This is a genomic window from Dehalococcoidia bacterium, from assembly GCA_030648205.1.
Lineage (GTDB): Bacteria > Chloroflexota > Dehalococcoidia > JAUSIH01 > JAUSIH01 > JAUSIH01.
The window spans coordinates 1-52055 of the sequence record JAUSIH010000093.1; the positions used below are offsets into that span (position 1 = coordinate 1).

General features: G+C 63.9%; 43 protein-coding genes. 25 read left to right on the plus strand and 18 right to left on the minus strand.

Annotated features, from left to right (window positions below; all coding sequences use genetic code 11):
• Both Q7T26_10410 and Q7T26_10415 read left to right on the plus strand, forming a co-directional pair.
• Window positions 1-1658 (plus strand): ABC transporter substrate-binding protein (locus tag Q7T26_10410; GenBank protein ID MDO8532553.1); only part of this gene is annotated, 1658 nt, incomplete at its 5' end.
• Window positions 1659-2388: 730 nt separating this feature from the next.
• Window positions 2389-3612 (plus strand): hypothetical protein, encoded by a 1224-nt coding sequence (locus Q7T26_10415; protein MDO8532554.1) that lies wholly within the window; start codon window positions 2389-2391, stop codon window positions 3610-3612.
• 113 nt (window positions 3613-3725) lie between these two features.
• On the opposite strand, the gene Q7T26_10420 is transcribed toward Q7T26_10415, so the two are convergent.
• The 5 genes from Q7T26_10420 to Q7T26_10440 form a co-directional block, all read right to left on the minus strand.
• Window positions 3726-5186, minus strand: coding sequence for an RtcB family protein (locus Q7T26_10420; GenBank protein MDO8532555.1), 1461 nt, complete (start codon window positions 5184-5186; stop codon window positions 3726-3728).
• A gap of 29 nt (window positions 5187-5215) precedes the next feature.
• Window positions 5216-5986: an enoyl-CoA hydratase-related protein gene (locus Q7T26_10425; GenBank protein ID MDO8532556.1), complete on the minus strand. Its 771-nt coding sequence runs from the start codon at window positions 5984-5986 to the stop codon at window positions 5216-5218.
• Window positions 5987-5995: 9 nt separating this feature from the next.
• Entirely contained in the window at window positions 5996-7048 is a 1053-nt protein-coding gene (locus tag Q7T26_10430; protein MDO8532557.1) for a hypothetical protein, read from the minus strand.
• Complete coding sequence (locus Q7T26_10435; GenBank protein ID MDO8532558.1) at window positions 7045-7254, minus strand: hypothetical protein; 210 nt, start codon at window positions 7252-7254, stop codon at window positions 7045-7047. The genes Q7T26_10430 and Q7T26_10435 overlap by 4 nt, the downstream gene beginning before the upstream one ends.
• A 63-nt stretch (window positions 7255-7317) precedes the next feature.
• Window positions 7318-7671 (minus strand): hypothetical protein, encoded by a 354-nt coding sequence (locus Q7T26_10440; GenBank protein MDO8532559.1) that lies wholly within the window; start codon window positions 7669-7671, stop codon window positions 7318-7320.
• 272 nt (window positions 7672-7943) lie between these two features.
• Here Q7T26_10440 and Q7T26_10445 point away from each other — a divergent pair, with 272 nt between their 5' ends.
• Complete coding sequence (locus Q7T26_10445; protein ID MDO8532560.1) at window positions 7944-10814, plus strand: PKD domain-containing protein; 2871 nt, start codon at window positions 7944-7946, stop codon at window positions 10812-10814.
• 94 nt (window positions 10815-10908) lie between these two features.
• Here the strand turns inward: Q7T26_10445 and Q7T26_10450 are convergent, their stop codons facing one another.
• A complete protein-coding gene (locus Q7T26_10450) occupies window positions 10909-11298 on the minus strand; it encodes an archease (protein ID MDO8532561.1) in 390 nt (129 codons plus the stop codon).
• Between the two features lie 257 nt (window positions 11299-11555).
• On the opposite strand from Q7T26_10450, the gene Q7T26_10455 reads away from it, so the two are divergent.
• From Q7T26_10455 to Q7T26_10470, 4 genes are all read left to right on the plus strand, one after another.
• Window positions 11556-14198: a M1 family aminopeptidase gene (locus tag Q7T26_10455; GenBank protein MDO8532562.1), complete on the plus strand. Its 2643-nt coding sequence runs from the start codon at window positions 11556-11558 to the stop codon at window positions 14196-14198.
• Between the two features lie 307 nt (window positions 14199-14505).
• The gene (locus tag Q7T26_10460) at window positions 14506-16815 is read left to right on the plus strand and encodes a xanthine dehydrogenase family protein molybdopterin-binding subunit (GenBank protein ID MDO8532563.1); all 2310 of its coding nucleotides are present in this window, start codon (window positions 14506-14508) and stop codon (window positions 16813-16815) included.
• A 7-nt stretch (window positions 16816-16822) separates the two neighbouring features.
• On the plus strand, window positions 16823-17089 hold the full coding sequence (locus Q7T26_10465; protein MDO8532564.1) for a MoaD/ThiS family protein: 267 nt from the start codon (window positions 16823-16825) through the stop codon (window positions 17087-17089).
• A gap of 17 nt (window positions 17090-17106) precedes the next feature.
• Window positions 17107-17211 carry a type II toxin-antitoxin system RelE/ParE family toxin gene (locus tag Q7T26_10470; GenBank protein MDO8532565.1) on the plus strand — a complete coding sequence of 35 codons (105 nt, stop codon included), beginning with the start codon at window positions 17107-17109 and terminating at the stop codon, window positions 17209-17211.
• A gap of 122 nt (window positions 17212-17333) precedes the next feature.
• On the opposite strand, the gene Q7T26_10475 is transcribed toward Q7T26_10470, so the two are convergent.
• The 3 genes from Q7T26_10475 to Q7T26_10485 all read right to left on the minus strand — a co-directional run bounded on the left by Q7T26_10475 (window position 17334) and on the right by Q7T26_10485 (window position 20582).
• Window positions 17334-19019: a DUF262 domain-containing HNH endonuclease family protein gene (locus tag Q7T26_10475; GenBank protein MDO8532566.1), complete on the minus strand. Its 1686-nt coding sequence runs from the start codon at window positions 19017-19019 to the stop codon at window positions 17334-17336.
• A gap of 202 nt (window positions 19020-19221) precedes the next feature.
• On the minus strand, window positions 19222-19350 hold the full coding sequence (locus Q7T26_10480; protein ID MDO8532567.1) for a hypothetical protein: 129 nt from the start codon (window positions 19348-19350) through the stop codon (window positions 19222-19224).
• Window positions 19347-20582 carry an MFS transporter gene (locus Q7T26_10485; GenBank protein MDO8532568.1) on the minus strand — a complete coding sequence of 412 codons (1236 nt, stop codon included), beginning with the start codon at window positions 20580-20582 and terminating at the stop codon, window positions 19347-19349. The genes Q7T26_10480 and Q7T26_10485 overlap by 4 nt, the downstream gene beginning before the upstream one ends.
• 237 nt (window positions 20583-20819) lie before the next feature.
• Here Q7T26_10485 and Q7T26_10490 point away from each other — a divergent pair, with 237 nt between their 5' ends.
• The 8 genes from Q7T26_10490 to Q7T26_10525 all read left to right on the plus strand — a co-directional run bounded on the left by Q7T26_10490 (window position 20820) and on the right by Q7T26_10525 (window position 28104).
• Complete coding sequence (locus Q7T26_10490; protein ID MDO8532569.1) at window positions 20820-21113, plus strand: hypothetical protein; 294 nt, start codon at window positions 20820-20822, stop codon at window positions 21111-21113.
• A gap of 63 nt (window positions 21114-21176) precedes the next feature.
• Window positions 21177-21374, plus strand: a complete 198-nt coding sequence (locus tag Q7T26_10495) for a hypothetical protein (GenBank protein MDO8532570.1) — start codon at window positions 21177-21179, stop codon at window positions 21372-21374.
• A 32-nt stretch (window positions 21375-21406) separates the two neighbouring features.
• The gene (locus Q7T26_10500) at window positions 21407-22498 is read left to right on the plus strand and encodes a hypothetical protein (protein MDO8532571.1); all 1092 of its coding nucleotides are present in this window, start codon (window positions 21407-21409) and stop codon (window positions 22496-22498) included.
• Between the two features lie 64 nt (window positions 22499-22562).
• The gene (locus tag Q7T26_10505) at window positions 22563-22886 is read left to right on the plus strand and encodes a hypothetical protein (GenBank protein MDO8532572.1); all 324 of its coding nucleotides are present in this window, start codon (window positions 22563-22565) and stop codon (window positions 22884-22886) included.
• Window positions 22887-22958: 72 nt separating this feature from the next.
• Window positions 22959-24311: a hypothetical protein gene (locus Q7T26_10510; protein ID MDO8532573.1), complete on the plus strand. Its 1353-nt coding sequence runs from the start codon at window positions 22959-22961 to the stop codon at window positions 24309-24311.
• Window positions 24312-24665: 354 nt separating this feature from the next.
• Window positions 24666-26114: an ABC transporter substrate-binding protein gene (locus tag Q7T26_10515; GenBank protein MDO8532574.1), complete on the plus strand. Its 1449-nt coding sequence runs from the start codon at window positions 24666-24668 to the stop codon at window positions 26112-26114.
• Window positions 26115-26206: 92 nt separating this feature from the next.
• Entirely contained in the window at window positions 26207-27172 is a 966-nt protein-coding gene (locus Q7T26_10520) for an ABC transporter permease (GenBank protein MDO8532575.1), read from the plus strand.
• Window positions 27173-27303: 131 nt separating this feature from the next.
• Complete coding sequence (locus Q7T26_10525; GenBank protein ID MDO8532576.1) at window positions 27304-28104, plus strand: ABC transporter permease; 801 nt, start codon at window positions 27304-27306, stop codon at window positions 28102-28104.
• A 232-nt stretch (window positions 28105-28336) separates the two neighbouring features.
• Here Q7T26_10525 and Q7T26_10530 read toward each other — a convergent pair whose 3' ends face one another.
• The 4 genes from Q7T26_10530 to proB form a co-directional block, all read right to left on the minus strand.
• On the minus strand, window positions 28337-29617 hold the full coding sequence (locus Q7T26_10530; protein MDO8532577.1) for a glutamate-5-semialdehyde dehydrogenase: 1281 nt from the start codon (window positions 29615-29617) through the stop codon (window positions 28337-28339).
• A gap of 247 nt (window positions 29618-29864) precedes the next feature.
• The gene (locus Q7T26_10535; GenBank protein ID MDO8532578.1) at window positions 29865-31502 is read right to left on the minus strand and encodes a DNA methyltransferase; all 1638 of its coding nucleotides are present in this window, start codon (window positions 31500-31502) and stop codon (window positions 29865-29867) included.
• A 207-nt stretch (window positions 31503-31709) separates the two neighbouring features.
• A complete protein-coding gene (locus Q7T26_10540) occupies window positions 31710-32045 on the minus strand; it encodes a hypothetical protein (GenBank protein MDO8532579.1) in 336 nt (111 codons plus the stop codon).
• 10 nt (window positions 32046-32055) lie between these two features.
• Window positions 32056-33234, minus strand: coding sequence for a glutamate 5-kinase (gene proB, locus Q7T26_10545; protein MDO8532580.1), 1179 nt, complete (start codon window positions 33232-33234; stop codon window positions 32056-32058).
• Window positions 33235-33415: 181 nt separating this feature from the next.
• On the opposite strand from proB, the gene Q7T26_10550 reads away from it, so the two are divergent.
• The 8 genes from Q7T26_10550 (at window position 33416) to Q7T26_10585 (ending at window position 39837) form a co-directional block, all read left to right on the plus strand.
• Window positions 33416-33556: a DUF5679 domain-containing protein gene (locus tag Q7T26_10550; GenBank protein ID MDO8532581.1), complete on the plus strand. Its 141-nt coding sequence runs from the start codon at window positions 33416-33418 to the stop codon at window positions 33554-33556.
• Window positions 33557-33874: 318 nt separating this feature from the next.
• Window positions 33875-34594 (plus strand): FAD-dependent thymidylate synthase, encoded by a 720-nt coding sequence (thyX, locus tag Q7T26_10555; GenBank protein ID MDO8532582.1) that lies wholly within the window; start codon window positions 33875-33877, stop codon window positions 34592-34594.
• A gap of 196 nt (window positions 34595-34790) precedes the next feature.
• Window positions 34791-35675 carry a bifunctional methylenetetrahydrofolate dehydrogenase/methenyltetrahydrofolate cyclohydrolase FolD gene (gene folD, locus Q7T26_10560; GenBank protein ID MDO8532583.1) on the plus strand — a complete coding sequence of 295 codons (885 nt, stop codon included), beginning with the start codon at window positions 34791-34793 and terminating at the stop codon, window positions 35673-35675.
• A 250-nt stretch (window positions 35676-35925) separates the two neighbouring features.
• Window positions 35926-37014: a mandelate racemase/muconate lactonizing enzyme family protein gene (locus Q7T26_10565; protein MDO8532584.1), complete on the plus strand. Its 1089-nt coding sequence runs from the start codon at window positions 35926-35928 to the stop codon at window positions 37012-37014.
• 5 nt (window positions 37015-37019) lie between these two features.
• Window positions 37020-37253: a DUF2905 domain-containing protein gene (locus tag Q7T26_10570; protein ID MDO8532585.1), complete on the plus strand. Its 234-nt coding sequence runs from the start codon at window positions 37020-37022 to the stop codon at window positions 37251-37253.
• Window positions 37254-37259: 6 nt separating this feature from the next.
• Window positions 37260-38294, plus strand: a complete 1035-nt coding sequence (gene queA, locus Q7T26_10575; protein ID MDO8532586.1) for a tRNA preQ1(34) S-adenosylmethionine ribosyltransferase-isomerase QueA — start codon at window positions 37260-37262, stop codon at window positions 38292-38294.
• 109 nt (window positions 38295-38403) lie between these two features.
• Entirely contained in the window at window positions 38404-39228 is an 825-nt protein-coding gene (locus tag Q7T26_10580; protein MDO8532587.1) for a hypothetical protein, read from the plus strand.
• A gap of 399 nt (window positions 39229-39627) precedes the next feature.
• Window positions 39628-39837, plus strand: coding sequence for a DUF2283 domain-containing protein (locus Q7T26_10585; protein ID MDO8532588.1), 210 nt, complete (start codon window positions 39628-39630; stop codon window positions 39835-39837).
• Between the two features lie 197 nt (window positions 39838-40034).
• Here Q7T26_10585 and Q7T26_10590 read toward each other — a convergent pair whose 3' ends face one another.
• Window positions 40035-40298 (minus strand): type II toxin-antitoxin system RelE/ParE family toxin, encoded by a 264-nt coding sequence (locus tag Q7T26_10590; protein MDO8532589.1) that lies wholly within the window; start codon window positions 40296-40298, stop codon window positions 40035-40037.
• Entirely contained in the window at window positions 40273-40524 is a 252-nt protein-coding gene (locus tag Q7T26_10595; GenBank protein ID MDO8532590.1) for a hypothetical protein, read from the minus strand. The genes Q7T26_10590 and Q7T26_10595 overlap by 26 nt, the downstream gene beginning before the upstream one ends.
• 365 nt (window positions 40525-40889) lie before the next feature.
• On the opposite strand from Q7T26_10595, the gene Q7T26_10600 reads away from it, so the two are divergent.
• Window positions 40890-44618 carry a DNA-directed RNA polymerase subunit beta gene (locus Q7T26_10600; GenBank protein ID MDO8532591.1) on the plus strand — a complete coding sequence of 1243 codons (3729 nt, stop codon included), beginning with the start codon at window positions 40890-40892 and terminating at the stop codon, window positions 44616-44618.
• A gap of 68 nt (window positions 44619-44686) precedes the next feature.
• Entirely contained in the window at window positions 44687-49258 is a 4572-nt protein-coding gene (rpoC, locus tag Q7T26_10605) for a DNA-directed RNA polymerase subunit beta' (protein ID MDO8532592.1), read from the plus strand.
• 86 nt (window positions 49259-49344) lie between these two features.
• Here the strand turns inward: rpoC and Q7T26_10610 are convergent, their stop codons facing one another.
• From Q7T26_10610 to Q7T26_10620, 3 genes are all read right to left on the minus strand, one after another.
• Window positions 49345-50358 (minus strand): LLM class flavin-dependent oxidoreductase, encoded by a 1014-nt coding sequence (locus Q7T26_10610; GenBank protein ID MDO8532593.1) that lies wholly within the window; start codon window positions 50356-50358, stop codon window positions 49345-49347.
• A 23-nt stretch (window positions 50359-50381) separates the two neighbouring features.
• Complete coding sequence (locus tag Q7T26_10615; GenBank protein MDO8532594.1) at window positions 50382-51413, minus strand: carbon-nitrogen hydrolase family protein; 1032 nt, start codon at window positions 51411-51413, stop codon at window positions 50382-50384.
• A 144-nt stretch (window positions 51414-51557) separates the two neighbouring features.
• The coding region (locus Q7T26_10620; GenBank protein ID MDO8532595.1) for a restriction endonuclease at window positions 51558-52055 on the minus strand (498 nt) is incomplete at its 5' end.

Below are 52055 nucleotides of genomic sequence, written 5' to 3' on the forward strand. Positions count from 1 at the left end.
CTACCGTCGCGGCGCCCCGTCCCGCGCCTGCGGCCCCGACGGCGGCGCCCGCGCCTGCCCAGCCGCCGACTCCCACGCCCGCGGCCCGCGCGCCCGCGCTCACGCCCGCCCCCGCGGGGGCTGCGCCCAGGCGCGGCGGCACGCTCAGCGTCCTCAAGTTCCAGGACGCGACGCACTGGGACGCCCATCGCTCGCCGCCCATCGTCGGCCTGTGGGACTTCCTCAGCGAGACGCTCGTCAACTTCGATGGCAAGGACGGGCGCCCCGTCCCGCAGCTCGTCGAGTCGTGGGAGTACCCCAACGACAGGACCCTGGTGCTGCACGTGCGCAAGGGCGTGCGGTTCGTGAACCAGCCGCCCGTCAACGGCCGCGAGTTCACCGCCGACGACGTGGTGTGGAACCTCGACCGCATACGGCGTCCGGGGGCCACGTACCTGTGGAGGGACAACCTGCTGGCCGTGAGTTCCATCACCGCGACGGACAAGTACATGGTCAAGCTGGACCTCAAATACCCGTTCGCCCCCATGCTTGCCTACCTGCGCGGCAACACGTCCACGACGCAGCCCATGTACGCGAAGGAGGTGGAGGAGAAGCTGGGCGAGGAGGCCTACAAGGATATGAACAACGCCCGCGGCGTGGGCGCGTTCATGGTCAAGGACTACAATCCGTCCGCGCAGGCCACGCTCGTGCGGAACCCCGACTACTATCGGCAGGGAATGCCGTACATAGACGCCATCCGCGTCTCGTTCCTGTCCGACCAGGTGACGATGGCGGCCGCCCTCCGCACCGGGCGCGGCGACATGCTCGTCGGCGGCCTCGCCGACTTCCTGACCGCCGACCTGAAGAACGACATCGAGAGGACAAACAAGGTCATTACGTGGTCGTCCACGCCGGACGCCTTCATCGTCGGCCTCGTCCCCAATCTGCAGCGCAAGCCCTTCGACGACATCCGCCTGCGCAAGGCGATCTTCCTGGCGATGGACCGCCAGGAGACGCTCAAGGTCATCCTGGGCGCGGGAGGCCACATCAGCGGCCCGCTGTCGTGGAAGCTATTCCCCGGCTGGACCTGGTCCGAGCAGGACCTGTTGAAGCGGGAGGGCTACCGCCAGCCCAAGGACCCGGACATCGCGGAGGCGCAGCGGCTCATGAAGGAGCTGGGCTATGGGCCGGACAAGCTGCTGGAGATTCAGGCCGAGGGGACGACCTTCGTGCCGTGGCTCAACATCACCCCCATGGAGGTGGCCAAGTCCCAGCTCAGAAAGATTTGGATTAACATCACCATCAAGGTGGAGGACGGCGCTCAGTACCTGGCGAACGACCCCAAGGGCGATTTCCTGTTCCGCTCCCGCGGCTACACCACGCCGCCGGAAGTGGACGCGCAGCTCTACACGCGCCACCACACGGGCGCGGGCCGCAACTTCCAGAAGCTGAGCGACGACGCGCTGGACAAACTCCTGGACACGCAGCGGCAGGAACTGGACGTGACGAAGCGGAGGCAGCTCATCCTCCAAGCCCAGGAAAAGCTCTGGAGCCTGTACCCCGCCACGTGGCTCTTCACGCGGGAGGCCTTCATCCCCCGACAGCCGTGGGTGAAAGGCCCGGACTTCACCGCGTGGCGCTTCTGGGGCGAGCCCGCCGAGCTCTGGCTGGACAGGTAGCCGCCAGTCGTCCGTCCCCGTTCACGGCGCGCGTGCGCCCCGCCGAAAGCGGACGGTTCGGGACAAGCCTGCCGAGCGCGGGCCCTCGCTTTCGACGGGCAAGGGTGCAGGGAACGACAGGCGCTCCCCTGTCACCCCGAGTGAAGCGAGGGGTCTCCCTCGGGAGGCCCCATGTGGGAGATTCCTCGCCCTTCCTCGGAAGGACTCGGAATGACAGAGGGTGCATGGGCGCAGCCCCGCCGGGCTTGCGGAGCCTGCCTTATGCGCGGCCCTCGCTTTCGACGGGCAAGGGTGCAGTCCTTCCGCGGAAGGACTGCCGGAGGGCGCGGGAGGTGTCCTCCCGCATCCGTCCTATCTCTTCCCCCTCTCCTGCCAGGAGAGGGGGTCAGGGGGTGAGGCCGCCCGCCCTCTACCCGTGCGGGTCCTGGAGATTGCCGAAGAAGTCCGTGACCGTGACCCGATTGCCCGCCGTGCTTCTTCCGTGGAAGGACGGGGCGTGACCTCCGCGCTGGAAACAGCTCGCGCCATGCTGCACCTCCCCGTGTAGCTGGTGTGTCCATGCGCCGCTCCGCCTTGCGGAGGACCGCCTGCGCGTCCCTCCCCCGAAGGACGGGCGTGGTGAGAGTGTTATGGCACAGAAGGCGGGGGCGAGTCAAGGGGGAGGGGTCTATACAAAGGAGATTCTTTCAATGGTATACTCCATACGAAATCCCTTTGAGGATTGGCGTGTATGGCTATTTGCAAATACCACATGTGGTCTCCGACCATATGCGAAGAGCAGGCAATTGACAGCTATTCAGGGTTCTGCATTTTGCACTATCCTGACGCAAACAAGGATGTGGAGTTATTCACAGAAACACTCAGGTCTTCTATAAGCAAGGCTGAGAAGAACAAGAAAGAGAAGGACATCTGGATCAGAGGCGTCGTATTTCCCCCTAGGTTCAATTGTCTCGGATTTGAAGCTTTTGGCAAGCATGTCATTTTTGTTGACGCCTGCTTTCTCGGCGAAGCTTGGTTCAATGGGGTCAAATTTGCGAACGGAGTGGGTTTCTCTAGTACGAGATTTGAAGGCCCCGCCTACTTTTTCCTCGAATTCTCCAATGCCGCAAGTAGCTGGTTTATAACTACAGTATTCCGAGAAAGCGTGAGGTTTAAACGCGCCGTATTTCCGGGTGCTGAAAGCAAGGGAACAGTCCGTTTCGAAAGCACCGTCTTCGAGAAACCGCATGAAGTGTTTTTCGAAAGTGTCGATCTAAGTAAGACGTCTTTCTATGGCACAAATCTGTTAGGCGTGCATTTTGTGGACGTAACTTGGCCGAAGGTGATAGAGCATCCGTGGAATTGGTTAGGCGTGCATAGGTCAGCGAAACTGATTTACGATGACCCGAGAATTCATTCAAAGTATGAAGACGATACATACAATACAGAGTCTTTGCAAAACCGTTATCAAGTCGCTGGAGAACTCTACCGCCAGCTACGTATCAACATGGAGCAAAGCAAACAGGAGATCGAGGCCGGAGATTTCTATATAGCACAGATGGACATGCGTCAACATGACCCCAGTCTTTATCGGTTATTATCCCGTGTGTTTTTGCCCGTCTATAGATTTGTTGCTTTGTATGGGGAAAGTATTTCGCGCCCCTTTACGTTGTATATCTTGTTGGCCAGCCTGCTATTTGCACCGCTTTATCTATGGGGTGGTTTTGGTATGGGAGACATCGCGGATCCTCCGTATCATAGAACGATTCTGCAACCGTCAGCAATCTTGCAGGACGGGTTTTGGCGAGATTATGTACATGCGTGGTTTCTGGCCATCACTGCTGGATTACCGTATAGTCCGCCGAACGATCTCCTTTCTTGGTTTCTCTACCCGCTGCGTTATATCAATATTCTCGTCAACATTTTGCTTGTGTCTCTCATCGCTGTCGCCCTGCGCCGCCAGTTCAAGCGCTAGGCCGTCTCTCTGCTGCGTCTCCCTAACCTCACCCCCAACATGCGCCGTCGCGTCCAGAGCCGGCCCTCCCCCTCTCCGCATGCGGAGAGGGGCTAGGGGTGAGGTTAAACCCCCTATCCCTTCACCACGCCCATCGGGCGCAGACGGCACACGCGCTTGCTCAGCCCCGCCGCGTGTGCCACCTCCACCACGTCCGCCACGTCCTTGTACGCCTCGGACACCTCCTCCGCCAGGCCCGACCAGCTCGCCGCCTTCACCACGATCCCCTGCTTCGCCAGCTCCTTCGTGATGTCCACCCCGCGCATCGCCTTCTTGGCCGCATGGCGGCTCTGCCGTCGTCCCGCGCCGTGGCACGTCGAGCCGAAGCTCCGCTCCATCGCCTCCGGCACCCCCGCGCACAGGAACGAGTAGCGCCCCATGTCGCCGGGAATCATCACGGGCTGGCCGACCTCGCGGTACTGCTCCGGCACGTCCGGGTGCCCTGGCGGGAACGCCCGCGTCGCGCCCTTGCGGTGCACGCACACCTCCGTCTCTTTGCCCTCGACGACGTGCCGCTCCATCTTCGCGATGTTGTGGCACACGTCGTACACCTGCCGGATGCCCATCGAGCGCCAGCTCCGCTTGAACACGTTCTGGAACGACTCCCGCACGAAGTGGGCGATGCACTGCCGGTTCGCCCACGCGTAGTTGCCCGCGCACGCCATCGCCGCCAGGTAGTCGCGGCCCTCCGGCGACGACAGCGGCGCGCACGCGAGCTGCCTGTCCGGCACGCTGATGCCGTACCGACGCATCGCCTGGTCCATCACCTTCAGGTAGTCCTCGCACACCTGGTGGCCGAACCCGCGCGACCCGCAGTGAATCATCACCGTCACCTGGCCGACGTCGTGGATGCCGAAGGCCGCCGCCGTCACGGGGTCGAATATCTCGTCCACCACCTGCACTTCGAGGAAGTGGTTGCCGGAGCCGAGCGTGCCGAGCTGGCCGCCGCCGCGCTCCCTCGGCTTCGGGCCGACCGTCGAGGGGTCCGCGCCCGGCAGGCAGCCGCCGCCCTCCGTCGCCAGCAGGTCGTCGGCGTCGCCGTAGCCGTGGTCAACCGCCCAGCGTGCGCCCTGGCGCATCACCTGGTCGCTCTCGTTGCCGCGCAGGTGTATCTTGCCCGACGACCCCACGCCGGAGGGCACGTTGCGGAATAGCTCCAGCGTCAGCTCCTCCAGCGCGGGCCGCACTTCTTGCTCCGACAGGTCGGTGCGCAGCAGCCGCACGCCGCAATTGATGTCGAAGCCGACGCCGCCCGGCGAGATGACGCCGTCGCTGGCGCGCATCGCCGCCACGCCGCCGATGGGGAAGCCGTAGCCCCAGTGGATGTCCGGCATCGCCAGCGACGCCATGACGATTCCCGGCAGCGTGGCTACGTTCGCCACCTGCTCAAGCGACTGGTCCCGCCGGATGTCGCGCATCATGCGCTCGTCCGAGAACACGACGCCGGGGACGCGCATGCCGGGCTTGTAGTCGCGCGGTATCTCCCAGCGGTGCTCGTCTATCTGGCGGAGCCTGCCCTGCCACTCGGAAGTCATTGTCGCGCCCCCTTCAGCCGCCGAAAGCTCTACCGCCCCTTCCACTGGGGCGGGCGCTTCTCCAGGAAGGCCCGCACGCCCTCCTCCGCGTCCTCCGTCAGGCGGGCGAGGACGCGCTGGTCCCGCGCCACCAGCAGCGCCTTGTTGAACTCCACGTCCTGCACCATCAGAATGGTCTCCTTGCACAGGCGCAGCGCCTCCGGGCTGAGGCTCGCGATGTGCAGCGCCATCTCGCGGGTGGCCCGCGGCAGCTCGTCGTGCGGCACGACGCGGTTCACCAGCCCCAGGCGCCACGCCTCCTGCGCGTCAATCAGCTTGCCCGTCAGCGCCATCTCGAAGGCGTGCTTGCGCGGCACCGTGCGGAGAAGGCTGACCATGGTCACGCCTACGGTCAGGCCGCGCAGAATCTCCGGATAGCCGAACCGCGCTTTGTCGGAGGAAATCGCCATGTCGGAGAACGACACGACTCCCGCGCCCACGGCGTCCCCGTTCACGGAGGCGATGACGGGCCGCGGGTGGTGCATGATCGTCTTGTACACCGCGATGACGTGGTTGTACGCCGCCCTGTCGTCCAGCGCCTTCACCTGCTGCAAGCCCTTCAGGTCGGCGCCCGCGCAGAACGCCTTGCCCACTCCCGTGACGACGACAACCCGGCACGCCGCGTCCGCCGCGAGCGCGTTCAGCGCGTGGACCACCTCGGATGTGACCGGTTCGCCCAGCGGATTGCGCCGCTCCGGCACGTTCAGCGTGACCGTGCCGATGCCGTCGCTGACGTCCATCAGGATGCTGGTGTAGGACATCGCTCTCCTCTACTTCTTCCCGCGTATGGGCCGCGACACGAAGTACGAGTCGCCGAACGTGGGCACGAACACGGAGTGCAGGCCCGAGTCGCCGCCCGCGACGATGATCTGGAACTGCTCCGGCCTGTTCGCCAGCGGCGTGAAGCCGTCTTTCGCCCTGCCGGTGCGGATGTAGTCGGCGTGGAAGTCCTTGGGCCAGTGCTCCAGCGGCACCCGGCTCGTCCGCTCCAGCAGCGCATTCTGCACGTCCCGCCTGGACATGCCCTCGCGGGCCAGCAGGGCGGCGTGGTCCGGGTTCAGCACGACCAGCATTTCGCCCAGGCCGAAGAACGGCCACATGTTGATGCTGCCGACCGCCTCCATGGAGTGCGAGAAGGTGCGCAGCAGGCCGTCCGCGTCCTTGCTCTGCGAGTTCGTCATATTCGTCGTGCCCGTCGCCGCCACCAGCGTCACCGTGCTCTCCTCCGCGCGGAAGCCGCGCTCCACGTGCCACGGCTGCCACGGGGAGCGCTCCTCCCACTCGCCGAAGCAGAACGTATAGCGCCCGGGCTGCCCCTGCGTGGACTTGCTCACGTCGCCCGGGACAGCTCCGCCCACGTTGAGCTGGATGAGGCGCACCGCCCGGCCGATGGTGGCGTTGGCGCGCCATCCCGGCCCCATGCACCCGTACGCGCAGTTGATGTCCAGCGCCTTCCGGATGGGGCCGTTCACGACGGTGAGCAGGCAGACCGGGTTGGTGGTGGTCTGGATGCCCGCCAGCTCGAACTTCAGGTCGGTCATCGCCTCGACGACGGCGATGAGCACGGGCAGGTACTCCGGCTTGCACCCGGCCATCACCGCGTTGACGGCAATGCGCTCCACCGTCGCGTCGCCGTTCCGCGGCGCCACGCGCGCCACCACGTGGTCCGGCTTCATGTCCACCGCGGCGAGCATCGCGGCCAGCCGCGTCTCCGTCGGCGGGACGATGGGCAGACCGTCTGTCCAGCCCTGCTCGCAGGCGTGCTCGTAGGCCGCGTAGGCCCCCTCCAGGGAGTCGTCTATCTGCGTTCTGTCTTTTATCATCGTGACCCCGCCGCGGGCTTCGGTTTCGCGCTCTTCGTGACCTGCGCCAGAATCTGGGGAAAGGCCTTGTCCGCTATGGCGCGGATCTCCTCGCGGGTGCGCGTCTCGAACGGGTGCGGCACCACGACCATCGGCAGGTCGGGGTAGCCGTGCGACGCCGCGTAGGACTTCGCCAGCGAGACGAACACCTCGTCAACAATGGACACCGTGGGGACGCCGCGCTTCTGAAGCTCAACCGAGTCGTAGATACACCACGACGTGCAGGAGCCTCAGCCCGCCAGTCCCACGATGGCCCAGTCCACCTGCCCGGCGAAGTCGTCGATCGCCTTCTGGACCTGCGCCTCGCGTCCGGCGCGGCCAATGCGCCCCGCGTGGTCGCGCGTCTTGAAGATGTCGCCGACGCCGTACGTGGCCGCGACCCTGTTCAGCGTCCGCGACCCGGCGGGCTTCGCGTGCTGCTCCAGCAGCTCCTGGATGCGCTCCACGAAGTCCTCGAAGTTCCACCAGTCAATGCGGTACCCGACGGTCTTGCCGTCCACGGACGTCAGCCGCGGCGCCAGCGGGCGGTCCGCCTTCGGCGGCGGCGCCACCGGGCTGAGCATGTCAACTCTGGCTGTGGGCATAGGCCGTGCCTCCTTGTTAGAACGGTGCGGATACCTCTTCGACCTATTCTACCAGCGCGTGCGCCGCCATGTGCCGCTTGTGAACGCAGTATTTAACTTGACAACGCCAGCACGGTTGATTAATATTCCCCAGTCCTGTATAGTGCATAAGTACTACTAGGTAATGCAACAGCACTATTCCCACGCTTCAGCCCGCCACAATGGCGGGCTGGTCATAGCCGGAAACTCGAGGCGCCAACCCCAGTTCGTTAGTTATGGAAAAGGAGTCACCCGTGAAAAGAGCGACCATAAAGGCATTCTCTGTCTCTCTGGCCCTCATCTTTGTCATCGGTCTGCTTATGGCGGGCGTTGTCCCCGCCAGCGCGCAGGACCTGGTCATCGACGACTTCGCGTCCGGGACTGTGACGCTGTCGGCCTGCGGCAATTCAACGTTCAACTATTACCAGAGTCCTACCATAGTCGGCGGCGCTCGCGAGTTGCAGCTGCGCGATGGACACAGCTGCGCCCTCGGGGGGAGCGCGCGCATGAGAGTCGATGCGACAGCGGGGATCGCGGAGTGGTACGGGGCCACCGCTCCCGAGGGGAGCTTTCAGTACGGCACCGAGATTGGAACCATCGATTATCCTTGGAGCCTAAGCCCCAACAAAAATAAGGGCACTCCGCTGAATCTCTCCCTGACCCTGGGCGATAAGATTCGCATCGAGATGGTGCAAGTCCAAAACCCCTTCATTCAGATCCGGCTGCGTGACGGGGCGGGCGCGACCTATGTACAGAATTTCTCGCTGGCCGTGGGGACCAACCTTTTGCCGCTGTCCAGCTTCCCGGGTCTCACCCCGGCGGCGGCCGCCGACATCGACGGCATCAGCTTCCGAGGCTCGGCGAGCTCCGGCAACACCCCTGGCAGCGGCGATATCGTTGGCCTGTTTGCCATCGCAGCACCAGCCAATACCCCACCCACCGTCGCGGCCACTAACGCGAGCGTCACCACTCCTGCAGGAATGCCAGCCACCAACTCGGGCACCTACAGTGATACGGACGCCGGTCAGACCGTCGCCATCACAGCGTCGGTCGGCACCGTGACCAAGACGGGCACCAACAGCGGCACTTGGTCGTGGAGCAATCCGTCAACGATCCCGACCTCTTACAACGTGACTGTTACGGCCAACGACGGCAACGGCGGGATCGCCACTACCAGCTTTGCCGTGACCGTTACCTCCGTCGTGTACACCAGTGGAGCTCAGGTCCAAACCTGGAATCCGATCTTCCCGAGCTCTGCATACTCGGATTGGCCTAACCAGGCTTGTGTGCCAATGCCAGCGGTCGGCCTTGGCGCCAACTGGGTGAATCCGCATAACGCCTTTTCCTTTGGAACGAACGCACACCCGTGGCAACCCACCGCTGGGTTCATAGCCGACTGGATCAACGCGTGGAGCAATTTGGGTTCCCAGGGCCCCAGCGGGCAGAGCTGGACGAAATATCAGACACAAGTCAGCGGCAACGGCAGTTTCGTGCTCAACCTGCTTGCGGATAACTGCTCCTGGGTCTACCTCGACGGGACGCTGGTGGGCTTCCAGAATGCTAACCTGCAGCCGAGGACGTACCCTGTGACCCTGTCCGGGGCCTCCACCCTTACGTTCATCATCTTCGATGGCGGCGGTTTGGCCGGCGGCATGTATCGCCTGGAGACAAACTCCGGAAACGTTACCTTCCCGGTCATCGCAGCCGATAACGCCTCGGTCACGACGAACCAGGGGACGCCGGCGACCAACACCGGCACCTACAGCTACGCCAACGGCGGCGGCAACGTGCCCGTCACGGCTTCCGTCGGCACGGTCACCAAGACCGGCACCAACAGCGGTACGTGGTCATGGAGCAACCCGTCCAACGCCGCTCCGTTCGACTACGACGTGACTATCACGGCGGGCAGCGGTCCCGCTGCCTTCACGCAGTTCCATGTGCATGTGGTCACGAACGCGCCGCCCACGGTGTCCGCCGCCAGCGCTTCCGTCAGCGTCAACGAAGGCTTAACGGCAGCCAACACCGGCTCCTACAACGACTCTGATGCTATTCAGACCGTCGCCATCACAGCGTCGGTCGGCACCGTCACCAAGACGGGCACCAACAGCGGCACATGGAGCTGGAGCAATCCCGCGCCAGACGGCCCTTCTAACTACAACGTGACCATCACGGCCAACGACGGCAACGGCGGCGTGACTACGACGACCTTTGCCATCGCCGTCACCAACGTGAACCCGACGGCGAACGCCGGACCGGACGTCACCCAGTTCTGGGGCCTGTTGGTGACGCTCACCGGCGCCGGCGCGGACGTCAGCCCGATTGACGTGGCTGCGGGCCTCATCGCCACGTGGATCTTCGGCGACGGCCCGGGCACGGCCTCCGGATTCAGCGTCACGCACACCTACGCCGCTCCAGGCGGCTACACCGCCACGCTGACCGTCAAGGACAAGGACGGCGGCACGGGCTCGGACACGGCGCTGGCCACCATCAAGAAGCGCGGGACCAGCGTGGCCTACACCGGCGCCACGACGTCCACCTTTGGCTTCGGCGCGACCCTCTCCGCGAAGCTGACGGACGTGGTGGACGCGGGCACGGCCCTGCTGGGCGGCCGCGCGATCACCTTCACGGTGAACGGCAACACCATCACGGCGACCACGAACGCGAGCGGCGTGGCCACGGCGACGGCGCCGGCGCTGCTGATGCCGGGGACGTACCCGGTGGCGGTGGCCTTCGCCGAGGACGGCTACTATCTCGCCTCGACGGCGCAGGGGACCCTGACCGTCCAGAACACGGTGGGCGGCAAGGTCACGGCGGGCACGCTGCGGTCGGCCAACAATGGCCGGGGCGGGTTCAACGTCCAGGCGGACGGCACGGGCGTGAAGGGTGAACTGGAGTTCCAGAACAACACAGTGAACTTCCACGCGCCGACGATGACCGCGCTGGGCGTCTCGCCGGACAAGAAGAAGGCGTGGTTCGCAGGCGTGGGCAAGGACGGCGCGCCGTTCGTAGCCTACGTGGAGGACAACGGCGAGCCGGGCCGCAACGACAAGTACCAGATCTGGATAGGGGGCACGTCGCAGAACGGCGACGGATCGCTGACGGGAGGCAACGTCCAGATACACTAGGCGAGTAGGCAAAAACAGCGCCTGACGTAGAGACGGGCCTGGTCATCATGACCAGGCCCGTCTCATTGCGTCGCTGAAGCGTTGGCGCGGCGGCCTACACGTCGAAGATGACGCGGACGCGCGCGGGCGGGCCGTCCTCCACCAGCAGCATGTGGTACGTCGCCGCCTTCACTGCGGCGCGGATATCGTGGCGGGCGCGGAGGTGCGCGCCGTCCATCTCCAGCACCTCCGCGCGGCGCACGAGAAACCCCTGCGTGTCGAACAGGAACACCAGTTCGTTCAGGAATTCGACGAGCAGCGCCTCGCGGTCCGGCGCCTCCGCGGCACCTCGCGCGTCTCGCGCTCGCGCACCGCGTCCAGGTCGGTCATCGTGGCCGTCAGGCCCTGCGCCGCGTTGGCGAACGCCTCCGCGAGCGTGGCCCCGTGCGCGTGGCCCCGTGCGCGACGATGCCCCCTCGCGGCCATTATAGCAAGAGCGGACCACGTCCCCCATCCGGAAGGCAGGCGTGTTCTGTCACAACGCATGGTGCAGGCGCGCGGCCCCTCGAAAGGTGCTGGGAACCCTCGGTTCCCAGCCGGGGGCACGGGGGTGTCCCCCGTCGTTCTCTTCCTCCCCCTCTCCAAAATTTGGTGTGGGGGACCGTGGGGGTGAGGTCGGAAAGCGGTTGCGGGCCGTATCTCGGCAGGGTAAGATGGACAGCTAGACCCTCGAAATACATCAATTTCGCCCTGGAGGCCCGCATGTTGCTGCGACCCTTTCCCTGGGACGACCTGCCCAATCTCTACGACAGCTTCCGCTGCGGACGCTCGACGGAGTGGGCCGCCCGCGGCAAGCCCTTCGCCATGCCCGGCGTGGACAAGCCGCACTATGCGCCCGACCGCCTGTGCGACGTCCGGCACATCAAGCTGGAGGTCGCCTTGGACTTCAAGCGCAAGCGCATCTCCGGCGTCGCGTCGCACACGCTGGCCGCCGTCAACGACGGCCTCACCGCGCTAGACTTGGACAGCATTGACCTGGACATCAAGGCGGTGCGCCTGGGCGGCAAGCCGCTGGCGTTCGATGTGCGGCAGGACAAGCTCCACGTGGAGCTAGGCCGGCCCTGCAAGGCGGGCGAGGAGTTCGTCCTTGCCGTCCAGTACGAGGGCAGCCCCCGGCGCGGCCTCTACTTCAACGCGCCGGACAAGCACTACCCCAAGAGGCCGCTCCAGGCCTGGACCCAGGGCGAGGACATGGACTCCCGCTTCTGGTATCCCTGCTTCGACTTCCCGAACCAGAAGGCCACCAGCGAGGTCATCGCCACGGTGCCGGAGCCATTCGTCGCGCTCTCCAACGGACGCCTGGTCAAGACCACCAGGAACGCCAAAGGCAAAACCCGGACATACCGCTGGCTCCAGGACAAGCCCCACGCCAACTACCTGATAACGCTCGTGGCGGGCGACTACGCCCAGGTGAAGGGCAAGGCGGGCAGGGTGCCGCTTGATTACTACGTGCCACGAGGCAGGGAGAAGGACGTGGAGCGCGCCTTTGGCCGGACGCCGGAGATGGTCCGGTTTTTCGCCTCCAAGATCGGCGTGCCGTACCCGTGGGACAAGTACGCCCAGATCGTCGTGGCGGACTTCATCTTCGGCGGCATGGAGAACACCAGCGCCACGACCCTGACGGACAACGCGCTGTTCGACAAGCGCGCGGCCATTGACTACGACGTGGACGGTCTCATCGCCCACGAGCTGGCCCACCAGTGGTGGGGCGATCTGCTCACCTGCCACGACTGGTCCCACGCCTGGCTCAACGAGGGCTTCGCCACCTACTTCGACGCCCTGTTCAAGGAGCACCACCGGGGCCAGGACGAGTTCCGCTACCAGATGCTCATGAACGCGCGGGGCTACATGATGGAGGACGCGAGCCGCTATCGCAGGCCCATCGTCACCAACGTGTACGCCGAGCCTATAGACATCTTCGACCGGCACCTGTACGAGAAGGGCTCCCTCGTGCTGCACATGCTGCGCTACGTCCTGGGAGACGACCTGTTCTGGAAGGCGCTGGGCCACTACTGCCGCACGTTCCGGGGCAAGACGGTCGTGACCAAAGACCTGGAACGCAGCATCGAGGAGACGACCGGGCGCAATCTGAGCTGGTTCTTCGACGAGTGGGTCTACAAGGGCGGCCATCCCAACTTCAAGGTGGCCTATGCCTGGGACGACGCCACGAAGAGCGCCTCCCTGTCCGTCTCCCAGACCCAGGAGGTGGACAGCCTCACGTCGCTCTTCCGCATGCCCGTGGACATCTCCTTCGCCACGTCGCAGGGCGAGCGCGTCACGCGCGTGCAGATTGAGCAGAAGGAGCACACCTTCTACTTTCCCCTGCCGGAGAAGCCCCTCATGGTGCGCTTCGACCCCGGCAACTGGGTGCTGAAGACGGTGGACTTCTCGCCGCCGAAGGAGATGCTGCTGCACCAGCTCAAGAACGACGACGACGTCACGGGCCGTATCGCCGCGGCGCAGGCGCTCGCCAAGCTGGGTGGACAGGACGTCATCGCGGCGCTCAAGGAGGCGGTGGTCAAGGACGGCTTCTGGGGCGTGCAGGCGGAGGCCGCCCGCGCGCTGGGCCAGATGAAGAGCGAGGCGGCCATGCAGGCGCTCATCGAGGCGCTGCCGCGGGTGTCGCGCCCCCGGGCGCGGCGCGGCGTCGTGGGCGCGCTGGGCGAATACAAGGACGAGGCGGCGGCGTCCGCGCTGCTCCCATTCGCGGCGCGCGACAAGAGCTACTTCGTGGAGGCGGAGGCGGCGCGCGCCCTGGGCAGGACGCGGGACAAGCGCGCCTATGAGGCGCTGGAGAAGGCGCTGTCCAGGGAGTCGTACGCGGAGGTCATCCGCGCGGGCGCCCTCGACGGCCTCGCCGAGCTGCGCGAGGAGAAGGCCATTCCGCTGCTGACCGAGTGGACGCGGCAGGGCAAGCCGCAGCAGGCCCGCTCGCCCGCCGTCCTCGCACTGGGCAAGCTCGGCGAGGGCAAGAAAGAGGTGCTGGAGCGCCTGGTGGACATGGTGAACGACCCCTGGCTGCGCGTGCGCCTCTCGACGATTGAGGCGCTGGCCATCTTGAAGGACGTGAAGGCCATCCCCGCGCTGGACGCGCAGGTGACGCGCGACCTGGATGGCAGGGTCAAGCGCGCCGGGCGGGAGGCCATCGCGCGGATCCGCGAGGGCAAGGACCGCACGGACGACGTGAAGAAGCTGCGCGACGACTTCGATAAGATGGCGGAGGAGAACAAGAAGCTGCGCGACCGCCTGGACAAGCTGGAGGCGAAACCATCCGAGCAGCCGAAGCCCAGGGCAGAGGAGAAGCCGGCGCGCAGGCCGAAGCCCGCCGCCAAGAAAAAGGGCTAGCGTGGTGTCCCCGAAGTTCGCGACCAGTGTCATTGCGAGAAGGCGCAGCCGACGAAGCAATGACACTTTGTACACAGATTTCAGGGACGGAACACTAGCGGGGAAGGGGCGGGAACCCGCGGTTTCCCCGCCCTGCTTCTGCCGCGACCGCGAGTGCGCTACAATAGTGCCCGCGGGACGCCCCTGAAGGAGAGATCCCTCGTCCTTTCGGCGAAGGGCTCGAAATGACAGCGATAAGCGCTCATCCTGAGCCTGTCGAAAGGTGCGCGGACAACTACAGAGCCTATCACTCAAGGGAGGAAGCGCCATGACCACCACAGTCGAGAAGAAGACCGAGGGGAAGGCTCCCCTGAAGGTCGTTGGCACGCGGCCCATCCGCCACGACAGCCTGGACAAGGTCACCGGCCGCGCCAGGTTCGGCGCCGACATTGACATGGCCGGGATGCTGCACGGCAAAGTCCTCCGCAGCCCCCACGCGCATGCCCGCATCCGCTCCATTGACGTCCGCAAGGCGCTGGCCCTGCCCGGCGTCAAGGCCGTCGTCACCGCCAGGGACCTGCCCATCATAAAGGACGCGGTCGTTGACTTCGGCGAGACGCAGGGCAACGCCCGGATGCTGGCGGAGAACGTGCTGGCGCACGCCAAGGCGCTGTACGTCGGGCACGCCGTCGCGGCGGTGGCCGCCACCAGCCCGCACATCGCGGAGGAGGCCCTGAAGCTCATCGAGGTGGACTACGAGGTGCTGCCTCCCGTCATGAACGTCCGCGACGCGATGAAGGACGGAGCGCCCCTTCTGCACGACGACATGACTCTCAGGAACGTCGCTGAGCGGTTCGCGCGCGGGACGGACACGGGCATCAAGAGCAACATAGCGAGCCACATTCAGTTCAAGCGCGGCGACCTGGAGAAGGGGTTCCAGGAGGCCGCCGTCGTCGTGGAGCGCGAGTTCAACACGCGCACCGTCCACCAGGGCTACATTGAGCCGCACGTCTCCACGGCCTACTGGGCGCCGGACGGCCACATCACCGTCTGGACCAGCACACAGGGAGCCTTCGGCATCCGCGACCAGACCGCCGCGATGCTTGACGTTCCGCCGTCCACGGTCAAGGTCGTGCCAATGGAGATAGGCGGCGGCTTCGGCGGCAAGATCAACACCTACCTTGACCCGGTGGCCGCCCTCCTGTCGCGCAAGAGCGGCCAGCCCGTCAAAATGGTGATGACGCGGAAGGAGGTCTTCGAGGCCACGGGCCCGACCTCCGCCTCGTACATGCGCGCTAAAATAGGCGCGGCGAAGGACGGCCGCATCACGGCGGCCCAGCTTTACCTGGCCTTCGAGGCGGGCGCGTTCCCCGGCTCGCCGGTGGGCGCGGGCGCGGGCACCGGCCTGGCCCCCTACAAGATTGACAACCTGCTGGTGGACGGCTACGACGTGGTGGTCAACAAGCCCAAAGTCGCAGCCTACCGCGCACCCGGCTCGCCGCAGGCCGCCTTCGCCGTCGAGACCGTCGTGGACGAGCTGGCCGAGAAGCTGGGCATGGACCCCCTGGAGTTCCGGCTGAAGAACGCGACCAAAGAGGGCGACCGGCTCCCCAGCGGCGTGCAGATGCCGCCCGTGGGATACATCGAAATGTTGCAGGCGATGAAGCAGCACCCGCACTACAGCGCGCCGCTCTCCGGGCCGAACCGGGGCCGTGGCGTCGCGGTGGGCTACTGGCACAACGCCGGCTTCTCGTCGTCCGCCACGCTCAGTGTCAACGCCGACGGCAAGGTCAGCCTCGTCACCGGCTCCGTGGACATCGGCGGGACGCGCACCGCCGTCGCCATGCAGGCCGCCGAGGTGCTTGGCATCCGCGCCGAGGACGTGATGCCCACTGTGGGCGACACCGACTCCGTCGGCTGGACGGGCGTCACCGGCGGCAGCCGGACCGCCTTCTCGACGGGACTGGCCGCCATCGCCGCGGCGGAGGACGTCAAGCGCCAGATGATCGCCCGCGCGGCGCTCCTGTGGGAGACGCAGCCCCAGGACGTGGCGGTCAGGGACGGCGTGTTCGTCTCGACGAAGAACCCTCAGAGCAGGCTGACCTTCAAGGAGCTGGCGGGCAAGCTCATGCGCACCGGCGGGCCGGTGTCTGCCTCCGCCTCCTCCAACCCACGGAAGGTCAGCCCCGCCGTCGCGGGACTCATCGTGGACGTGGAGGTGGACACGGACACGGGCAAGACCACTCTGCTGCGCTGCACCGCCTTCCAGGAGGTGGGCAAGGCCGCGCATCCCACCTACGTCGAGGGCCAGACGCAGGGCGGCACGGCGCAGGCCCTCGGCTGGGCGCTGAACGAGGAGTACGTCTGGAGCAAGGACGGCGTCATGCTCAACTCCACGTGGCTCGACTACCGCATGCCCACCAGCCTTGACCTTCCCATGATCGAGGCGGTGCTTGTCGAGGTGGGGAACCCGGCCCATCCCTTCGGCATACGTGGCGTCGGCGAGGTCTCCATCGTCCCGCCCCTGGCCGCCGTTGCCAACGCCGTCCACAAGGCCATCGGCGTCCGCATGCGCGACCTGCCCATGTCGCCGGAGGCCGTCCGCCGCGCCATCGAGGCGAAAAGCGCCACGGGGTAGGCCGGTTATGGCTGTCGTGTGGATACCGTCCCTGCTGCGGAAGCACACGGGCGGCGCGGAGCGGGTGAGGGTGGAGGGCGCGACGCTGCGTCAGGTCGTCGCCAACCTGTGTGCGCGCTACCCGGGCGTCAGGCCGCGGCTGCTGACCGAGGACGGACAGTTGCAGTCGGGCATGGCCGTTGCCATTGACGGCGAGACGAACCACCTGGGCCTGCTGGAGCCTGTGCGCGAGGACTCAGAGGTCCACTTCATCCCCGCCGTCTCCGGCGGGTAGCGTAGCGCGAGCGGCGCATCAGGGTCGGTCCCTACCGGGTCGTGTACGACATCCACGACGACCGCGCGCTGGTGGTGGTCCTCAAGGTGGCCCGTCGCAGCGAAACTACCTACAGGCGATAGTGGCTTTCCACGGCCCGACCTGGCGCCACGGCTGAGGCAACTCGTTACATCCTCTCATCAGAACAGCCTCGAACCCTCGCGACGGATACGCCGAAGGTGTGCTCAGACTCGATTGGAATCTCTTAATCCACCCACTCCTTTAGCGCCCATTCCAGCAGAGCGTTTTCTCGGTCCTCAATTGCGCGTCGTCCCCAACGAGGGAGCCTACCCCCCACCTCTCGGGCGACCAAAAGGCCTGTTTTGGTGTATTCGTCGGCCTTCTCCCTCGGAGGCTTCGCGCCCAGCTTAGAGTTCAGCTTCGGTGGAAGTACCAGCAGGTTGCCAAGCCAATGGACCCAGTCCGCGCTCTCCGAACTTTGGGGAAGAATGTGCTCGATGGAATCGGCTGCGCTAGCCTCCCAGATACGGTTCCACTGTTCGTTGTCGAAGTTTTGCCCAGCTTTCCGAGCAAGATACTCTTCGTACCTGTAGAAGAAGTAGCGGAGTTCTTCCTGCCATCCTTCATAGCAGTTGGTTTTGCTCAGATGCTGGACGGCCTTAGCAATGGGGAACTCCGCACCAATGTCGGATAACTTCGCCAGGATCGTGGTAGCAGGCAGCTTTTCTCTAGTAATGCTCCACGCGAGCCGAACGTAGTTGCCCACAGCCCATCGAGCGTCCTTGTCAGACATTCCGTAGATGCGAAATGTGACGTTCTCCCAGCGGCGCAGGACTCGCTCCTTTTCAGCTTCGCTGAGGTCCCGGCGAAGATTCACTGCTGTGGCAGCCAATCTTGCCTGCGCGATTTGTGTAACGGCGTTTCTTCTCCGGTCGGCAGCCAGTTGGTTTACCGCCTCGGTCACTGCCTTTAGCCATGTCGTCGTTTCAATCACCTTCGCGGTGCCAGTCTTCGACTGATCGCGAAGCAGTTCTGCGGCCTCAGCCTCGCCTACCGGGCGGCTAGGAGGCCATCCTTTATCCAGCCGCAGGGTTGCAGCGAAGCGGAGCGCTTCGCTGCTCGAGCCCAACCGTAGCCCTACACACCTGTAGATATCCGCCCAAAGTTGATGAACCACCCCAATATTCTCGCTCTTGTTCCCTGTATCGGCCTCGAAGACGATAGCCATCAGCATGCTCTTGAGACGGTCGAACCACGAGACATCCAGGCCGCGGCTATTAAGGACCTCAAACACCGTATAGACCATCGCCTCGTCACCAATTTCATAGAAAACAAATGTTAGCCTGTTCTTGAGCAAGCCTACCAAATCCGTGAGGGAATCGCCCCTACCTTGCCAATCACCAACAAACTTCTCACAGTCCTCCATAGCTGTCAAAAGCTCCCGGTCTGCCAGAGTCTTAGCGGACCCTGAAGGTGGAGGGTTTCCTGTTCTTCTTCGAAGATAGTCGGCGAAGTAGTTACTGGTGTCGTGGTTCGTCTGAAGAAGCAACAGGGAGGCCTTATCCTGTTTGACCAGAGTCTCGTCGATCTCCCGACCAATTCTTTCCCCAACGGGATCTGAACGGTCAAGGGCTTTGGCGATCGCTTTGAGAATCAGGATGAGGGTTGTAATCCGCTGTTGCCCGTCTACCACCTCTACGACCTGATGTTCAGTGGTAATGATAGTCCGTTTTTCCCGGCGAAGGCCCACGATCGTGGCCATGAAGTGATGTCGGTCATTCCCTGCGGCCCAGGTGCGATCGATATCCTCAAACAGGTCTTTCCGCTCTTTCGACCGCCAGCTATAGGCTCGCTGATACTGAGGAATCCTGAAAAGTCGCCCGTGAAGCAACCTGTCCAGAGTGACATGCTGTGGCTGGATGTCGATCATGGTTGCACTCCCTCGACCTGTGGCAACTTGGGATCTGATTTGCCGGAGGCGTCCTTTGGACAAATAAGCTGCGGCGGTTCGAATTTGCCTGATGGGCCTCCCCGGCATCGCACCGGCAGGCATGGCCCTACGTCGTCACTATACCCCGCGCCCGCGGCGTGTCAAGCGCACCGAGGGGGCGGCCTGGCCGCCCCCTCTCCCCCTACGCCTTCCGGTAAATCCTCCCGCCGGACTCGCGGAACTCGCGCGCCTTCTCCTCCACCCCCACCGCCGCCATCCTTCCGTTGAAGGACTGTGCAGCCCCGCGCGCCAGCGCCTCCTCGTCGCTCACGAGCCGCCCTCGGTCTTGCGGCGCGTTGCGTCAGGCCCCCGCGCCCGGAGCACCCGCAACGTCGCCACGCCCAGCACGAAGAACAGCGCCGCGTCGGCGACGAAGACCGACCTGATCCCCAGCGCCACGGTCATCGTCCCCCCAAACAGGGCCGCCATCCCCACGGAGAGCGCGTTGGCGCTCTGGACAACGCCGAACACCGCGCCCTGGTGCTCGCGCGGGACCGACGTGCTCAGCAGGGAGTTAATCGCCGTGACCAGCGTCCCCTGGCACAGCCCGATCACGCCGAACAGAAGGGCGGACGCCATGCTTGACTGCACCCAGACCAGGGGAACGTAGAAGACCGACGCGGCGAAGGCGGCGACCACGACGGCCCGCAGCAGGGTATTCGACTGCCCCCAGCGGCCCACGACCAGCGACGCCACCGAGCTCGTCAGCCCGATGACCGACAGCGCCACGCCCGCGGCGGTCGCGGCCCCCTCCGCAACCATGCCTTGCATGAAGACCGCCATGATGGGCTGGAGCATGAACGGGCCGAAGCCTATGGCAAGCAGCACCCACAGCAGAGGCACAACGTGCGGCAGGCCCAGCACCAGCCGGACATCGCGGATGGGGTGAATCCTCTTGTCGGCTCTCGCGACGGGACTGAACCTCTCGTGCACGTACCGCACGACAATGAGGAGCGCCACGCCCTGCAGGCCGGCCATCACGAAGAACGGGACGCGATGCCCGAATGCGTCCGCCAGGACGCCGCCCACGAGCGGCCCGACCATCAACCCCAGGAAGAACGACACTTGCAAGAGTCCCAGCGCGAATGCCAGACGCCCCCGCGGGACCTCGGACGCGACCAGCGCGGACGCCGCCGAGGCGACGCCGGTAAACGCCCCGTACGCCGCGCGCGTCAGGATCAGGATGAGCACACTGGGCGCCAGACCCGAAAGCGCCACCAGCACGATGCCGGCCGCGGACGCGCGCACCACCATCGGCTTGCGTCCGTAGCGGTCGGCCAGCGCGCCCCACAGCGGGCCCGCCAGGAAGGCGCAGAAGCCGCTGGAGAACTGCGATACGCCCGCCCAGAACGCCGCTTCCTCGAGGTTTTTCACCCCGAGCTCTTGCATGAACAGGGGAAAGATGGGAGTGACCGCGCTGAAGGAGAGAAGGGACAGGAACTGCACCAGCGCCAGCGCGTAGAGGTTCTTCTGCCAGCGGGGGTCGGAGTGGTCAACAGTCACTAGGGGATTATAGCGCTGGCGACCCCCATGCGCTATCCGCAAGTTACCGAGGGGAACCCACGAAGGCGTACCCTTGACTTCCCCAGCGCCAAATGTATACTAGGCCGCAATACATGCGCCATATGTTTAAAGTAATGACGTAGTCGTGCATGATTGTTATGAAAATTGTCGGCCCCAAAGCCGTGGTATTTAGAGCACGGATGACGCGTTCTGGCGAAGACCACAGAGAGGCAGTTTATGACAGACTACGTCCTGAATCCGGTCGGTGAACCAGCTCAGTCCGTCAAGCGCGCGAACCTGGCCCCGCGTCCAGGCAGCCTCGAAGGCAAGCGCATCGGTATTCTCGACGATCGGGTTACTCGCAGCATTGGCAACGTCACGGAAGTTCTCGGGCCTCTGGTAGAACAGAGATTCGCCCCCGGAGAAGTCAGGATATGGCTTAAACCAAACACCGGCGCGCCTTCCCCTCGGGCCCTGCTGGAAGACGTCATGCGCAACTCGGACGTCGTCATCCTCGCCTGCTGCGCCTGAGGGTCCTGTACGTCGGGCCTTGTGCACGACGCGGCGTTCCTGGAGAAGCAGGGAATTCCTACCGTGACTATCGCGGAAGACGCCTTCATCACAGCCGCTCGCAAAGGCGCGACATTCCTTGGCGTACCTGATCTGCCCTTCGTGGTCATTGCACAGTCGCGGTCATGGGAAACAGCCGAAGGCACAAAGAAGAAGGTCTCCGACGCCCTTGAGGAAGCAAAGCAGAAGCTGTTGTCCACGGCTCGCCCCGTGCCAGCGTAGCTTGTGGACGGTCGCCCGGACGAAGGAGAGTCATGACCAACCTCAGCTTGAAGTCTGAGCGCATTCCCATCCGGGACTACTTCGAATGGCAGGAGATGGCGTTTGACAAGGGCTGGTCCGACGGCTTTCCCGTCGCGCCGCCCCTGGAGAGTAAGGTAGCTGAGGTTGTGGAGTACCTGGGCCGGGAACCTGGAGAGCTTATAGGCGTGATACCTCCCGCTCACCGGCTCGCCACCATCGAAAAAATCGCGATCAACAGCGTGATGGGTGGGTGCAAACCTGAATACGTGCCCGTCATCATCGCCGCGGTCCAGGCAATGCTGGAGGAGCGCTTCAATCTGAACGGCGTGCAGGTGACCGCTCATAGCGCCCGTCCGCTTGTCATTGTAAGCGGACCGCTCGTCAAGCAGCTCGGTTTCAATGCGAAAATAGGGGTCTTCGCTGGCGGCTCCCGGGCCAACACCACCGTGGGACGGGCCGTGCGCCTCATTCTGTGGAACATTGGCGGCGCGTACACGGGCGACCCGGACCGCGCCAGCTTTGGGCATCCGGGACGATTCAGCTTTTGCATAGCGGAAGACCAGGATATTAATCCCTGGGAACCGTTGCACGTGGAGCGGGGCCTTGCTCCGGAAGACAGCGCCGTGACGGTCATAGCCGCGGAATCACCTCGGTGGATAAAGTACGGGCTTCGCATTCCTGGCAAGGAGAACCTCGAGAACATCGCGGACGCCATGTCCAACCTTGGGAACAACGCTGTCTACATCGGTGGCTATTTTCTGGTCGTCATCGGCGCCGGAGTCGTCCCTACCCTTGCCAGGGAGGGCTGGACAAAGCAGACGGTCAGGCAGTTCCTGTACGAGAAAGCTCGCCAGCCGCTTGGCCGCATTCGTCGCCACGCGGACTGGGCTTATGAAGACCGCTTCAAGAGCCGCCAACACTGGCATCCCGTGTGGGTGGACATGTCCGACGACAATTGCATGATTCCCTGCGTGGGCAAGCCTGACGACATTACGGTGATGACGGCGGGCGGGACCCACGGCAACGTGCTGTGCCCTGGCTGGCATGCCGGCGGCGGATGGCCTGTGACACGCCGGATTGAACTTCCGCGGCGGACGGCATAATCGTTTGTTTCCGCCGAACGCCTTCACATCTTCGTTCGATGCCCAGGGAGGATAGGGACACTCCATGAGTCAAGCTTCTTCAGAGCCGAAGTACGCCGTCGTATGGCCCCTGGGTCGACAAGAGCACAAGCCGCTCCGGGTACGAGGGCCCATTGCCGATTTGCGCGGAAAGACGGTGGGCCAGCTATGGGACAGACTCTTCAGAGGCAACGAGATTTTTGCGATCATTCGAGAAAAACTGCAAGAGAGATATCCTGATATCAAGTTCGTCAGCTACGATGTCTTTGGCAATATTCAGGGCCCGGACGAGCCGGAAGTCATTGCCGCGTTGCCTGAGCTGCTGCGCAAACACGGGTGTGATGTCGTCATATCGGGCATTGGCGCCTGAGGTGTCTGCACGCCCGCGGTCATACGGGCCAGCCTGGTAGCCGAAACGGCAGGTGTCCGCAGCGTTTCGATCGTGTCCAGCGGCTTCGCGAAGCTGGCGCACAGGTCGGCGGACATATTCGGTGTGCCCAACTTGCCGATCGCGGAATATCCTGGCGTCATCATGGTTGACGGCGCTGCTGATTTGCACCGCAAGGCGGAGATGCTGGTCGCCCAGATCGTCGAGGGACTGGCGACTCCGCTGCGGACCGTGGTGAAGTCTTCCGAGCCGAAAACAACAGACATCGTGTGCGAAGGCACGCTCGACGAGGTCCAGGAGTTCTTCACGAAAAAGCTGTGGACGGACGGGCTTCCCATTCGGCCGCCGACTATAACAAAAGTCGAAGAGTTCCTGCAGTGCACCGATCGGCATCGAGACGAAGTCATCGGTGTGATTGGACTTGAGAACCGTGAAGCCACCATATGGAATATCGCAGTCAACGGCGTCATGGCGGGATGCCGTCCTGAGTACATGCCGATCCTCATAGCAGTGGTAGAAGCCATCGCGGACGCGGACTTTCGTGTCCACGAGTCCGGAGGCACGCCCGGATGGGAGCCGCTCATCGTGCTGAACGGACCAATTGTCAAGGAGTTGGACTTCAACTATGATTGCGGCGTGATGCGGGTGGGAAGGCAGGCGAACTCAAGCATCGGGCGGTTCCTCAAGCTCTACATGAGAAATGTCGCGGGGCTGCTCACTCCGCCGGAGTCAACGGACAAGGGGACGATAGGATACACGTTCAACGTCGTCCTGCCGGAGAACGAGGATGTCATAATGGCTCTCGATTGGGAACCCTTCAGCGCGGACAGGGGTTTTCCGCGAGGAGAGAACGTTGTGACCGTCCAGAGCGCCAGAGCGATCACCCCGCCTATTTATTGCGGCGGGAACACGGCTAAAGAGGCGATGGAAGCCCTGGTTGAGATTTTCGGCACGACGTGCTCCTACACGGCCTACCTTGGACTGCGCCACAGGAACTATCACCCGCTGCTGCTCATCAGCCCCAGCATTGCGCAGGTGCTGGCCAAGGATGGGTGGAGCAAGAACGATGTCAGGGCTTATCTGTACGAGCACTGCCGGATGTCCGTCAGGGACTTGGAGAAATGGGCTTGGAGGACGGGACACACGGACTTCAGTGTCTCCGGGCTTGTTGCGGCAGGCAAAATACCGAAGAGCTACGGTGAGTCGGAAGATCCGGAGAGACTGGTCCCCGTGTTTTTCCGCGCTGATTCAATAGGTATCGTTGTGGCGGGCGACCCGGGAAGAAACCAGGCCAAAGGCTATGTGCACAATCACCGGCCGCCAGTCAGCAGGAAGGTCAACCTGCCGGCGAATTGGTCGAGCCTCGTAAGAGCATCACAGGCTGGCACAACGACGGGCTTGCGGTAACCTAAACATTTGAGGAGGGGAACCATGGGTAATCGGATATCTCAGAGCGTAGTTGGTCGGCCGCTTGTTCGGCTGGGCAGTCTCCTGGTGGCTGGAGTCCTTGTCCTGTCCGCCTGCGCTCCCAGCGCCGCGCCGGCGCCTCAGCCCGCGTCATCAGCGCAGCAGTCCGCGACTCCAGCGCCGCCCCCCGCGACTCCGACCTTGGCTCCCCCAACGCCCAGGCCGTCCGCGCCGGCAACGCCATCTCCAGCCTCAGCACCGGCCGCCGCGCGGACTCCGTCCGGGGCGACTGAACAGCCGAAATACGGGGGAGTGCTCGCGGTCCGAAACCCTGACCCCGTATCCACATTTGACATGCATCAGGCGACCCGCATTGACGTCTCAATCCCCTTCAGTAACGTTTACATCGGTCTCCTTCGGAAGGACCCTGTTGATGGTGAAACAGTCATCCCCTCCATGGCAAAAGCATGGACGATCAGCCCCGATGGGACTGAATACATACTCACGTTGCAGCCCGGCATCAAGTGGCACGACGGACAGGCGTTGACGACAGAGGCAGTGGCGTGGAGCCTGAACCGGATGGCGCGCCCGCCGAGGGGGGTCATCAGCCCGAGGGCGAGCGGCCTCCTCGTCGGGATGGTGCAGGCCGAAGCTCTGGACGCTGCGCGCGTTCGTATCACCCTGGACGCCCCGAGCGGCTCCTTCCTCGACAGGCTGGCGAACGACTGGATCACCGTCTTGCCCAAACACATCCTGGACAAAAAACAGGGTGACGCGCTGGATGTCGTTGTAGGCACCGGAGCATTCAAATTTGTGCGGTACAACGCCAACGTCAGCGTCGAGCTGACGAAGAACAAGGAGTACTTTGTACCAGCGCGGCCTTACCTGGATGGCATCACCTTCTTCATCATCCCGGAAGACCGCACAGCGTTTGCCGCCCTGCGGACAGGGCGGGTGCAGCTCACCACCGTTGCGTCCCGCGCCATCAGCGCCACTGAAGCCGAGCTCGTCGAAAGCGATCCGGACCTGAGTAAGAAGATCCTGGTGGAGCGCTATGCGTCTCCCTCCAAGAACGGCTTCATGCCCAACAATGAAATCGCACCCTGGAAGGATGTCCGCGTCCGGCGTGCGGCGAGCCTGGCGATGGACCGTCAGGCCGCGGTGACAATAGCCAAGGACGCAGTCATCGGAGGCTATTTGAGCCCCCGCACCAAGTGGGGCATACCTGTTGAAGAGCTTGTCAAGCGGCCCGGATTCCGGCAGCCGAAGGACCAGGACATCGCGGAGGCCAAGCGGCTGATGGCTGACGCCGGCTATGCGAATGGAATCGATATCCCCCTCCTCTGCCGCCTGGGTTTCGACTGCGAGCAAATGGCTCCCCTGCTGGGGTCTGATCTTGCCAGGATCGGCATTCGAGCGAAAATCGTTCCAACGGCGACCAATGTCCTTACAGAGATATTCAACAAGGGTCAGTACAGCGCTGCCCTTTACTCCGCGACCGCGCCGCTGGCCGACCCGGACAGCCTCCTGACGTCGTATCTGACCGGCGATGGGCGCAACTGGAGCCGGTTCGGCGACGCGCAGGTTGACGCATGGTTCAAGGAGCAAAGCCGCACGCTTGACCAGAGCAAGCGTCTTGAGATCGTACGCAAGATTGAGGAACGGCTGCTGGAACTGGAGCCACTGCCGAGCCTGTACTTCCGTGACTACCTCCGCGCGCGCTGGAGGACTGTGAAGGGCTTTAGAAGCGGCCCTGACCTTTTCCAGGACGAGAATCTGGAGTATGCGTGGCTGGACAAATAGGCACTGCGTTTTGATCCGCCTGTAGCCACACGTATTCCGTGGGGTTTAGCGACGCGTCAATTATGGCGTTGCCCGTGTTTTGAGGGACGGCGATGTTTGCCTATGTGATTCGCAGACTGATCCTGTTTATCCCTGTTCTGCTGGGCGTATCCTTGATCATCTTCCTTGTGATGCGCATAGTCCCCGGAGACGCGGCCTACGCGACGCTGGCCGGACGCGGAGGTGAGGGAATTGTCACAGAGGAAGCCCTTGCCACAATGCGGCAGCGCCTCGGGCTAAACAAGCCTTATCCGCAGCAATATCTCGACTGGGTCTGGGGGATGGCCCGGCTCGACTTTGGCACGTCGCTGACCACACGCGTACCCGTGTGGAAGGAGGTGACGCAGCGGTTGCCTATCACCATTGAGTTGGCGGTCCTTACAGCGCTCATTGCCACCGCGGTCGCGGTGCCCGTGGGCACATTTTCAGCGTTGCATCAAGATACGCCGCTTGATTACATACTCCGAATCGTCACAATCATCGGCCTGGCCGCACCCACGTTCTGGATAGGGACACTTACAATCATGGCGTTGGTACGCTACTTTGACTGGATCCCGCCGCTGGGATTCTCCAGCGTGCTGGACGATCCCTGGACAAACTTCCAGCAAATCATCTGGCCCGCCGTCGGCCTGGGTTACCACCACGTCGCGGTTATCGCACGGATGACGCGCTCCTCCATGTTGGAGGTGTTGCGGCAAGAGTACGTGCGCACGGCGTGGGCCAAGGGCCTGCGCCAGCGGGTGGTGATCAACCGTCACGCGCTGAAGAATGCCATGATGCCGGTCGTCACGCTCATTGGTGTGCAGTTTGCCGTGCTTCTGGGTGGTACGGTCATCATGGAAAGCATCTTCTCCATTCCGGGCATGGGCAGGGCTCTCATAGAGGGGATTCAGCTTCGCGACTACACGGTGGTCCAGGGTTGTGTCGTCATCTTTGCGCTTCTCATTCTCATTGTGAACCTTCTGGTAGACCTGTTGTATGCGTGGCTTGATCCGAGGATCGGCTATGGAGCCTCCTGAAAACGGCAATCCGTCTGTGCGCGAGGCGAAGAGTGCAATCTGAGCAAATGTCTCTGTTGAGAAAGTCCTCACCACCCGTCCTGCTCATTCGATGGGTTCGCGTTATCCTGCGCTTCGCTCAAGCTAAACCGATGGCGGCGGTTGGCGCACTGATTATAGTTGCCGCGCTCGGGGCTGCGATTTTCGCGCCCATCATTGCCTTGAGTGACCCGCTCAAAGTGGACACCAGCCGTATCCTGGTCCCGCCGGGCCGGGCTGCTCCACTGGGGACTGACTTCCTAGGAAGAGATGTGCTGAGCCGCATTATTTATGGCGCTCGGATATCGCTGTACGTGGCGGTTTCATCAATAACGGTTTCCCTGATAGCTGGAGCACTGCTGGGAGGCGTCGGAGCATACTTTGGCTCCAGGATTGACATGCCGATCCAGCGGGTCATGGATGCGATGATGGCTTTCCCGAGCCTGGTCCTTGCCCTGGCGCTTATGGCATCCCTGGGACCAAATCTGAACAATGTCGTTGCCGCAATAGCAATCGTTTACACGCCGAGAACGGCGAGAATCATACGTTCAGCAGTGTTGGCTGTCAAAGCTAACCAGTACACCGAGGCGGCGCGCGCGGTGGGTTGCTCGCATGTCCGGATTTTATGGCGGCATATCGCCCCCAACTGCGTTGCCCCGGTCATCGTCATCGCAACCGTGAACCTGGGCGTCGCCATCTCGATAGAAGGGTCTCTCAGCTTTATCGGTGTCGGCGTTCCACCTCCAACGCCATCCTGGGGTAATATGGTCGCCGGCGCCGCCATCGAGATGGCCCAGAAAGCTCCGTACCTGCCGCTGTTCCCGGGGATCGCCCTGACTCTGACAGTCCTCGGCTTTAACCTCCTTGGCGACGCGCTGCGGGACATGCTGGACCCTCGCCTGCGGACGCGGTAAGGAGCGCACGAGCGACTACGGAGGGAGACTCATTCTGTCTGAGTGGATTACCTGCGCTCTTGCGGCGGGTAGGCCTTTGCAGCCGGTGCAAAGGGGCGCCATAATCGCGGCCCCATAATCCGCTTCCTCCGCGGACCAGCCGGGCAACTCCATCGCCCGCCCCGTTCGCGCTGTCACGCCGAGTCCTGTGGAGAAGGACGAGGAATCTCCCTCGCGACCGAGCGGCAGGGTGTTACGGGCGCACCTGCCCGTTCCCGTAAATGACCCATTTGTAGCTGGTCAGCTCGCGCAGGCCCATCGGCCCGCGGGCGTGCATCTTCTGCGTGCTGATGCCCACCTCCGCGCCGAGGCCGAACTGCCCGCCGTCCGTGAATCGCGTGCTGGCGTTCACGTACACGCAGGCGGCGTCCACGTCGTCCAGGAAGCGCATCGCCGCCGAGTAGTCCTCGGTGATGATGGCCTCCGAATGGCCGGAGCCGTACTTTTCGATGTGCTGAAGCGCCTCCTCCTCGCTGTCCACCACCTTAATGGCGGCCACCAGGCTCAGGAACTCCTTGCCCCAGTCCTGCTCGGTGGCGGGGACAGCCCGCAGGCCCTTGTCGCCCGCCAGCAGCGCCAGCGCGCGGCCGTCGCAGCGCAGCTCCACGCCCGCCTTCGCCATCTCCTTCGCGATGAGCGGCAGCCCCTTCGCGGCGGCGTCCTTGTGGATGAGGACGCAGTCGAGCGCGTTGCAGACGGTGGGTCGCTGCACCTTGGCGTTGAAGACGATGCGCACGGCCTTCTCCAGGTCCGCGCTCTTGTCCACGTACGCGTGGCAGACGCCGACGCCGCCGGTGATGACGGGGATGGCGGCGTGCTCCGCCACGTAGCGGATGAGTCCGTCGCCGCCGCGCGGGATGAGCAGGTCAATGACACCCTTCATCTGGAGCATCCTGTCCACCAGCGCGCGGTCGGTGCTCTCGATGAACTGGACGGCGTCGGCGGGCGCGCCCGCCTGGGCGATGGCGTCGCGCACGACGCGGGCCAGCGCGGCGTTCGAGTGGATGGCCTCCTTGCCGCCGCGCAAAATGCAGGCGTTGCCGGACTTGAGGCAGAGGACGGAGATGTCCACGGTCACGTTGGGGCGGCTCTCGTACACGGTGGCGATGACCCCCAGGGGCACGCGCCGCTTGCCGATGACCAGGCCGTTGGGCAACGTGCGCATGTCCGCGACCTCGCCGATGGGGTCGGGCAGCGCGGCGACGCCGCGCACGTCCGCGGCCATGCCCGCGAGCCGCTTCGGGTCGAGCAGCAGCCTGTCCAGCAGGGCGTCGGTCAGCCCGTCCTTCCGGCCCTGGGCGCAGTCCTTCTGATTGGCGGCGAGGATTTCCTCCTCGCGCGACTTCAGGGCGTCCGCTATTGTGAGCAGCGCCCTGTTCTTAACGTCGGTGGAGAGCCGGGCGAGCTGCCGGGCGGCCTGCCGGGCGCGCTTGCCTTTGGTCTCCAGCTCCTGCTGTGCGCTTGCGAGGGTCATGGTGTCCTCCCCTGGGGGTAGGCGTGATCATCTCCGAAAGGCTAGTGTCCCGTTTTTGAAATACGTTCCCTATTCCATGTCATACCGGCTTCCGCCGGTATCCAGAGAAGCACCGGGGAACGCTGGATTCCGGCCTCGTATCGGGTACGGGGCAAGCTTTTCGCCGGAAAGACGGTAAGTGTCCGGGGGCGTTTCCTCGAACAACTTCTCATGCATGAAACAGTATGCGTACTCCGGGAACACCACACTAGGACATCAGCTCCCCTTGTTCCGCCTGCTCCTGCTCCGTGGGCGCCTTCGCGAAAGGTGACTTTTGCGCGCCAGGCGATTTGGCCTGCGGCGTCTGTGGCCGCTTCCCCGCCAGTATTTCCTCGATGGTCAATATCTGAACGCGCGGGTAATTCTTCTTCCAGAAATCATTATGATAGATCCCCGCAGCGGCAGCCTCTGTAATCATTGGCTGAGTCGGGGGTTCCAACGTCAGAAGAACGCCAACAGGCTCTTTTTCCCGATCCAGCACGCCTACAAGGTCACGCACCATGCCCACGTTGACCTTCTCGCCGCCCTTGACCGAGACAATGACCCGTTTGTAGTCCTCTTTCGATCCGGCGAAGAAGGGAATGACACCGTCAATACCTTTGTCCGCCCCTTTCTTCTTGCCCGCAACGGGCTGCGCGCCCAGCCTGTCCAGCGCCCACCACTGGAACTGGTACTTGTCCCGTTTAGCTAGCTCTTGCGCGCCAGCCAGATCAACAGGTTCACCAATGACCTCAATAGCGATGCTTGGGAAAGCGTCCTGCATGCGGCGGCGCACGAGGCCGATAGCCAGATGCGTGACGTCTATGCCAATCCAACGGCGGTCCAGTTTGTGCGCGGCGTGGACGGCGGTACCGCACCCGCAGAACGGGTCGAGGACAACGTCACTTGGGTTGGATGAGGCTGCGATAATTCGCTCAAGGAGCGCTAATGGCTTCTGGGTGGCGTAGCCCAAGCGCTCTTTTGGACGGTTGTGCACCGGCAGCAAATCGAACCATAGGTCCTGTGCCGATGCACCTGAAGACTCGTCAAGATATATCTTGTACCGCGGCACACCGGTCTTGCTATAGACGATTCGTCCTTCTCGCTCTAGGCGCTCCATATTCTCCTTTGAGAACGCCCAGTAACGCCCAGCAGGGGGTTTCTTGCCTTTCCACTCATATAAAGTGTCGCCACCCGGTTTAGCTGCATGCAGAGGCTGTGTCTGATAACGACGCCCGCCTGCATCCACGTAACGATAGATATTGTCAACATATTCGGGCTCATATGGCGTGTAGATGGTTTTCCAGGTTCGCTCGTCGCCCTTACTGTAGAATAGAATTGTGTCGTGAATGCGCCCAAAATGCTTCGCACCTTGCACAACATCACTATGTGCAGAGGAGCGTTTCCATACGATCTCATTAACAAAGTTCCTCGGCTCGAACACTGAGTCCATTAGAACACGCAAGTAGGGCCCTGCCGTGGGGTCACAGTGAAGGTAGATGGAGCCGTTATCCTTTAGCACGCGGTGCAACTCCACCAGCCGCACGGCCATCATGGTAAGGTAGGCAGTCACATCGTTGTGTCCTAGCCCCTCTACCATCGCCTTCAACATCCGCGCCACTTGCTGATGCGGGCCGGTCACAATTTCCTCGTAGATTTGGGCCGTCTTTGGCGCCCACTGCCACGTATCCTCAAACGCCTCTAGCTGGGCCTCGCTGGCCGCTCCGGTGGACTCGCGGAAGAGGACGTTATACGAGCGGCTGGAGTTGAAGGGCGGATCAAGATAGATGAGGTCAACGGAAGCATCGGGAATATGGCGGCGCAGAACGTCCAGATTGTCGCCGTAGTACAGGACGTTTGTTTTCATCGCGCCTCTCCCCGCCATAGCTCTGGTGCAGTGTCCCCGAAGGTTGTTGACGAATCGTCATTCCGGCGAAAGCCGGAATCCAAGTTCCACAGGCTCCCCGACTGGATTCCGGATCAGGTCCGGAATGACGGGTATCGAGCTGCCTTTTTCGGGGCACCGCACTAGCGACGGCTAAAGGTTATCAGCAAAGCCCGCGCGCCCGCCAGTTTACCAGTCGGCGAAGGGGACCGCCTTCACCGCGCCTAGCTCTCCGTAGCCTATGAACGTGTAGCCCGGATAGTCCTTGAGGGTCTCGCCGCGGGCGTCCAGCCGTATCTGGCCCCGCGTCTTGTCCTCTATCTCCAGGATGAAGATGCGGACGCCGGACTCGACGAGCTTCCGGACCTCCTCGGCGTGGTCGAGCGGCTTGACAGCGCCGCCCCAGCGCGCGTAGCTCACCGTCTGGCTGGGCGTGTTCCAGTACGCATAGGTGACGCTCGCCACTTTTTCGCTCGTGCGGCCGTGGTACAGCGTGCCCTTGCCGATTGTCGCGCCGGTGTTCATTGCAGTACCTCTACAGCACAACCAGGTTGTTGCGGTGCACGACCTCGTCGCCGAAGCTGTGCCCCAGAAGCTCCGAGATGCGGCTGGACTTCGCGCCCTTGATCGCCTGGACCTCCGCCGCGTCGTAGTTCACGATGCCGTAGCCGACCTGCCTGCCGGATGCGTCAAGGATGGTGACGATATCGCCGCGCTGGAAGTCGCCGCGCGCGTCCCGCACGCCTGCGGGCAACAGGCTCTTCCCGCCGGTGCGCAGCGCCCCCGCGGCGCCGTTGTCCACGACAAGCTCACCTCTTGCGGACAGCCCGCTCAGGAGCCAGCGTTTACGACTGTCAATCTTGGAGTGGCAGGGCGGGAAGAAGGTGCCGACGCTCTCGCCGGCCACCAGGCGCAGCAGCACGTTCGGGGTGCGCCCTCCCGCGATGGCGACGGCCACGCCCCAGGACGTGGCGAGCTTCGCCGCCCGCACCTTGGTCGCCATGCCGCCTCTGCCGCGCTCGCTCGCGCTGGCGCCCGCCTGCTTCTCGATGGCGTCGTCCACCCGCTCCACGCGCGGAATGAGCTTCGCGGACGGGTCAACGCGCGGGTCGGCGGTGTACAGCCCGTCTAGGTCCGTCAGGATGACGAGCATGTCCGCGTCCACCAGGTTGGCGACCATCGCGGAGAGGAGATCGTTGTCGCCGAACGAGTCGTCCATGATCTCGTCCAGGGACACCAGGTCGTTCTCGTTGATGACGGTCACGACCCGCAGCTCGGCCAGCGACAGGAGGGTGTTGCGCACGTTCAGATAGCCGCCGCGGTCGGTGAGGTCGCCGCGGGTCAGAAGGGCCTGAGCGACGGTGATGCCGTGCCAGCGGAAGAGGTCTTCATACGCCTGCACAAGGCGGCCCTGGCCGACGGCGGCGAGAGCGGGCTTGGAGGGGCTGGTCTTGCTGTCCTTCGTCACGCCCAGCGAGTGCCGCCCCGCGGCGATGGCGCCCGACGAGACGAGCAGCACCTCGACGTTCTGGTGGACAAGCCGGCTGATCTGGCTGACCAGCGCCGCCATGACCTCCAGGTCCAGGCGGTCCGTGCCCGCGGTCAGCAGGTTGGTGCCCGCCTTGACGACGACGCGTCTGTATGCGGCGGAGCCGTCGCCGCCGTCGGTGGGAGGAGATGCGCCGGAAGCCGTGGGGTCCTGTTTCGCGCTCATAATGCACTATCTGCCGGATTCGCCGCGCCAGGTTCGGAAAAACGAGTTTATTATAGCATACGACGGATAGGGAAAGGCGCGGGTTATAGCTCCGCCGCCCGTCCCGCGGGAGCGTCACGGGGCTGGACGCGCGGCGCGGACGGTGTAGAATGATGCGCGACTGACCGACAGGGAGAATAACGTGAAAGCGTACTGTTTCAAGTGCCGCGCGTCCAAGCAGATGGCAAGCGCGAAGCAGATTACCATGCGGAACGGGCGGCCCGGCACCCAGGGCGCGTGCCCGACCTGTGGCGGGAAGATGTTCCGGCTGGGCAAGGCCTAACTCTGCCCGGCAACGGGCGGTGGTCACACGAGCTTGGTCACTGACACGGAAGCTGCTGGAGATACTTCCTCCGTCGCTTCCGGCTGGCGTCAGCGTTGCGTTCGCTTCCCCGTAACTCCTCGCCTGAGGCCTCCAGAACAGGGAGTTCAGAGGGGCTAGGCCCCTTTGACGGGGGTCTGGGGGTGTCCCCCAACGCTATTTATCTCCCCCTTCCGGACAGGAAGGGGGATCAAGGGGGATGGCCTACCCTCTCATCTCCTTGACGCTGGACAAAAACGGGCAGCATAATAGGCGCAGCCCCCAACGAGAGGTCTGTCCGTGCAAAACCAGCCCCCCGCTCAGCCCGCCGACGCCCTGAAGGGCCGTACCTTCCCCGTGTTGGACAAGGGCCATATCGTCCTGCTCGACTGCATCGGCTCCGACCTGCGCGTCGTCGAGGCGGCGCGCGTCTCCACCGGCAGCAAGGCGGGAGACATCGAGAAAGACCGCAAGCTCATCTCCTTCCTGATGGAGAACCACCACGAGACGCCGTTCGAGCACGTGGTCTTTCAGTTCATGGTCAAGTGCCCCATCTTCGTGGCGCGCCAGTGGTTCCGCCACCGCATCGCCAGCTACAACGAGCGCTCCGCCCGCTACCGCGTCTTCGCCGAGGAGTTCTACGTGCCGAGCAAGAACGACCTGCCCGGCGGCCTCTTCGACGAGCGCGACTTCGACGAGTACGCGAAGCTGATGCAGCAGGAGCACGCCTTCTACGAGCGCATGATCGAGAAGGGGAACCGGCTCAAGGGGCCGGAGAACCTGCTGCTGCGGCGCCGCGTCCGCGAGGTGTTCCGTGGAGTGCTGGGCACCGCCTACTACACGGAGTTCTACTGGACCATCAACTTCCGCTCCCTCATGAACTTCGTCAGGCTGCGCACGGATGAGGGCGCGCAGCTTGAGATACGGCGCTACGCCGACGTGCTCGCGTCCATCGCGAAGCAGACGGTGCCGCTCTGCTACGAGGCGTTCGAGAAGTACACGATGCGAAAGGCTCAGTAAGAGGCCTCATCCTCGGCCCTCTCCGACATACGAAGGAGCGCGAGCGTTCTGGACGAGAGGTAGATTCTTCGCTGCGCTCAGAATGACACAGGCACAGAAGTCACCCTGAGCGGAGCGAAGGGTCTACGCTGGCGAATACAGACGTAAAGCCTTCGCCTCCCGCAGGACTGGACAAGCCATTTTGGAGAGCAAGAACGTGACAGCGAGAATCATTGACGGCTTAGCCATTGCCCAGCAGGTCCGCGCCGAGGTCGCCGCGGACGTCGTGAAGCTCCAGCAGTCGCACAAGGTCACGCCCGGCCTCGCCGCCGTGCTCGTCGGCGACGACCCCGCGTCGGCGGTGTACGTGCGCAACAAGGCGAAGGCCTGCGCCGAGGCAGGCATCTTCGCGGAGACCGTCCGCCTGCCGCACAACACCACGGAGGCGGAGCTGCTCGGCGTCGTGGACAGGCTGAACTTCGACAGCCGCTTCCACGGCATTCTTGTCCAGCTCCCGTTGCCCCGGCACATCCACGAGGCCACCGTCCTCAACGCCATCTCGCCTGCGAAGGACGCGGATGGCATCCATCCCGTGAACATGGGCCGCCTGGCGCTCGGCCAGCCGAACGTCGTGTCCTGCACGCCGGCGGGCGTCCAGCAGATGCTCCTGCGCAGCGGCTACGACCCCGCGGGCAAGCACGTCGTCGTGTGCGGGCGCAGCAACATCGTGGGCAAGCCGGCGGCGCTGCTGCTCATGCAGAAGGCCCCCGGCGCCAACGCGACCGTGACCATCTGCCACACCGGCACTCGCAACCTGCCGGACATCGTCCGACAGGCGGACATCCTCATCGCCGCCGCGGGCAGCGCGCGCATGATCACGGCGGACATGGTCAAGCCCGGCGTCGTGGTCATTGACGTGGGCACGAACCGCGTCGAGGACTCCACGAAGAAGTCGGGCTACCGGCTCGTCGGTGACGTGGACTTCGACGCGGTGAAAGAGGTGGCGGCGGCCATCTCGCCTGTCCCCGGCGGCGTCGGGCCGATGACCATCGCTATGCTGCTCGTGAACACGGTCAAACTCGCGAAGGCGGCGGCCGGATAAGGCCGTCCGAGTGTCCTTTACCTACAATACGCTTACGAAGTCGTCATTGCGAGGAGTCCTTCCGTGGAAGGACGACGAAGCAATCTGGTGGAGGTGTGCGGACCCCGCCGCCAGATTGCCACGCCGTGCGCGCGCGCTGCGGCGGCCCTCCGGAGCCTGTGGTGAGGAACTCGAACCAGCGGGCCTCGCAATGACACTACGGCTAGCTTCGTGGACGCCACACTAGCGATATCGAACGGAGAAGGATACGATGAAGATTCAGTCCGTTACCACCACCGTCGCCGAGGTGCCTCTGGAGCGCGCATTCAGCGGCCCCCGCGACGTCAAGTACGTCTCGCTGGGGTACATCATCACGCAGATGCGGACTGACAGTGGGTTGCAGGGCGTCGGCATGGCCTGGTCGGCGAACAGCCGCCAGCTCAAGGCGCTGCGCATGTTCACCGACGAGCTTGGCGCCTTTCTGGTGGGCGACGACCCGCTCATGGTGGAGCGCGCGTGGGAGAAGATGCGGACGCACAGCGGCCTCGGCCCTGTGGGTGTGGCCGCCCACACGATGGCGATGATTGACACCGCGCTGTGGGACATCGCGGCGAAGGCGGCGGGCATGCCGCTGTGGAAGATGCTGGGCGGCTTCCGCGACAAGGTGTACGTCTATTCCAGCGACGGCCTCTGGCGCTCCATGACGCCCGACGAGCTGGCGCGCTCCGCCGCCGACTACGTGAAGCGCGGCTTCCGCGCCATGAAGATGCGCCTGGGCGGCGACCGCACCGTCGCGCAGGAGCTGGAGCGGGTGAGGGCGGTGCGCGAGGCCATCGGCGACGGCATCGAGCTTATGGTGGACATAAACGAGGCGTGGACGCCCCAGCGCGCGGTGCAAGTGGGCCATCTTTTGGAGGAGTTCAACCTGTACTGGCTGGAGGACCCCGTGACGCGGGACGACGTTGCGGGCATGGCGCACGTATCGGCCTCGCTGCGGACGCCCGTCGCCGCGGGCGAGTACCGCTACGGCACCGCGCCGCTCCGCGAGTTCATCGAACATAAGGCCGTGGACATTCTGATGGTGGACATCCACCGCGTCGGCGGGCTGACGCCCTGGCGCAAGATGGCGGGCTACTGCGAGGTGATGAACATCCCTCTCGCCACGCACGTTATGCCGGAGGTGCTCGGCCACATGGGCGCCGCGTACCCGGGCGTCATCATCGTGGAGCACATGCCGTGGTCGTTCCCGCTGCTGAAGGAGCAGCCGCAGGTGGTGGACGGCTACATGCTCATGTCGCAGAAGCCGGGCCTGGGCTGGGAGCTGGACGAAAAGGCGCTGGCGAAGTACAAGGTGGGGTAAGCGGCATGGCGGGTCTGGAGGGCGTCGGGCGGCTGCTGCTCATCGCGGGCGCGGTCATGGCCGCGCTGGGCGGCGTGCTGCTGCTGGCGGGCCGCGGCATCCCGTGGCTGGGCCGCCTGCCGGGCGACATCGTCGTCCAGCGCGAGGGGTTCACCCTCTACGTTCCCATCGTGACGATGGCCCTCGTGAGCGTCGTCCTCACCGTCCTGCTGAACGTCGTCTTCCGCCTCTTCCGCTGACCCCGCATGCGCACCAGCGACTTCGACTACCCGCTGCCGGAACGCCTCATCGCCCAGACGCCCGTCGAGCCGCGCGACCACAGCCGCCTGCTCGTCCTCCACCGCGACACCGGCGCCATCGAGCACCGGCGTTTCTTCGAGGTCGGCGACTACCTGCGGCGCGGCGACCTGCTGGTGTTCAACGACTCGCGCGTCATCCCCGCGCGGCTGTTCGGGCGCAGGCCCGGCACCGGCGGCAAGGTGGAGCTGCTGCTGCTGCGCCGCATGCCGGATGGCGCGTGGGAGGCGCTTGGGAAGCCGGGACGTCGCGTGCAGCCGGGCGCGCGCGTGCGGCTCGGCGGCGAGGACGGCGCGCCGACGGTCGAGGCCGAGGTCGTCGGCGTCGGCGAGGGCGGCGTGCGCACCGTGCGCTTTTCCGACGAGTCGGCGCTCGACAGGCTCGGCGTGGTCCCGCTGCCGCCGTACATCCGCGCGCCGCTGGCCGACCCGGAGCGCTACCAGACGGTCTATGCGCGGGTGAAGGGGAGCGCCGCGGCCCCGACGGCGGGCCTGCACTTCACGCCCGACCTGCTGCGGCGACTGCAAGAGCAGGGCGTCGATTTCGCGTTCGTCACGCTGCACATCGGGCTGGACACCTTCCGGCCCGTGACCGAGGATGACCCGCGCCAGCACAAGCTCCACCGCGAGCACTGCGAGGTTCCGGACGCGACCGCCGAGGCGCTGACCTGCGCGCGGCGTGAGGGACGGCGCATCGTCGCCGTGGGCACGACGGCGGTGCGGGCGCTGGAGACCGTCGGGCAGCGCATGCGCGAGGATGGCGTCGTGCCGCCGTACGCGGGGGAGACGGACACGTTCATCCTGCCCGGGCACCGCTTCCGGCTGGTGGACGCGCTGCTGACGAACTTCCACCTGCCGAGGTCGAGCCTGCTGATGCTGGTGGCGGCGTTCGCGGGCACGGAGCGGGTGCTGGCGGCGTACCGCGAGGCGGCGGCGCGCGAGTACCGCTTCTACAGCTTCGGGGATGCGATGGTGGTGCTATAGCACGAAACCCGTCCCTGTCGACCGACCATGCTGTCAAGTGTGCACTCCTTATTGAGTGTATGCTGCAATAATGCAACCTGACCAAGTGGCATGTGCGAAAGGACGAGTCATGGCTGACGAACGGAGCGACGTTAGTATCGTGAAGCCGGTTCCGAAGCTGCCGTCCTTTCGTCTTTTCTCGCCGGAAGTGGTTCGCGTACTGGACCGGATTAGATTTCACCTGCATAACGTCAGTGCTCTGAACCAGGGTTACAAGTATGCTGAGTTCTTCTGGTTTGCTCGCGAGTATCCGCGCTGCTATCGCTATCACCTTGATTGCGCCGACTTCCGGCTGAGAACAATTAGCGATCTCTACCAAGAGATTCGCGCTGAACTCACTCCAACAATTCGCCGGAGCCAGTCATGCGGTGGCGTGTCTGTTAGCAACGAGAAGGTGCAGAGGGTCTACTGGGATTTCGAGTCGTTTCTGTCCGAAATCAACATTGCGCTTGACCTTCTGGCTCGTGTCGCAGGCACGGCGTATAAAGAGGAAATGCCCGCGAACTTCAATCGATTCTGCAAAAAGGAAGGAGATGCGGGGCCTCTGGGGGTCATGCAAAAGGCCCAACTAAGGTGGGTCAACAAGCTAAAGAACTATCGAGATTGTTTCGTGCACTACACACCCGTCGACACCCTATTAACAATCTCTCTTGTACGGTGTGCGGACGGCTTCGAGGTTCGTGGCAAGCTCCCGATAAACCCAAATGTACGCGATATACTTGGATTCAGGTTCTCTAGACGGGTAGAGCTATTTAGGTACGCATGTGCTGTCCAAAGGAACATGGCCGCTCTCGACAAGGCTGTAGCGAAGGAAATCGCCCGCGCATTTGCCAGAGGCGAGTATCCAAGAAGGATTACGAATTTATTCTTCGTAGGGCGGCGCGAGCGACAGTAGGAACGTATAACAGGCCGCTCAGCCCGAACCGTTAAGCCTCACAACAGCCAAGAACGGGCGCTGAACGAACCCTTCTCGTGTCATTGCCGCAGCACTGCGAACGCGATGGTGGTGGTGTGATGGCTGGGAAACCCAGGAAGCCAATCCGATTCACTCGCCACGCCCTGGAGAGCATGGCGCGACGCGGCACGTTCCGCGACGAAGTGGCCGAGGCGATCCGGCGGGCCGCGTGGACGCCCGCCAGGTCCGGCAGATTTGAGTGCGCCCTGGATTTCCCTTACATATGGACTCTGGAATGGAAAGCGGTATACGACCAAACAGGTTGCACCGATGTTCATCGAGGAAGAGGATGCGATAGTGGGCATTACGGCCTACGTGTTCTACTTCTAGGAGGCTGTCATGAAGATGAGGTACGACCCCAAAGCGGACGCGCTGTACATCGAGAGCAGGAAGACGACCGTGACCACGAAGCGCCTGGATGAGGACATTGCCATTGACTATGACGCGGAAGGCCGCATAGCCGGGATTGAGATACTGTCGGCGAAAGAGCGGGTCTTCGGAAAAGGCAAGCGGCGACTCATTCAGTTGGAGAACGTGGAAGCCGCCTGATAAGGCCGTGGGGGTGAGCAGCGCCCTGCTGTGCTAAGCTATTCCAGGGTCATTCGTTCACCCCGCAATTCATTGCGGGGCGTCAACGCCCCCGAATTTATTCGGGGGTAGCAAGCTGGTTTTGGAACAAGCGCTGGTGCGGAGTCCCCGAAGTCTGTCGCAATGACAATTTCGTATGCGTATTTCAGTTACGGGCGCTAGAGGCCGCGGTACGTCCCCTCGCTACGGCGGGCCACGCGAACGACGGTGACCTCCTGCTCGGAGTCGTTGATGGCGTAGATGACGCGGTAGCGTCCGGCGCGGATGCGCCAGAGGTCGGCGCTTGCCAGCTTCAAGGCTCCCGGCGGACGGGGGTCCTCCCCGAGCCCAACCATCCTCCGCCAGACCGTTGAATAGACCCCGTCCGGCAATTCTTCAAGCTGCTTTTGAGCGGCTTTACGCAGTTTGACGCTGTATTGCACGCCGCGCCATTCTTTCCCTATGGAACTGCTCCAGAGTCACGGTGCCTTCAGCGTCCGCCAGCGCCTTCGTTCCCTCCCGTATGTCCTCCTTGTCCTCCATGATCTCCATCGCCGCGTCGCGCAGCAGCCTCGCCATGGACGTCCGCCGCTCGAAGGCGATGCTCCGCAGCCGCTCGTGCTGCTCCGGCGTCAGAAAGATCGTCGTGCGTTTCAGCGTTGTCGTCATGAAAGTCACCTCCACGAGCACTATGACATACATATGCTTATGTGTCAATATGTTCTCGCGGAAGCGCCGATTGGCGGAGAGGCCATGCCGGTTGGCGTGTGGGCGTCCCTCGGAGTCGCCGCTGGCCCGTCCGCCATCGGCGGCGCGGGAGTCCCGCTTCTACACTTCGGCGATTGCATGAGTGATGTCGAGAAATATGCCCGGCCCAGCTATTGACAATAGGGCAATCGGGTGCTACCATTGAAATTTGCCAAATGATGACCTCTCCGAGCTGCCATCCGTTTTCCCCATTCTGGCTGCGCTTGCGTCGGTAGGCGCCGGGCCGCGCGTTGCGGCCCACCTGTCACTTTGAGGAGCGTGGACTCATGACGACGATTGTCCCCGTACCGCGCAATGGCCTTCGCCTCCAGGAGAAGAGCTATGCGCACATCCCGGAGGTCCTGCCTATCCCCAGCCTGATCGAGACGCAGATAAACTCCTTCGAGTGGTTCAAGCGCGAAGGGCTGCGTGAGCTTCTCGACGAAATCTCGCCGGTCCAGGACTTCACCGGCGGGCGCTTCGAGCTGCACTTCGAGGGCTACGAATTCGGGTCGCCCAAGTACACCGAGGCGGAATGCCGGGAGCAGGACATGACCTACGCCGCTCCCCTGTCGGTGCAGGTCAAACTCGTGAAGAAGCACACGGGGGAAGTGGCCGAGCAGCGCCTCTACTTCGGCGACATCCCCATGATGAACAGCAAAGGCACGTTCATCATCAACGGCGCCGAGCGGGTCGTGGTCAGCCAGTTGGTCCGCTCGCCTGGCGTTTACTTCACCCTGGAGGAGGACGTCGCCACCGGGCGCAACCTGTGCTCCGCCAAGGTCATCCCCAATCGAGGCGCCTGGCTGGAGTTCGAGACCTCCAACAAGGACATCATGTCGGTCAAGGTGGACCGCAAGCGCAAGATCTACGTGACCACGCTCCTGCGCGCCATGGGCTTCGGCACGGACGAGAAAATACTGGACCTCTTCAAGAAGGTGGACGACAACCCGGAGCACCGGTACATCAAGACCACCATCGAGAAGGACTCGAGTGTCACGAACGAGGAGCAGGCCCTTATAGACTTCTACAAACGCCTGCGTCCCGGGGAGCCTCCCAGCGTCCAGAACGCCCGGGACCTCCTTAAGTCCCTGTTCTTCCAGTTCCGCCGATATGACCTGGGCAAGGTGGGCCGCTACAAGCTGTGCTCCCGCCTGGACCTGTCTTTGCCCAAGGATATCAAGCCGGAGCATCGGGTGCTCACGCCTGACGACATGGTCGCCATCGTGCGGCAGACGATCCGGATAAACAACGGCCTGGACGAAGGCGACGATATTGACCACCTGGGCAACCGGCGCGTCCGGGCCGTGGGTGAGCTTATCCAGAACCAGCTCCGCGTCGGCTTGCTCCGTATGGAGCGCGTCGTCAAGGAGCGCATGACCCTGATTGACCCCGACGCGGCGGTCCCTTCCGCGCTTATCAATATCCGGCCCGTCGTGGCGGCCATCAAGGAATTCTTCGGTGGCTCTCAACTCAGCCAGTTCATGGACCAGACCAACCCTCTGGCGGAGCTGACGCACAAGCGCCGCCTTTCGGCCCTGGGCCCCGGCGGCCTCTCCCGCGAGCGCGCGGGCTTCGACGTGCGGGATATTCACCACTCCCACTATGGCCGCATCTGCCCCATTGAGACGCCGGAAGGCCCGAACATCGGACTGCTGGGATCCCTGGCCACCTACGCCCGCATCAATGCGTACGGATTCGTGGAGACACCGTATCGTCGCGTCGTGCGCGAGGTGGTTTCCAGCCAGATTGGCAACTATGCGGGCAGGACGCTCCAGGAGGACGTGAAGGACAAGGCCCATAAGACCGTCGCAAAGGCGGGCCAGTCCATCACGCCTGAGCTGGCCAAGAGCCTCCAGCGCCTTGACGGAGTGATGGTCAAGTTGCGCCCCTTCGTGTCCAGCGATATTGTCTATCTCTCCGCGGACCGAGAGGACAGGTTCATCATCGCCCAGGCCAGCTCGCGCCTGGACGGCAAGAACGAGTTCATCGAATCCAAGGTCGAGGCGCGCCATGGCGCCACATTCCTGACCAGCGCGCCGGACAACGTAGACTTCATGGACGTCTCGCCCAAGCAGATTGTGAGCGTTTCCACGGGCATGATTCCATTCCTGGAGCACGATGACGCCAACCGCGCGCTGATGGGATCCAACATGCAGCGCCAGGCTGTGCCCCTCGTGCGGCCTGAGGCTCCTCTGGTGGGCACCGGCATGGAGGTCCAGGTGGCGCGCGACAGCGGTCAGGTGCTCCTCTCCACCGTGGAGGGGACTGTCGTGAAGTCCAACGGCAGGGAGATAGTGGTCCGGGACAAGAAGGGCCAGGAGCATGCCTATCCGCTGCTGAAGTTCCTGCGGTCCAACCAGGGCACGTGCATCAACCAGCGCGCCATCGTGGAGGTCGGGGACAAGGCCGTGCCCGGCACGCCGCTTGCGGACAGCTCGTCCACCGACAAGGGAGAGTTGGCCCTGGGCCAGAACGTCCTCTGTGCGTTCATGATGTGGGAGGGCTACAACTTCGAGGACGCCATCATCCTCAGCGAAACCATGGTCCGGGACGATAAGTTCACGTCCATTCACATCGAGAAGCACGAGGTGGAAGCCCGCGAGACCAAGCTCGGCCCGGAAGAGATCACGCGGGACATCCCCAACGTCGGAGAAGAGAGCCTGCGCGACCTGGACGAGGAAGGCATCATCCGGGTGGGCGCGGAGGTAGGCCCCGGCGACATCCTGGTCGGCAAGATCACTCCCAAGGGAGAGACCGAGTTGACTGCGGAGGAGAAGCTGCTGCGCGCCGTCTTCGGCGAGAAGGCCCGCGAGGTCAAGGACACCTCCCTGCGGGTTCCGCACGGCGAAAGGGGCAAGATCATACTGGTCAAGGTGTTCTCCCGCGAGTCTCACCCCGAGCTGCCGCCGGGCGTCAACAAGCTGGTGCGCGTATGGATAGCCCAGACGCGCAAGATATCCGTGGGCGATAAGATGGCGGGCCGGCACGGCAACAAGGGAGTCATCTCCCGCATCATGCCCGTGGAAGACATGCCTGTCCTGGCGGACGGGACGCCGGTGGACATCATCCTCAACCCCATCGGCGTGCCGAGCCGCATGAACCTGGGCCAAGTGCTGGAGACGCACTTGGGATGGGCCGCGCGGGCGCTGGGATTCAGGGCCGTCACGCCCGTCTTTGACGGGGCGCGGGACGTGGACATAGAAGACGCCCTGGGGCGCGCCTGGATTGTGGCGGAGTCAGGCAGCGTGCCGCGGGGATCGCTGACCGGGGACGTAGTAATTGACTGGGCGAAAGCCCGCGCCTGGGTCGCCGAGCGCGGTTACAACGCCGACAAGATATTCAGCGACAAGCACCAGGGAGACGCGCGCCGCGCAGGCCTGGAGATATGGCTGAAGGAGAAAGCGGAGCCTTTCCTGGGCGCCGAGTTCAAGTCCTACCTCAAGGACTTTCGCGTTCAGGACGTGAAGCAGCTCCCCAACGATCAGTTGGTCGCCTTGGCGCTGCGGCTCCACCGGGAGAAGCAGATGGCGCCTCCGGTGTTCGGGAAAGTCGTCCTGTACGACGGGCGCACGGGTGAGCCGTTTGATCAACCCATCACGGTGGGCTACATCTACATGATGAAGCTCATCCACCTGGTGGAGGACAAGGTTCACGCCCGTTCCACGGGCCCTTACTCGCTCATCACGCAGCAGCCCCTGGGCGGCAAGGCCCAGTTCGGCGGGCAGCGGTTCGGTGAGATGGAGGTCTGGGCGCTCGAGGCCTACTCGGCGGCCTACAACCTCCAGGAGATTCTCACGGTCAAGTCCGACGACGTGGTCGGACGTGTGAAGACCTATGAGGCCATTGTGAAGGGGGAGGATACCACTCCATCCGGCGTTCCGGAGTCCTTCCACGTGCTGTTGAAGGAGCTTCAGGCGCTTGGCCTGGCTGTGGAGCTGCTCAACGAAGAGGAGCCAGTCAAGCTGCCGGAGACATCCTCTCTGGACATGCCGGAGATGGAGAAGGGCCTTTAGCGGACGCCTGGGCAAACAGACTTGAGGGGCTCAGCCCCGTAATGCACACCGCAGGAGCGTGAGCGAACATGCCTGAGACCGCCGAGTTCAACGCCATCCGCATATCCCTGGCCTCGCCGGACCAGATAAGGCAGTGGTCCTATGGCGAGGTGATCAAGCCGGAGACTATTAACTATCGGACGCTCAAGCCGGAGAAGGACGGGCTGTTCTGCGAACGCATCTTCGGCCCGACCAAGGACTTTGAGTGCTATTGCGGCAAGTATAAGCGGATACGCTATAAGGGCATCAAGTGCGACCGCTGCGGCGTGGAAGTGGCCCGCGCCAAGGTGCGCCGGGAGCGCATGGGGCACATTGAGCTGGCGGCGCCCGTGGCGCACATCTGGTTCGCCAAGGGCATCCCCAGCCGCCTCGGGCTTCTCCTGGACATGTCGCCGCGCAGCCTTGAGCGGGTCCTCTACTTCGCTCAGTACGTCGTCATCCGCCTGGACACCGAGGCCCGTGACAAACTCGTGGACCAATCTCAGCAAGATGCACAGAAGGCCATTGCCGACAAGGATGCCGAGGTCCAGAACAAGCATGCCCAGGTCGAGGAGAAGATCGCTCCCAAGACCGAATCTCTTCGGAAGCAAATTGAGGCCATAGAGAAAGCCATCCGCGCCGAGACGGACAAGCAGAGGACTCGGCTCGAAAAGGAAGCTGCGACTCTGGGAGAGAGCCTTGCGGCAAAGGTGGGCAAGAAGGTCACGGAGCCGGTGCAGTTCAACAGCGCCACCGTGGTCAAGAAGGGCGATACGGTAGCCCAGCGCCACCTGAGCAGCCTGAAGGACCTCCTGGCCCGTGCCCTGAAGGAAGTGGAGCTCCAGGCCGCGGAGCGCACGCGGGCTGACACCGAGTCCCTCCAGGCCCAAGTCCAGGAAATCCGCAAGGTGGCGCTGCAAGAGGTCCAGCCTGAGCTGACCGCTCTCGACGAAGAGAAGGGACGCCTGCAGAGCGACCTGCAGACCCGGCTGGACGACCTGGAAGAGATGCGCCCTTTGCAGCTCTATACGGAGAACCGCTACCGGGACCTGAAACAGAAGTACGGCGACATCTTCACCTGCGGCATGGGCGCCGAGGCCATCCTGGAAATCCTTAAGGACGTTGATCTGGAGAAGCTGCGGAGCGAACTCTACGAGGAGATTCGTTCCACCTCCGGCCAGCGGCGCAAGAAGGCCACCAAGCGCCTGCGGGTGGCGGAGGCCCTGCGCAAGAGCACCAACAAGCCGGAGTGGATGATCCTGAAGGTTCTGCCCGTGCTGCCGCCGGAGCTGCGGCCCATGGTGCAATTGGACGGCGGCCGCTTCGCCACCAGCGACCTGAACGACCTCTACCGCCGCGTCATCAATCGGAACAACCGTCTCCGGCGATTGCTGGAGCTGGGTGCGCCGGAGATCATCGTCCGCAACGAGAAGCGGATGCTCCAGGAGTCGGTGGACGCCCTCATAGACAACGGGCGGCGTGGCCGGGCCATTTCCGGCAGCCACAACCACAAGCTCAAGTCCATGAGCGACCTGCTGCGGGGCAAGCAAGGGCGCTTCCGCCAGAACCTGCTGGGCAAGCGGGTGGACTACAGCGGGCGCTCGGTCATCGTCGTGGGGCCGGAGCTGCGGCTCGGCCAGTGCGGGCTGCCCAAGCGCATGGCCCTGGAGTTGTTCAAGCCCTTCGTCATCCAGCGCCTCGTAGCCAGGGGCATGGCCCATAACATCAAGAGCGCGAAGCGCATGGTGGAGCGGTCCAAGCCGGAGGTCTGGGATGTGCTGGAGGATGCCATCAAGGACAGGGTGGTTCTGCTGAACCGCGCGCCCACTCTGCACCGCTTGGGCATCCAGGCCTTTGAGCCCGTTCTTATCGAGGGGAGCGCCATCCAACTCCATCCGCTGGTGTGCACCGCCTTCAACGCCGACTTCGACGGCGACCAGATGGCCGTGCACGTGCCGCTGTCCTACGCCGCGGTCATGGAAGCCAAGAAGGTCATGCTCAGCACCAAGAACATGTTGTCTCCCGCCTCCGGCGAGCCGCTGGTGGCGCCCACCCTGGACATGGTGCTGGGGTGCTACTACCTGACCATGGAGCGGCAGGGCGGCGTGGGCGAGGGTATGGTCTTCAGCAATTTCGATGAGGCCAAGCTGGCCAATGACCTGGGAGTTGTGGACTTGCACTCCAAGGTGCGTGTCCGCATAGGCCAGAACGGCACGTCCCAGATTGTGGGCACCACCGTGGGGCGCATTATCTTCAATGAGACCCTGCCGGAGTCAATGCGCTTCCGCAACCAGCTCATGGACAAGAAGTCCCTGAAAGAGCTGGTTGCCGAGTGTTATCACAAGATGGGCAACGAGGTCACCGCGGACACGCTGGACAGGATCAAGCGCACGGGGTTCCGGTACGCCACCCAGTCCGGAATCACCATCGGCATCGCCGACCTGGAGGTGCCGGGCAAGAAAAAGCAGGTTCTGGCCAAGGCGGACGCGGAAATCCTGGAGACCGACACGCAATTCAGGCGTGGCCTTATCACTGAAGACGAGCGGTACAGCGCCGCCGTTCAGATCTGGACGCGCTGCAGCGAAGAGATGGAGACCATCGTCAAGGAGGAGCTGCCCAAGTACGGCGGCATCTACCTGATGGCCACCTCCGGCGCCAAGGGTAACATCGCCCAGATCAAGCAGATGGCGGGTATGCGCGGACTCATGTCGGACCCGCGGGGCCGCATCATTGACCTGCCCATTCGGGCTAGCTTCCGCGAGGGCCTCAGCGTCCTGGAATATTTCATCTCCACCCACGGCGCGCGCAAGGGCCTGGCGGACACCGCTCTCCGGACCGCCGACAGCGGTTACCTGACCCGTCGGCTCATTGACGTGGCGCAGGACATGATTGTCCTGGAGGACGACTGCGGGGCCGAGGTGGGCCTGTGGATTGAGGACCAGCCGGACAAGTCCCTGATGGCTCTCATGGGTGAGCGCATCCTTGGCCGCGTCGCGGCCAAGCCATTCGTGGACTTGAAGACGGGCGAAATCATCGTTGAGCGGAACGAGCTCATCGAAGAAGAAAAGGTCAAGGCCGTCATGGAGAGCCTGCGGGCCTATCGCGCGGGCAGGCTGAAGGCGGCGGGCGCCACGGCGGAGCAGTCAGAGCAGGAGTCCAAGACCTGGATCACCGCCGTCAAGTACCTGGTCGAGAAGAAGCGCTTCGACCAGGAGAAGGCACGCCAGCATGTGGGCGTGGAGAAGCACCACCTGTGCGTGCGTTCCCCTCTCTATTGCGAGGCGCGACGCGGTATATGCAAGGCCTGCTATGGCCGCAGCCTGGCCCGCGGACAGATGCCGCAGAAGGGCGAAGCCATGGGTATCATCGCCGCCCAGAGCATCGGCGAGCCTGGCACTCAGCTTACCCTGCGCACGTTCCACACCGGCGGCGTGGCGGGCTTGGACATCACCAGCGGCCTGCCCCGCGTGGAGGAACTGTTTGAAGCCCGCTCCCCCAAGAGCGCGGCCGTCATCGCGGAGATAGAGGGCGTGGTGGACATTGAGCAGATGACGGACGGGCGCAGGATTCAAATTCTTAATACCGAGACCTTCCGTCACATGCATGACCTGCCCCGCGGGTACGAGGTCGCCGTCAAGAACGGAGACGTGGTGGAGGTAGGCACACCCCTGGCGCTTCTGTCCGGGGACTCGAAGCCGTCACGCAAGGGCGGCAAGGCCGGAGCCAAGCAGGCGGCGGACGCCAAGCCGGCCACGGAGACCGCCCTGGCGCCCACCGTCACGGCCCAGGTCGCGGGCAAGGTGGAGATCAAGGGCGGCAAGGTGGCCGTGGTCTACGAGGAGCGGGAGGAACGGGAGTACCTGGTGCCCCTCACTGCTCGCGTCCTGGTGGCCAAGGGCGCCCACATCAAGGCCGGCGACCAGCTCACGGAGGGGCTGCTGAACCCGCAGGAAGTCCTGCGCATCATGGGCCGGGAGGCCGTGCAGCAGTACCTCGTGGAGGAGGTCCAGAAGGTCTACCGCGCCCAGGGTGTGACCATCAACGACAAGCATATGGAGATCATGGTCCGCCAGATGCTCCGAAAGGTACGCATTGACAATCCCGGCGATACGGAGCTGCTGCCGGGCGAGTTGGTGGACCGCTTCGTCTTCCAGGAAATCAACGCCCGCGTTCTGGCCGAAGGCGGCGAGCCCGCCACGGCCCAGGAGGTACTGCTGGGCATCACCAAGGCGTCTCTCTCCACCGACAGCTTCCTGGCGGCCGCCTCCTTCCAGGAGACGGCGCGCGTCCTTACCGAGGCGGCGCTGAAGGGGAGCGTGGACAGGCTCATGGGACTCAAGGAGAACGTCATCATCGGCCGGCTGATTCCGGCGCGCCTGGCTGCGCTGGAGGAAGAGGTCAAGCAGCATCTGGCGGAGCGGCAGAAGGCGTTCCTGGGCGCACTGGCCGAGCCGGTGGGGACGCTGAACCCGGCGGACGTGGCCCGCTTGATGGGGGATGAGCCCCCGGCGGTGGCCGCGGCCCCCGAGGGCTTCCACGCGGAAGGCGGCGAGGCCGACCAGGCCAAGGCCGGCGAAGGCAAGCCTGATGAGGACGCCGCCGAAGACAAGGAGAGCAAGTAGTCCGTTTGCGTCGCTAAAAGAGAGAGAGGGCCAGGAGACATCCTGGCCCTCTCTCTCTTCTCGTGCGGTGTGCTTCTAACGCCACACTAGCTCAGGTGTGACATAACGCGCTCCCGCCACGTCCGGAAGAAGCGCGCCTTGTCCGCCACCTGGGGCCGCAGACAAATCTGGTTCGCGCCGGCGGCGGCCGCCCGCTTCACCTGCTCCGCGCACTCCTCCGGCGTCCCCACAATGGCGAACCGCTCCGCCAGGTAGTCCACCAGCCCCAGCTCCTCCACCACCCGCGCGTTGTCCCGCTCGTCGCCGAGCATGCCGTGCTCGTCCACGCGGTAGCGCTGCACCAACCGGGCCACGCGCTCCCGCAGCTCAGGCGGCACGTGCGGGTCATCCTGGCCGAAGCGGAACACGCTCTTGCCCGGCGTCGCGATGGCGGCGCGGATCTCCCGCAGAGCGTCCTGCCGCCGGTCCGCCACGCAGCAGCGGGCCAGCCACCAGACGTCAACGCTGGAGGGGTCCCGCCCCGCGTCCAGAGCGCCCTGGCGTATCTGGGCCAGGGAGTCGCGCACCACGCCCGGCAGAAGTCCGCTTCCCACAATGACGCCGTCGGCGACCTGTCCCGCCAGGCGCAGGATTTTCGGCCCGGCGCCCGCGATATAGACGGGCACGGGCCGCGAGGGCCAGGTCAGCCGCACGGTCCGGCCCTGGTACTGGGTCTCTTTCTTCGCAAACAGCTCTTTGACCGCCAGCACGTACTCCCGGAGCGACTCCAGGCTGGCGGGCTTCAGGCCCAGCATGTCCGTGGCGCTGTGCCCCGTGCCAAGGCCCAGCATGGCGCGACCGCCGGACACCTCGTCAATCGTCGCGATGGCGCTCGCCTGGACGGCCGGGTGCCGCGTCAGCGGGTTGGCGACCCATGGCCCGATGATGGCCCGCCGGGTGCGCAGGGCGGCCAGGGCGCAGGTCACGTACAGCTCCCGGTACACCGACTGGCTGTCCGGCACCCCCACCATCTCGAATCCGGCCTCTTCGGACATCTCCGCCCACGTGACCCACTCACGGATGTCGCTCTGCAGGAACAGGGAGCCGAGTCGGACGCGCATGGCGCAGCCTCCTTTTGCGTTATCTACACGGCGCGTTTGGCGCTGCGGCGACTGCCCCGACCGCGCTTGGGCGGCGTGGCGCTCTCCGGCGCGTCCCCGGCGACGGCCTCCGTCGAGATCATCGGTCGCGGGTCCCTGCGGACGGTCAACTGGAACACGTCCGGACGGGCGTAGTGCCCCGCCACGTCCAGCATCCATTTGGGCCCGCGCATCTGGACCGGGTCAAGCTCCGCGTAGAGTATCTCCTCTTTCTTATGGACCGGCCCGGCGATGAACTCCCCATTGGGGTTGACGATGGCGCTGTCGCCCACGTTGATCCACTCCCGCGCGCCAGAGTAGAACTTCTGCTTGAAATCGTACCGGTCTGGGATGTCGTCCCGGCGCAGCGGCATGCAGCAGCCGATGACGTACACGCGCCCCTCTTTGGCGATGTGCCGCAGCGTGGAGAGCCACGGCTCGCCGCGGTCCCACGTGGCGGCGACGTGGATTTGCGTGCCCCACGCGTACATCGCGTACCGCGCCAGGGGCATGTAGTTCTCCCAGCAGATGAGCCCGCCGAGCTTGCCCAGGGGCGTGTCGTACACATCCAGCGTGCTCCCGTCGCCCTGCCCCCAGACCAGGCGCTCGCCGCCCGTCGGCACGAGCTTGCGGTGCTTTCCCATGATGTTCCCCTGCGCGTCAAGGTACAGCAGGGTGTTGTACAGCGTGCCGCCGCTCGCCTCGGTATTGCGTTCGGTCACGCCCATGACCACGTACGTCCTGGCGCGCCGGGCGGCGTCGCATAGGCGCTGCGTCGCCGCGCCGGGTATCTCCACGGCGTTGGCGAGGAACTCCGCGTACAGGGCGTTGAGCGTCCCTTCGTCGCCAGGCGGGATGGCCCACACCCAGTCGGGATAGGTGGGGATGAACGATTCGGGGAAGACGACCAGCCGCGCGCCGTTGCGTCCCGCCTCCGCGATGACGGCGCAGGCCTTGTCCGCCGTGGCCTCCCTGTCCAGGAACACGGGTGTCACCTGCGCCGCCGCGACCTTGAAGCGCTCTTTTCCTGCTTTCACGCCCTCACCCCCTTGGTCCCCCTCTCCAACGGAGAGGGGGAGATATAGGTGAATCTGGGGGACACCAGCTTTGCACAAAAACCCCGTCTGAGCGCCTACTTTTTGTGCAACTGCCAATCCTGCACAAAAAGCCTTCCACTCAATCTACTCGCTATTATCCTCCGTTTGACCGATTGGCATGACTAAAGTTTCGGCTTGCTCACCCTTTGCCTTTGGCGCTTTCTTAAAGGTCACGTTGACTTGACCTATGGGCGGCATTGCCACGGATCGGCCACCTAGCAAGTCCGCTACCGTGAGAAGCTGGACACGCGGATAGTCCTTGTCCCATACGTCCGAGTGGTAGAAACCCGCGCTAGCGGCTTCGGACTGCATCGGCTGTGTTGGCTCCTGCATAGAGATAAGGACGCCAATATCCGCCTTCTCCCTCTGTAGCACGCCCACCAAATCTCGGACATGCGGCACGCTGGTATGCCCCGCCTTCACTGAGAAAATGGCTTGGTGCGTTTTGCCAATAGCTTGAGAGTTTGGCCGCTCATCATGGAAGTAGAGACGACCGTCTATCCCCTTATCTGCGCCCTTCTTCTGGTCCGCTGGCCTGGCCCCCACAAGCCCTAACGCCCACCACTGGAATTGATAGGGGTC

Excerpts from the sequence above, each read along its gene's own strand:
- Q7T26_10430 (MDO8532557.1), bottom strand. The coding sequence starts at position 7,048 with ATGATAAAAGACAGAACGCAGATAGACGACTCCCTGGAGGGGGCCTAC.
- Q7T26_10530 (MDO8532577.1), bottom strand. The coding sequence starts at position 29,617 with ATGACCCTCGCAAGCGCACAGCAGGAGCTGGAGACCAAAGGCAAGCGC.
- Q7T26_10595 (MDO8532590.1), bottom strand. The coding sequence starts at position 40,524 with ATGACGACAACGCTGAAACGCACGACGATCTTTCTGACGCCGGAGCAG.
- Q7T26_10610 (MDO8532593.1), bottom strand. The coding sequence starts at position 50,358 with ATGCGCGTCCGACTCGGCTCCCTGTTCCTGCAGAGCGACATCCGTGAG.
- Q7T26_10580 (MDO8532587.1), top strand. The coding sequence starts at position 38,404 with ATGGCTGACGAACGGAGCGACGTTAGTATCGTGAAGCCGGTTCCGAAG.
- Q7T26_10460 (MDO8532563.1), top strand. The coding sequence starts at position 14,506 with ATGACCACCACAGTCGAGAAGAAGACCGAGGGGAAGGCTCCCCTGAAG.
- Q7T26_10525 (MDO8532576.1), top strand. The coding sequence starts at position 27,304 with ATGGCGGCGGTTGGCGCACTGATTATAGTTGCCGCGCTCGGGGCTGCG.
- rpoC (MDO8532592.1), top strand. The coding sequence starts at position 44,687 with ATGCCTGAGACCGCCGAGTTCAACGCCATCCGCATATCCCTGGCCTCG.
- Q7T26_10455 (MDO8532562.1), top strand. The coding sequence starts at position 11,556 with ATGTTGCTGCGACCCTTTCCCTGGGACGACCTGCCCAATCTCTACGAC.
- Q7T26_10585 (MDO8532588.1), top strand. The coding sequence starts at position 39,628 with ATGAAGATGAGGTACGACCCCAAAGCGGACGCGCTGTACATCGAGAGC.
- Q7T26_10505 (MDO8532572.1), top strand. The coding sequence starts at position 22,563 with ATGAGTCAAGCTTCTTCAGAGCCGAAGTACGCCGTCGTATGGCCCCTG.
- Q7T26_10415 (MDO8532554.1), top strand. The coding sequence starts at position 2,389 with ATGGCTATTTGCAAATACCACATGTGGTCTCCGACCATATGCGAAGAG.
- Q7T26_10425 (MDO8532556.1), bottom strand. The coding sequence starts at position 5,986 with ATGTCCTACACCAGCATCCTGATGGACGTCAGCGACGGCATCGGCACG.
- Q7T26_10540 (MDO8532579.1), bottom strand. The coding sequence starts at position 32,045 with ATGAACACCGGCGCGACAATCGGCAAGGGCACGCTGTACCACGGCCGC.
- Q7T26_10500 (MDO8532571.1), top strand. The coding sequence starts at position 21,407 with ATGACCAACCTCAGCTTGAAGTCTGAGCGCATTCCCATCCGGGACTAC.
- Q7T26_10535 (MDO8532578.1), bottom strand. The coding sequence starts at position 31,502 with ATGAAAACAAACGTCCTGTACTACGGCGACAATCTGGACGTTCTGCGC.
- Q7T26_10520 (MDO8532575.1), top strand. The coding sequence starts at position 26,207 with ATGTTTGCCTATGTGATTCGCAGACTGATCCTGTTTATCCCTGTTCTG.
- Q7T26_10600 (MDO8532591.1), top strand. The coding sequence starts at position 40,890 with ATGACGACGATTGTCCCCGTACCGCGCAATGGCCTTCGCCTCCAGGAG.
- Q7T26_10420 (MDO8532555.1), bottom strand. The coding sequence starts at position 5,186 with ATGACTTCCGAGTGGCAGGGCAGGCTCCGCCAGATAGACGAGCACCGC.
- Q7T26_10440 (MDO8532559.1), bottom strand. The coding sequence starts at position 7,671 with ATGCCCACAGCCAGAGTTGACATGCTCAGCCCGGTGGCGCCGCCGCCG.
- Q7T26_10465 (MDO8532564.1), top strand. The coding sequence starts at position 16,823 with ATGGCTGTCGTGTGGATACCGTCCCTGCTGCGGAAGCACACGGGCGGC.
- Q7T26_10475 (MDO8532566.1), bottom strand. The coding sequence starts at position 19,019 with ATGATCGACATCCAGCCACAGCATGTCACTCTGGACAGGTTGCTTCAC.
- Q7T26_10490 (MDO8532569.1), top strand. The coding sequence starts at position 20,820 with ATGACAGACTACGTCCTGAATCCGGTCGGTGAACCAGCTCAGTCCGTC.
- Q7T26_10515 (MDO8532574.1), top strand. The coding sequence starts at position 24,666 with ATGCATCAGGCGACCCGCATTGACGTCTCAATCCCCTTCAGTAACGTT.
- proB (MDO8532580.1), bottom strand. The coding sequence starts at position 33,234 with ATGAGCGCGAAACAGGACCCCACGGCTTCCGGCGCATCTCCTCCCACC.
- Q7T26_10565 (MDO8532584.1), top strand. The coding sequence starts at position 35,926 with ATGAAGATTCAGTCCGTTACCACCACCGTCGCCGAGGTGCCTCTGGAG.
- queA (MDO8532586.1), top strand. The coding sequence starts at position 37,260 with ATGCGCACCAGCGACTTCGACTACCCGCTGCCGGAACGCCTCATCGCC.
- Q7T26_10570 (MDO8532585.1), top strand. The coding sequence starts at position 37,020 with ATGGCGGGTCTGGAGGGCGTCGGGCGGCTGCTGCTCATCGCGGGCGCG.